Source organism: Streptomyces sp. NPDC026673, from assembly GCF_040638135.1.
Lineage (GTDB): Bacteria > Actinomycetota > Actinomycetes > Streptomycetales > Streptomycetaceae > Actinacidiphila.
Window position 1 is genome coordinate 170,796 of sequence record NZ_JBEZXR010000006.1, and the last position, 56,286, is coordinate 227,081.

Annotated in this window: 51 protein-coding genes and 1 pseudogene (2 of these 52 running past the window's edge); 25 read left to right on the forward strand and 27 right to left on the reverse strand. The window is 72.3% G+C overall.

The genetic code is table 11. The features are described from left to right. Positions 1-489, reverse strand: partial view of a class I SAM-dependent methyltransferase gene (locus tag AB0F62_RS07605; protein WP_361793290.1) — the 5' portion only. Its footprint begins 135 nt before the window's first position; 489 of the gene's 624 nt are visible here — the first part of the coding sequence; the start codon lies at positions 487-489; its stop codon lies off the left edge, out of view. A 63-nt stretch (positions 490-552) separates the two neighbouring features. Between AB0F62_RS07605 and AB0F62_RS07610 the strand changes: the two genes are divergently transcribed. The 7 genes from AB0F62_RS07610 (at position 553) to AB0F62_RS07640 (ending at position 6,629) form a co-directional block, all read left to right on the forward strand. Then, positions 553-888: a YnfA family protein gene (locus AB0F62_RS07610; protein WP_361793293.1), complete on the forward strand. Its 336-nt coding sequence runs from the start codon at positions 553-555 to the stop codon at positions 886-888. A gap of 135 nt (positions 889-1,023) precedes the next feature. Then, positions 1,024-1,794 carry an MHYT domain-containing protein gene (locus AB0F62_RS07615; protein WP_361793296.1) on the forward strand — a complete coding sequence of 257 codons (771 nt, stop codon included), beginning with the start codon at positions 1,024-1,026 and terminating at the stop codon, positions 1,792-1,794. Then, positions 1,791-4,421: an ATP-binding protein gene (locus tag AB0F62_RS07620; protein ID WP_361793299.1), complete on the forward strand. Its 2,631-nt coding sequence runs from the start codon at positions 1,791-1,793 to the stop codon at positions 4,419-4,421. Before AB0F62_RS07615 ends, AB0F62_RS07620 begins: the two co-directional genes overlap by 4 nt. Next, on the forward strand, positions 4,418-4,840 hold the full coding sequence (locus AB0F62_RS07625; RefSeq protein WP_361793302.1) for a roadblock/LC7 domain-containing protein: 423 nt from the start codon (positions 4,418-4,420) through the stop codon (positions 4,838-4,840). Before AB0F62_RS07620 ends, AB0F62_RS07625 begins: the two co-directional genes overlap by 4 nt. Before the next feature lie 12 nt (positions 4,841-4,852). Next, positions 4,853-5,251: a DUF742 domain-containing protein gene (locus AB0F62_RS07630; RefSeq protein ID WP_361793305.1), complete on the forward strand. Its 399-nt coding sequence runs from the start codon at positions 4,853-4,855 to the stop codon at positions 5,249-5,251. Next, positions 5,232-5,822: an ATP/GTP-binding protein gene (locus AB0F62_RS07635; protein ID WP_361793308.1), complete on the forward strand. Its 591-nt coding sequence runs from the start codon at positions 5,232-5,234 to the stop codon at positions 5,820-5,822. Before AB0F62_RS07630 ends, AB0F62_RS07635 begins: the two co-directional genes overlap by 20 nt. A 147-nt stretch (positions 5,823-5,969) precedes the next feature. Continuing rightward, a complete protein-coding gene (locus AB0F62_RS07640; protein WP_361793311.1) occupies positions 5,970-6,629 on the forward strand; it encodes a hypothetical protein in 660 nt (219 codons plus the stop codon). A gap of 27 nt (positions 6,630-6,656) precedes the next feature. On the opposite strand, the gene AB0F62_RS07645 is transcribed toward AB0F62_RS07640, so the two are convergent. Both AB0F62_RS07645 and AB0F62_RS07650 read right to left on the reverse strand, forming a co-directional pair. Continuing rightward, on the reverse strand, positions 6,657-7,085 hold the full coding sequence (locus tag AB0F62_RS07645) for a PPOX class F420-dependent oxidoreductase (RefSeq protein WP_361793314.1): 429 nt from the start codon (positions 7,083-7,085) through the stop codon (positions 6,657-6,659). A gap of 34 nt (positions 7,086-7,119) precedes the next feature. Beyond that, positions 7,120-8,139, reverse strand: coding sequence for an alpha/beta hydrolase (locus AB0F62_RS07650; protein WP_361793317.1), 1,020 nt, complete (start codon positions 8,137-8,139; stop codon positions 7,120-7,122). Positions 8,140-8,368: 229 nt separating this feature from the next. Between AB0F62_RS07650 and AB0F62_RS07655 the strand changes: the two genes are divergently transcribed. The 7 genes from AB0F62_RS07655 to AB0F62_RS07685 all read left to right on the forward strand — a co-directional run bounded on the left by AB0F62_RS07655 (position 8,369) and on the right by AB0F62_RS07685 (position 16,022). Next, positions 8,369-10,639 (forward strand): nitrate- and nitrite sensing domain-containing protein, encoded by a 2,271-nt coding sequence (locus AB0F62_RS07655; protein ID WP_361793320.1) that lies wholly within the window; start codon positions 8,369-8,371, stop codon positions 10,637-10,639. Further along, positions 10,636-11,046, forward strand: a complete 411-nt coding sequence (locus tag AB0F62_RS07660; protein ID WP_361793323.1) for a roadblock/LC7 domain-containing protein — start codon at positions 10,636-10,638, stop codon at positions 11,044-11,046. The genes AB0F62_RS07655 and AB0F62_RS07660 overlap by 4 nt, the downstream gene beginning before the upstream one ends. 6 nt (positions 11,047-11,052) lie before the next feature. Further along, positions 11,053-11,445, forward strand: coding sequence for a DUF742 domain-containing protein (locus AB0F62_RS07665; RefSeq protein ID WP_361793326.1), 393 nt, complete (start codon positions 11,053-11,055; stop codon positions 11,443-11,445). Positions 11,446-11,504: 59 nt separating this feature from the next. Further along, positions 11,505-11,984: a macro domain-containing protein gene (locus AB0F62_RS07670; RefSeq protein ID WP_361793329.1), complete on the forward strand. Its 480-nt coding sequence runs from the start codon at positions 11,505-11,507 to the stop codon at positions 11,982-11,984. 96 nt (positions 11,985-12,080) lie between these two features. Beyond that, the gene (locus AB0F62_RS07675; protein WP_361793332.1) at positions 12,081-13,016 is read left to right on the forward strand and encodes a DUF6397 family protein; all 936 of its coding nucleotides are present in this window, start codon (positions 12,081-12,083) and stop codon (positions 13,014-13,016) included. A 115-nt stretch (positions 13,017-13,131) separates the two neighbouring features. Next, positions 13,132-14,193: a MoxR family ATPase gene (locus AB0F62_RS07680; RefSeq protein WP_361793335.1), complete on the forward strand. Its 1,062-nt coding sequence runs from the start codon at positions 13,132-13,134 to the stop codon at positions 14,191-14,193. Next, positions 14,190-16,022, forward strand: coding sequence for a hypothetical protein (locus AB0F62_RS07685; protein WP_361793338.1), 1,833 nt, complete (start codon positions 14,190-14,192; stop codon positions 16,020-16,022). The genes AB0F62_RS07680 and AB0F62_RS07685 overlap by 4 nt, the downstream gene beginning before the upstream one ends. Positions 16,023-16,075: 53 nt before the next feature. Here the strand turns inward: AB0F62_RS07685 and AB0F62_RS07690 are convergent, their stop codons facing one another. Both AB0F62_RS07690 and AB0F62_RS07695 read right to left on the reverse strand, forming a co-directional pair. Beyond that, entirely contained in the window at positions 16,076-16,942 is an 867-nt protein-coding gene (locus AB0F62_RS07690) for an acyl-CoA thioesterase II (RefSeq protein ID WP_361793341.1), read from the reverse strand. A 37-nt stretch (positions 16,943-16,979) separates the two neighbouring features. Then, positions 16,980-19,493: a DUF3516 domain-containing protein gene (locus AB0F62_RS07695; RefSeq protein WP_361793344.1), complete on the reverse strand. Its 2,514-nt coding sequence runs from the start codon at positions 19,491-19,493 to the stop codon at positions 16,980-16,982. A 134-nt stretch (positions 19,494-19,627) separates the two neighbouring features. On the opposite strand from AB0F62_RS07695, the gene AB0F62_RS07700 reads away from it, so the two are divergent. Then, positions 19,628-20,419, forward strand: a complete 792-nt coding sequence (locus tag AB0F62_RS07700) for a metal-dependent hydrolase (protein ID WP_361793347.1) — start codon at positions 19,628-19,630, stop codon at positions 20,417-20,419. A 55-nt stretch (positions 20,420-20,474) separates the two neighbouring features. Here AB0F62_RS07700 and AB0F62_RS07705 read toward each other — a convergent pair whose 3' ends face one another. Together AB0F62_RS07705 and AB0F62_RS07710 are read right to left on the reverse strand one after the other, a co-directional pair. Then, positions 20,475-22,256 (reverse strand): ABC transporter ATP-binding protein, encoded by a 1,782-nt coding sequence (locus tag AB0F62_RS07705; RefSeq protein ID WP_361793350.1) that lies wholly within the window; start codon positions 22,254-22,256, stop codon positions 20,475-20,477. After that, positions 22,253-24,064, reverse strand: coding sequence for an ABC transporter ATP-binding protein (locus tag AB0F62_RS07710; RefSeq protein ID WP_361793352.1), 1,812 nt, complete (start codon positions 24,062-24,064; stop codon positions 22,253-22,255). Before AB0F62_RS07710 ends, AB0F62_RS07705 begins: the two co-directional genes overlap by 4 nt. 176 nt (positions 24,065-24,240) lie before the next feature. On the opposite strand from AB0F62_RS07710, the gene AB0F62_RS07715 reads away from it, so the two are divergent. Then, positions 24,241-24,957, forward strand: a complete 717-nt coding sequence (locus tag AB0F62_RS07715) for a L,D-transpeptidase family protein (protein ID WP_361793355.1) — start codon at positions 24,241-24,243, stop codon at positions 24,955-24,957. A gap of 256 nt (positions 24,958-25,213) precedes the next feature. Next, entirely contained in the window at positions 25,214-26,914 is a 1,701-nt protein-coding gene (locus AB0F62_RS07720; protein ID WP_361793358.1) for a carbohydrate-binding module family 20 domain-containing protein, read from the forward strand. A 16-nt stretch (positions 26,915-26,930) separates the two neighbouring features. Here the strand turns inward: AB0F62_RS07720 and AB0F62_RS07725 are convergent, their stop codons facing one another. Next, entirely contained in the window at positions 26,931-27,398 is a 468-nt protein-coding gene (locus AB0F62_RS07725) for a MarR family transcriptional regulator (protein WP_361793361.1), read from the reverse strand. Between the two features lie 158 nt (positions 27,399-27,556). On the opposite strand from AB0F62_RS07725, the gene AB0F62_RS07730 reads away from it, so the two are divergent. The 4 genes from AB0F62_RS07730 to AB0F62_RS07745 all read left to right on the forward strand — a co-directional run bounded on the left by AB0F62_RS07730 (position 27,557) and on the right by AB0F62_RS07745 (position 32,472). After that, positions 27,557-29,299: an ABC transporter ATP-binding protein gene (locus tag AB0F62_RS07730; RefSeq protein ID WP_361793458.1), complete on the forward strand. Its 1,743-nt coding sequence runs from the start codon at positions 27,557-27,559 to the stop codon at positions 29,297-29,299. Between the two features lie 9 nt (positions 29,300-29,308). Then, positions 29,309-29,920 (forward strand): hypothetical protein, encoded by a 612-nt coding sequence (locus AB0F62_RS07735; RefSeq protein ID WP_361793364.1) that lies wholly within the window; start codon positions 29,309-29,311, stop codon positions 29,918-29,920. A gap of 477 nt (positions 29,921-30,397) precedes the next feature. Next, positions 30,398-30,772 (forward strand): hypothetical protein, encoded by a 375-nt coding sequence (locus tag AB0F62_RS07740; protein ID WP_361793367.1) that lies wholly within the window; start codon positions 30,398-30,400, stop codon positions 30,770-30,772. A 44-nt stretch (positions 30,773-30,816) separates the two neighbouring features. Then, positions 30,817-32,472 carry a bifunctional 3'-5' exonuclease/DNA polymerase gene (locus tag AB0F62_RS07745; protein WP_361793370.1) on the forward strand — a complete coding sequence of 552 codons (1,656 nt, stop codon included), beginning with the start codon at positions 30,817-30,819 and terminating at the stop codon, positions 32,470-32,472. A gap of 11 nt (positions 32,473-32,483) precedes the next feature. Here the strand turns inward: AB0F62_RS07745 and AB0F62_RS07750 are convergent, their stop codons facing one another. Genes AB0F62_RS07750 through AB0F62_RS07760 form a run of 3 tightly spaced genes read right to left on the reverse strand, consistent with a single transcriptional unit; the run spans position 32,484 to position 35,439 of the window. Next, the gene (locus AB0F62_RS07750; RefSeq protein ID WP_361793373.1) at positions 32,484-33,131 is read right to left on the reverse strand and encodes an LUD domain-containing protein; all 648 of its coding nucleotides are present in this window, start codon (positions 33,129-33,131) and stop codon (positions 32,484-32,486) included. Further along, positions 33,128-34,678: a LutB/LldF family L-lactate oxidation iron-sulfur protein gene (locus AB0F62_RS07755; protein WP_361793376.1), complete on the reverse strand. Its 1,551-nt coding sequence runs from the start codon at positions 34,676-34,678 to the stop codon at positions 33,128-33,130. Before AB0F62_RS07755 ends, AB0F62_RS07750 begins: the two co-directional genes overlap by 4 nt. Beyond that, the gene (locus AB0F62_RS07760; RefSeq protein ID WP_361793379.1) at positions 34,675-35,439 is read right to left on the reverse strand and encodes a (Fe-S)-binding protein; all 765 of its coding nucleotides are present in this window, start codon (positions 35,437-35,439) and stop codon (positions 34,675-34,677) included. Before AB0F62_RS07760 ends, AB0F62_RS07755 begins: the two co-directional genes overlap by 4 nt. A 189-nt stretch (positions 35,440-35,628) precedes the next feature. Between AB0F62_RS07760 and AB0F62_RS07765 the strand changes: the two genes are divergently transcribed. Further along, positions 35,629-35,949 (forward strand): L-rhamnose mutarotase, encoded by a 321-nt coding sequence (locus AB0F62_RS07765; RefSeq protein ID WP_361793382.1) that lies wholly within the window; start codon positions 35,629-35,631, stop codon positions 35,947-35,949. A 180-nt stretch (positions 35,950-36,129) separates the two neighbouring features. Next, on the forward strand, positions 36,130-37,155 hold the full coding sequence (locus AB0F62_RS07770) for a LacI family DNA-binding transcriptional regulator (protein WP_361793461.1): 1,026 nt from the start codon (positions 36,130-36,132) through the stop codon (positions 37,153-37,155). A 60-nt stretch (positions 37,156-37,215) separates the two neighbouring features. Here the strand turns inward: AB0F62_RS07770 and AB0F62_RS07775 are convergent, their stop codons facing one another. The 7 genes from AB0F62_RS07775 to AB0F62_RS07805 all read right to left on the reverse strand — a co-directional run bounded on the left by AB0F62_RS07775 (position 37,216) and on the right by AB0F62_RS07805 (position 43,146). Then, complete coding sequence (locus AB0F62_RS07775) at positions 37,216-38,328, reverse strand: NAD(P)-binding domain-containing protein (protein WP_361793464.1); 1,113 nt, start codon at positions 38,326-38,328, stop codon at positions 37,216-37,218. Between the two features lie 16 nt (positions 38,329-38,344). Next, positions 38,345-38,803 carry a hypothetical protein gene (locus AB0F62_RS07780; RefSeq protein ID WP_361793385.1) on the reverse strand — a complete coding sequence of 153 codons (459 nt, stop codon included), beginning with the start codon at positions 38,801-38,803 and terminating at the stop codon, positions 38,345-38,347. Positions 38,804-38,918: 115 nt separating this feature from the next. After that, on the reverse strand, positions 38,919-40,127 hold the full coding sequence (locus AB0F62_RS07785; protein WP_361793388.1) for an LLM class flavin-dependent oxidoreductase: 1,209 nt from the start codon (positions 40,125-40,127) through the stop codon (positions 38,919-38,921). Between the two features lie 10 nt (positions 40,128-40,137). After that, positions 40,138-41,169: an ABC transporter substrate-binding protein gene (locus AB0F62_RS07790; RefSeq protein ID WP_361793390.1), complete on the reverse strand. Its 1,032-nt coding sequence runs from the start codon at positions 41,167-41,169 to the stop codon at positions 40,138-40,140. A gap of 27 nt (positions 41,170-41,196) precedes the next feature. Beyond that, positions 41,197-41,967 (reverse strand): ABC transporter ATP-binding protein, encoded by a 771-nt coding sequence (locus AB0F62_RS07795; protein WP_361793392.1) that lies wholly within the window; start codon positions 41,965-41,967, stop codon positions 41,197-41,199. Continuing rightward, a complete protein-coding gene (locus tag AB0F62_RS07800) occupies positions 41,940-42,881 on the reverse strand; it encodes an ABC transporter permease subunit (protein WP_361793395.1) in 942 nt (313 codons plus the stop codon). Before AB0F62_RS07800 ends, AB0F62_RS07795 begins: the two co-directional genes overlap by 28 nt. A 181-nt stretch (positions 42,882-43,062) precedes the next feature. Beyond that, on the reverse strand, positions 43,063-43,146 hold the full coding sequence (locus tag AB0F62_RS07805; RefSeq protein ID WP_361793467.1) for a putative leader peptide: 84 nt from the start codon (positions 43,144-43,146) through the stop codon (positions 43,063-43,065). A gap of 113 nt (positions 43,147-43,259) precedes the next feature. Here AB0F62_RS07805 and AB0F62_RS07810 point away from each other — a divergent pair, with 113 nt between their 5' ends. Next, entirely contained in the window at positions 43,260-43,682 is a 423-nt protein-coding gene (locus AB0F62_RS07810) for a secondary thiamine-phosphate synthase enzyme YjbQ (RefSeq protein ID WP_361793398.1), read from the forward strand. A gap of 385 nt (positions 43,683-44,067) precedes the next feature. Here the strand turns inward: AB0F62_RS07810 and AB0F62_RS07815 are convergent, their stop codons facing one another. From AB0F62_RS07815 to AB0F62_RS07855, 9 genes and pseudogenes are all read right to left on the reverse strand, one after another. After that, positions 44,068-45,528: an SIR2 family protein gene (locus AB0F62_RS07815; protein ID WP_361793401.1), complete on the reverse strand. Its 1,461-nt coding sequence runs from the start codon at positions 45,526-45,528 to the stop codon at positions 44,068-44,070. Between the two features lie 54 nt (positions 45,529-45,582). Beyond that, complete coding sequence (locus tag AB0F62_RS07820) at positions 45,583-47,046, reverse strand: GMC oxidoreductase (protein ID WP_361793404.1); 1,464 nt, start codon at positions 47,044-47,046, stop codon at positions 45,583-45,585. Between the two features lie 176 nt (positions 47,047-47,222). Beyond that, positions 47,223-48,596: a hypothetical protein gene (locus tag AB0F62_RS07825; protein ID WP_361793407.1), complete on the reverse strand. Its 1,374-nt coding sequence runs from the start codon at positions 48,594-48,596 to the stop codon at positions 47,223-47,225. A gap of 876 nt (positions 48,597-49,472) precedes the next feature. Continuing rightward, a pseudogene (locus tag AB0F62_RS07830) lies at positions 49,473-49,674 on the reverse strand (ferredoxin); the annotation flags it as partial. 117 nt (positions 49,675-49,791) lie between these two features. After that, positions 49,792-50,463 (reverse strand): HAD family phosphatase, encoded by a 672-nt coding sequence (locus AB0F62_RS07835; RefSeq protein ID WP_361793410.1) that lies wholly within the window; start codon positions 50,461-50,463, stop codon positions 49,792-49,794. Between the two features lie 25 nt (positions 50,464-50,488). Then, a complete protein-coding gene (locus tag AB0F62_RS07840) occupies positions 50,489-50,977 on the reverse strand; it encodes an Lrp/AsnC family transcriptional regulator (protein WP_361793413.1) in 489 nt (162 codons plus the stop codon). Between the two features lie 69 nt (positions 50,978-51,046). Continuing rightward, positions 51,047-53,254 carry a xanthine dehydrogenase family protein molybdopterin-binding subunit gene (locus AB0F62_RS07845; protein ID WP_361793416.1) on the reverse strand — a complete coding sequence of 736 codons (2,208 nt, stop codon included), beginning with the start codon at positions 53,252-53,254 and terminating at the stop codon, positions 51,047-51,049. Next, positions 53,251-54,240, reverse strand: a complete 990-nt coding sequence (locus tag AB0F62_RS07850) for a xanthine dehydrogenase family protein subunit M (RefSeq protein WP_361793419.1) — start codon at positions 54,238-54,240, stop codon at positions 53,251-53,253. Before AB0F62_RS07850 ends, AB0F62_RS07845 begins: the two co-directional genes overlap by 4 nt. Beyond that, a complete protein-coding gene (locus AB0F62_RS07855) occupies positions 54,227-54,754 on the reverse strand; it encodes a (2Fe-2S)-binding protein (protein WP_361793422.1) in 528 nt (175 codons plus the stop codon). Before AB0F62_RS07855 ends, AB0F62_RS07850 begins: the two co-directional genes overlap by 14 nt. 372 nt (positions 54,755-55,126) lie before the next feature. Here AB0F62_RS07855 and AB0F62_RS07860 point away from each other — a divergent pair, with 372 nt between their 5' ends. Then, positions 55,127-56,286: the 5' portion of an FUSC family protein gene (locus AB0F62_RS07860; RefSeq protein WP_361793425.1), read on the forward strand. The gene runs 367 nt beyond the window's last position; only the first 1,160 of its 1,527 coding nucleotides appear in the window; the start codon lies at positions 55,127-55,129; its stop codon lies off the right edge, out of view.

Consider the following 56,286-nt stretch of genomic DNA (forward strand, 5'->3'; position numbering starts at 1 on the left):
ATCGTCCGACGTCAGCTCGCGGCCCTGCCGGGCGGCCAGCGCCGCCCGGCCGATGGGGTGGAAGAGCGCGAGCCGCCCGCCGTTGCGGGTGACCCGGGCCAGCTCCCGCAGGCATGCCCGGGGGTCCGGCAGGTGCCCGATCAGCCCCGCGGCGAAAACGGCGTCCAGGGCGTCGTCCCGCAGCGGCAGGCGCGCGCAGTCCGCCAGGAGCAGGCCCCCGTACGCCCCGCGTCCGGCCCGTGCCGCCGCGGCCAGCATCTCGGGCGTCAGATCGGCGCCGAGGACCACCCCGGACGCTCCCACGCCCTCCCGCAGGAACGGCATCGCCCGTCCCGTGCCGCATCCCGCGTCGAGGACCGCCTGGCCTTCCCGCAGATCCAGTTCGGCCACACCGGCCCGGTAGGCGGGGGCGTCGTCGGGGTAGCGGGTCTCCCAGTCGGCGGCGCGGGCGGCGAAGAACGCGCGGATCTGCGCGGGATCGGTGTGCACGGTGGTCCACCTCCGGTTCGGGGCGCGCGCCGGGGCGCGCGGGACGCGGGGCATCATGGTCGCATGATCCCGTTCCGTTCCGTCGCCTTGTTCCTGCTTGCCGCGCTGCTGGAGATCGGCGGCGCCTGGCTGGTCTGGCAGGGTCTGCGCGAGCACCGCGGATGGGCGTGGGTCGGCGCCGGGGTCATCGCCCTGGGGCTGTACGGATGCGTGGCCACTCTGCAGCCGGACGCCGAGTTCGGCCGCATCCTGGCCGCCTACGGCGGGGTGTTCATCGCGGGCTCGCTCCTGTGGGGTGTGGTGGCGGACGGCTACCGTCCGGACCGCTACGACGTCGTGGGCGCCCTGGTGTGCCTGGTGGGCGTGGGAATCATCATGTATGCGCCACGCAGCGGCTGAAACACGCTTCCTGTGTGCAGGTTCGTGCCGCAGGCGATCGTTGTGCACCGCATCTGGAAACCACGTTGTCAAATAGCGCAGGGTTCCGTCATGGCCCGGGCCTGTGACCACCCCCGGCACTAGCGTCCCGGGGCCATGGGACACATCGACCACGCTGCCTTCGGCTGGCTGACCCCGCTGCTCTCGTACGCCATGGCGTGCGTCGGGGCCGCGCTCGGGCTGCGCTGCACCGTACGGGCCCTGGCCGCGACCGGCCGCTCCCGGCGCAACTGGCTGATCACCGCCGCGAGCGCCCTTGGCACCGGCATCTGGACGATGCATTTCGTCGCCATGCTCGGCTTCGGCGTCTCGGGCACCGAGATCCGCTACAACGTCCCCCTGACCGTCCTCAGCCTCGCCGTCGCCATGCTCGTCGTCGGCCTCGGCGTCTTCGCCGTCGGCTACGGCGGGGGCCGCCTGCGGGCCCTGGCGATCGGCGGACTCACCACCGGCCTCGGCGTGGCGAGCATGCACTACCTGGGCATGGCGGCCGTACGCCTGCACGGCGAGGTCTCCTACGATCCCTGGCGCGTGGCGCTCTCCGTCGTCATCGCCGTCGCCGCAGCCACCGCCGCCCTGTGGGCCGCGCTCACCCTCCACCGGCCCGTGGTCGTCGCCGGCGCCTCCCTGGTGATGGGCGCGGCGGTCAGCAGCATGCACTACACCGGGATGCTCGCCGTGCACGTCCGAGTCCGGCCCTCGGCGGACGCGCTGCCCGGCGCCGGTGCGACCGCCTTCCTCTTCCCCCTCATCGTCGGCCTCGGCTCCTACCTCTTCCTCACCTCCGCCTTCGTCGCGCTCTCCCCCACGGCGAGGGAACGCATCGCCTCCGCGACGGCCCAGCGCGTCGGTGAGGGGGCCGCATGACGCCGCCACGCGGCCGCAGGGCGCACGCCGGACTCCCCGCGGACGAGGAAGTGCCCTACGGCTCCGCGTCCGGCGCGGGCGGCGGCGCGGAGGGACGGCTCAGCCTGAGGCCCAGGACCGTGCGCGCGAAGATCGTGTCCGTCCTCATGGTGCCCGTGGTCTCGCTGATGGCGCTGTGGGCCTTCGCCGCCGTCACCACGGCCCAGGACATCTCCGGCCGGCTGCGGGCCCAGCGGGTAGCAGAAACGATCCGTGAACCCGTCGCCGCCACCGTGGGCACCCTGCAGGCCGAACGCCGCGCCGCCGCCCGCTACCTGGCCCGGCCGAACGCCGCGGCCGCCGCCGAACTGGACAGGAGCGCCACGGCCACGGACCGCGCCATGGCCCGGCTGCGCCTGGGCGGCGACCACACCGTCGCCGACGGTACCGGCCTGCCCGGTGCCGCGGCCGAGCGCGTCCGCGCCTTCGTCGGCGACGTGGAGCGGCTGCGCAGACTCCGCCCCGGTATCACCCAGGACGGTGCGGACTGGCAGCAGACCTACCGCGCCTACACCGACGCCGTGACCGACGGCTTCGCGATCGGCGGCGCCCTTGCGACGTCCCGCGGCGAGCGCGCCGCCCTGGACATCGGCCGTGCCGCCGAACAACTCTCCCGCGAGGACGCCCTGCTCTCCGCGGCAGCCCTCAACCGGGATCTGCCGACGGCCCGTTACCGTGACCTCAGCGGTGCCGTCACCGCCCGCCGCGTCCTGCTCGCGGGCTCCGCGGCCGACCTCGGCGGCGGCAGCCGGGCCTCCTGGGAGCGGCTCGCCCGCTCCACCCGGTACACGGACCTCGAGGCCATGGAGGACGCGGTCCTCGACGCCGGACCGGGCAAGGCGGCGATGGGCGGCGTGGATCCCGCCTCCTGGGACCGGGCCGCCGGGCAGGTGCTGTCGGACCTGGGAAAGGTCGCCACGGCGGCCACCCCCTCCGACCGGCCCATCGAGCGCGGCCTGCTGAGCACCTCGGGCATCGCCGTTCTGCTGGGCCTCCTCGCCGTCGTCGCCTCCCTCCTCATCTCCGTCAGGATCGGCCGCGGCCTCGTCGTCGAACTGGTCGGCCTGCGCAACACCGCGCTCGAACTGGCCCGCCGCAAACTGCCGCGTGCCATGCGCCGGCTCCGCGCCGGCGAGGAGATCGACCTCGACAAGGAGGCACCGCCCGGCAGGCACGGCGGCGACGAGATCGGACAGGTGGCCGAGGCCCTGGCCACCGTGCAGCGCGCCGCGCTGCGGGCCGCCGCGGAACGCGCCGAACTGGTCAGCGGTGTCTCGGGCGTCTTCGTCAACCTCGCCCGGCGCAGCCAGGTGCTGGTGCACCGTCAGCTCGCGCTGCTCGACAGCATGGAACGCCGTACCGAGGACCCGGGCGAGCTCGAGGACCTGTTCAAGCTCGACCACCTCACGACCCGCATGCGGCGGCACGCCGAAGGTCTGATCATCCTCTCCGGGGCGGCTCCCGGCCGCGCCTGGAGCAAGCCCGTACCCCTCACCAATGTGGTGCGCGCCGCCGTCGCCGAGGTCGAGGACTACGCCCGCGTCGAGGTGCGGCGGCTCCCCCTCGCGGCCGTCGTGGGCTCCGCTGTCGCCGACCTCACCCACCTCATCGCCGAACTCGTCGAGAACGCGACCCAGTTCTCGCCCCCACACACCAAGGTGCGCGTCTACGGCGAGCAGGTGGGCAACGGCTACGCCCTGGAGATCGAGGACCGCGGGCTCGGCATGGGTAAGGAGGCGATCGCCGAAGCCAACCGGCGCATCGCGCGCACCCAGGCGCTCGATCTGTTCGACAGCGACCGGCTCGGCCTGTTCGTCGTCAGCCGGCTCGCCCGGCGGCACGACGTCAGGGTCTCCCTGCGGCCCTCCCCGTACGGCGGGACCACGGCCGTCGTCCTGCTGCCCACCGCCTTGCTCGACATGAGGGCACCCGAAGCCCGCTCCTCGCGGGGAGCCGGGACGGAGGGCGCGGCGTCCGGCCCGCACGGACCCCGCCAGGGGTCCGCGGAGGTCCTCCCCACGGGATCGGCCTCCCCGCGTGGCGACGGCGACGGGCCGCCGCGCTCCTCCGCACCCCGGCCGGTTCCCGTGCCGGAGCCCGTGGCGGTCCCCGCACCCGCGGCGGGCCCCGCTCCCGGCCTCGCCACCGCGCAAGCACCCGCCGCCACGCAGGCATCCGCCACCGCGCAGGCACCCGCACCCTCGCCCGCCGACGGCGGCAGCCGGCTTCCGCGCCGCGTGAGACGCGCGAGCCTCGCCCCGCAGTTGCTGGAGCCCCCCGCACGGAAGCACGCCACGGAGCACGGGGAAAACGGCCGCGCCATACCCGAGCGCTCGGCGGAGCAGGCCCGCGCGACGATGGCCGCCTTCCGCCGCGGCTGGGTCCGTGGCGGCGGCGCCGGAGCCCGTGACATCGCCGACGGCGAACCCGCCCTCCCGCGTCCCCTGAGGGCGGCACCGCCGCCCGGCGCCGGCCCCGGACCCGGCCGGCCGGGCCACCACGACGGTCCGCACACGACGCCGGAGGACGGCGGCCAGGACGAGGGCCGCGGCCCCGGCCGGGCATCCCGCGAAGGAGAGCACGGATGATCGACGCAACGAACCGGTCCGGTGAACTGGACTGGCTGCTGGACGACCTCACCGACCGGGTGGCGCACGTGCGCCATGCCGTGGTGCTGTCCGGGGACGGCCTGGCCGTGGGCTCCTCGCGCGGGCTGAGCCGTGAGGACGCCGAGCACCTGGCGGCCGTCGCCTCGGGCTTCCACAGCCTCGCCAAGGGCGCCGGACGCCACTTCGAGGCCGGTGAGGTCCGGCAGACCATGGTCGAACTCGACCACGGCTTCCTTTTTGTGGCAGCCGCGGGCGAGGGCTCGTGCCTCGCGGTGTTCACCGCCGCGGGCGCCGATGTCGGCATGATCGCCTACGAGATGGCCAGGCTGGTCAAGCGCGTGGGCGAGCACCTGCACACCCCGCCGCGCCTGGGCACCGCCGGTCCCGCCGCCGGCTGACCGGGCGCGGGGGTGAAGAACGCTCGGCAGCCGCGAGAGCCCGGCGGCCACTGGTACGACGACGAGGCCGGGCCCGTCGTACGCCCGTACGCGATGACCGGCGGCCGCACCCGGCCCGGCACGGCGGTCGCCGCCCTCGACCTGATCGCCCAGGTGCTCGCCGAACCCGGCGCCGCCGACGATCCCACGCTCGAACCCGAGCACACCGCGTTGCTCGCGTTGTGCCGGGACGAGCCCCTGTCGGTCGCGGAGCTCGCCGCCGACGCCGACCTGCCGGTGGGTGTCGTACGCGTCCTGCTCGGCGACCTCATGGCGCTCGGCAGCGTACGGGTGCGTACGCCCGTACCGCCGGCGCAACTCCCCGACGAGCGCATCCTGCGAGAGGTGATCAATGGACTCCGGGCACTCTGAGACGCCGGTCATGGCCCTGAAGATCCTCATCGCGGGGGGCTTCGGGGTCGGCAAGACCACCATGGTGGGCGCGGTGAGCGAGATCCGGCCGCTGCGCACCGAGGAGCAACTGACCGAGGCCGGGCGCCATGTGGACGACACCGGGGGAGTGGAGCGGAAGACCACGACCACGGTGGCGATGGACTTCGGCCGGATCACCATTCGGGCCGGCCTGTCGCTCTACCTGTTCGGCACCCCGGGACAGGACCGCTTCTGGTTCCTCTGGGACGAGCTGTCACAAGGGGCGCTCGGCGCTGTGGTGCTCGCCGACACCCGCCGCCTGGAGGAGTGCTTCCCGGCGGTGGACTTCTTCGAGCACCGGAAGATCCCGTTCGCCGTCGCCGTCAACCGCTTCCCCGGTTCGCACGAGCACCTGCCGGAGGACATCGCCCGCGCCCTGGACCTCCAGGACGGCACCCCCGTGGTCCTGTGCGACGCGCGGGACCGCGCATCGGGCAAGGAGGTGCTGATCTCCCTTGTGGAGCACGCCGGACGCATGCACGCGGCCCGCCTCCTGGAGTCCGTGCGCTGACCGATCGCGGACGAGCGGGGCACCCTAGCAGAACGGCGCCGCCGATGAAGAAATTCAGAGTGCATTGAGAGGGCGGGGAATCCGGTGCGTACAGGTGGCCAGACGGGGCGCACGGGCCCCGACGCCCCTACCGCGCAAGGAGTCCAGATGCACAAGCGGATCGGTGCCGCAGTCGCCGGAACGGCCGCTGCCCTCCTCCTCGTCACCGCCTGCGGCGGGTCGAACGGCTACAACCAGGCGAGCAGCGTGGCGCCGGCGGCCCAGCAGCAGAACGCGGCCCAGTCGGCCACCGCGCAGCCGGGCTCCGCGGGCGACTACGGGTCCGACAGCGAGACCTCGGCGGATGCCTCCTCGGGCACCGACGACGGCTACACCGGCGGCGACGAGGGCTCCGACAGCGGCAGCGCGGACGCCGCCTCCGACAAGAAGTGGCCCATCCTCTCCGTCGTCAACGACGCCAAGCTGGGCGACATCCTGGTCGACTCCAAGGGCCGCACCCTGTACCGCTTCGACAAGGACACCGACTGGCCGATGGTCTCCAACTGCACCGGCGAGTGCCTGAAGAAGTGGCCGGCGGCCAAGCCCGTCACCAAGGCGCAGGCCGAGGCCGCAGGTCTCAACCCCAAGCTCGTCAGCACCTACACCCGGCCCGACGGCACCAAGCAACTGTCGTACAACTGCTGGCCCGTCTACTGGTTCGCCGGCGACACCAAGCCCGGTGACACCAACGGCCACGGTGTGGGCGGCACCTGGTGGGCCATGGGCGCCAACGGCAAGAAGGCCAACGGGGGCAAGCCGATCCGCTGACCCGGGCGGGCGGCGGGCGCCCCGCGCTCAGTCCGCCACACCGGACTCGGCGAGCACCTTGTCGACCCGCACCCGCACCAGGAGTTCACCGGGCACCCCATTGCGCGCCCCGAACTCCTCGGCGAGGTCCTCGCCCATGTAGCGGGCGGCGATCCGGGTGGCCCACTCCCGCAGCGGGCCGGGATCCTCGCTCACCTCGGCCCGACCCTGCACCACCACATACGCGAACGGCGGCCGGTCATCGTCCACGCACAGGGCGACCCGGCCGTCGCGCGTGATGTTGCGGCCCTTGACCGTTTCCTTCCCCGTGTTGAACACGATGTCGTCCCCGTCGAGCAGGAACCAGATGGGCGCGACATGGGGCGTGCCGTCCGCCCGCGTGGTCGCGAGCTTCCCGGTGCGCGTCCCGGCGGACACGAAGGCCCGCCACTCTTCCTCGGTCATCCTGTGTCCCATGCCCCCATCCTGCCCCGGAAGGCGGCGGACGGCCTCAGGACCCGCTGGAGGGATGTGGCGGCTCCGCCTCCTGGTACAGCGGTACGTCCACCCGCCCCCGTCGCAGCAGACGGCGCCACCGCACCGGGTCGTACTCCTGCGGCGAGGTGGCGGCGAGGAAGTCCTCCAGCACCTCCACGAAACGCTCGGGCGCGTCATGGTGCGGAAAATGCCCCGCGTCCTCGAACAGCTCCAGCCGGCTGCCCGGCATCGCGGTGTGCGCCGTCAGAGCGTGGCGCACCGGGATCACCCCGTCGTGCTCGCCCCACACGATGAGGGTGGGCAGGCCCGCCGTCAGATAGCTGCGGTCCATCATGGTGATGACCTGGCCCCGCAGATCCACGCCGGCCCGCAGGGTGCGCAGAAACGCCTGGCGCGCCATGGAGCTGTCCAGCGTGAGATAGCGCTCGAGGACGTAGTCGAAGTCGTGCCGGCCCAGGCCGAGCCCTCCGGTGTTGCGCAGCACAGGGGCGAGCATCCGCAACGCCCTGCGCACGGGGGGCGAGGTGGCCAGGGGCAGCGTCAGTTCGGAGCCGGGTCCCGCGGCCAGCCGCAGCAGCGGATGTACCTCGGGCCCCAGGCCGCCGCCGCCCACGATCACCAGGCGTTCGCAGCGCTCCGGGAACTGGTAGGCGAACTGCATCGCGACGCCCGCGCCCAGCGAGTGGCCCACGACCGACACCCGGTCGACGTCCAGCACGCCCAGCAGGTCGCGCATGCCGCACGCGTAGGCGGCCACCGCGTAGTCCGCACGCGGCCGCTCGCTGTCGCCGTGCCCCAGCAGGTCGGGCGCGATGACCGTGTGGCGGCGCCCCAGCAGGGGCAGGATGTGCGCCCATGTCGCCGACGAGTCGCCGAGGCCGTGGATCAGCAGCAGCGGCGGACCGCTGCCGCCCAGCCGGAACGCACGCCGGTAGCCGTGGATGTCGCGGTGGACCAGAGGAACGCCCTGCGAGCCGTCCTCCGCGTCCGGGGCGGGACCGTAGACCCGGCGCACGACCTGTCCCCGTTCCATGCGTCCAGCGTGCGACAGCGGGGTTACCCCCGCAATGCCGCACCGTTAGGGCGACGTGAACGCGCTTGCGCCGGTTGCGGCGGCCTCGACGCGCCCTCGTGCCCGGTGCTCCCCTGCGTCCCGGGGAAAAGGGATTGTGAGATGTCACAGTCGGCGCCTCAAAGGGACCCTTCCTGGGCCAGACTGTGCGCCTCCCCATCGAACCCATGGTCGACCGAGGACCTGACGCATGCGCCTGCGCCCCCGCACCATCCGCACGCAACTCGTGGCACTCCTCCTGGTGCCGCTGCTCTCGCTGGCGGGTCTGTGGACATACAGCACCTTCACCTCGGTGCGCGGGGGATTCGCCCTCATGGGGATCGCCGACACCTATCGCTACTACGGCACCCCTGCCGACGACCTCGGCCGCGCCCTGCAGGTCGAGCGGCGCCTTGCCGTCGCCTATGTGGCGTCCGACGGCGCGACCGGCGGGGCCGAACTCAAACGCAGCGAGCGCGCCAGCGACACTCTGCTCACCATCGTCCGCGACCACGCGCGAGAGCAGGCGCAGGGCGCCGGCCTCGACCTCACCCAGCGGCGGCGGCTCACCGAGCTGATCACCGCGGCGAAGGACCTCGAACCGCTGCGCCAGGACGTCCGGCAGCGCGACATCGGCTGGTCGATGACGCTGCACCGCTACTCGGCTGTGATCGACCCCATTTTCCGGCTCCGGGGAGCGCTCGTCGCCCTGCAGAGCGGCGAGGTCGCCCGGCAGGGCGGTTTCGTCATCGAGCTCGTACGGGCCAGGGAACTGCTCTCCCGCGAGGACGCGATGCTCACCGCGGCGCAGGTCGGCTCGCCCATGACGCCCAGTCAGTACCGCGAGTTCATCGGCACCATCGACGGCCGGAAGCTGCTGCACACCATCGTCGACCCGGAGTTGACGAAGGCCGCGAAGGAACGCCTCGACCAGTTCGAGGGAGGCAGCGTCGCCTGGACGCTGGACTCCATGGAGACCGCGGCCCGTTCGGCGGGTGCCGGGGACGTGGGCCTCGTCGTCTCCCGCGACCGCTGGCGCCAGAACGCCGACCGGGCGCTCGCCGAACTGAGCGACGTCAACGTCGAGGCCGCCCGCGAAGTGGGCGAGCAGGCTCGCGGCGACGGCATGGACGTCCTCGTGCGGACCGGTGCGGTGAGCCTCGCCGGACTGTTCCTCGTGATCCTGTCGGTCGTCGTCTCGCTGCTCATCGGACGGGGTATCGCCCGCAGACTCACCCTGCTGCGCAACCAGGCCCTGGAACTCTCCGGGAAACGCCTGCCCGAGGTGCTCCGCAGGCTGCGCGCCGGCGAGGAACTCGACGACGCCGCGGTGGCCCGCGCCGCGCCCGACCTGCGCTTCGGCGCCGACGAGGTCGGACAGGTGGGCCGGGCCTTCAACAACGCGCAGCGCGCGGCCGTGCAGGCGGCCGTGGACCAGGAGAAACTGCGTCGCGGCGTCGCCGCGGTCTTCACCAACCTGGCCCGCCGCAGCCAGGTGCTGCTGCACCGCCAGCTGACGCTCCTCGACGCCATGGAGCGCCGCTCGGGTGACCCGGCGGACCTGGAGGACCTCTTCCGCGTCGACCACATCGCCGTCCGCATGCGCCGGCACGCGGAGGGTCTGCTGATCCTCTCCGGCAACGCTCCCGGCCGTGCCTGGCGGCGCCCCGTCCGGCTCGCGGAGGTGGCGCGCGCCGCGGTCGGCGAGGTCGAGCACTACCAGCGGGTCACCGTACGGCGCATGCCCCGGGTGGCGTTGACCGGTCCCGCCGTCGCCGACGTCCTGCACCTGCTCGCGGAGCTGATCGACAACGCCACCGCCTTCTCGCCGCCCGACACCAAGGTCGAGGTGCGCGGAGAGACGGTCGCCGGCGGTTACGTCCTGGAGGTCGAGGACCGGGGCCTCGGGATGAGTCCCGAACGGCTCGCCCAGGCCAACAACGAACTCGGCGAGGCCGCCGCCGGGACCGACCTCCCCGAGACGGACCGCCTGGGCCTGTTCACCGTCGGCCGCCTCGCCGCCCGGCAGGGTGTGCGCGTCACGCTGCGCCGCGGCCGGTACGACGGTACGGTGGCCGTCGTGTTCGTCCCGCAGTCCGTACTCGTGGACGCCTCCGGTGACGACGCCGAAACCGGCGAGCAAGTGCTCCGCCCGCGCGCGGTGCCGGAGTCGGCCGGCCCCGACCGGGCCGACACGGCACCGCGAACACCCAGGCCGCGACGCGGACCGACCAGGCCGCGTGAGGACGGGCGCACCGGGACGGGGTTGCCGAAGCGGCAGCGGCAGGCCAGTCTCGTAGCGCAACTGAGGGACGACGCCGTGCACGAGAGCCCGGCCGAGTCACCCGGTGGGGGAACGGAAAGGGAACGATCTCCGGAGGAGGCTCGTTCCACCATCACGGCGTTCGCCCGCGGCCTGGCCCGCGGGAGGGACGCCGCAACACCGCAAGGGACAGCGGAGACCGGGGAGAACGGGGGATGACGGTGAGCAGTGGACTCACATGGCTGATGGACGATCTGACCGAGCGGGTGCCGCACGTCAGGCACGCGCTGGTGCTCTCCAGCGACGGTCTGGTGACCGGCGCGAGCACCAGTCTCGATCGCGCCACCGCCGAGCACCTGGCCGCCGTCTCGTCCGGGTTCCACAGCCTCGCCAAGGGCGCGGGACGGCACTTCGACGCGGGCGGCGTGCGGCAGACGATGGTCGAGTTCGACGACGGCTTCCTGTTCGTCACGGCGGCGGGCGAGGGCAGTTGCCTCTCCGTGCTCAGCGGCGTGCAGGCCGACGTCGGCCAGATCGCCTACGAGATGACCCTCATGGTCCACCGGGTCGGTGAACACCTCGGTGTCACGCCGCGCCGGCACGACGCGGCGGCCCCGGGGGAGTGATGAAGCATGAACCCGAGCCCGCCGGGAGACGAGGGCGCGCTCTGGTATGACGACGAGGCCGGTCCGATGGTGCGCGCCTACACCATCACCGGCGGTCGCACCCGGCCGGACTCCGACGGCGATGTCGATCTGATCGCCGTCATGGTCGCAGCGGTCGGCACGACCTCGGACGACGACCTCGACGAGGAACATCTGGGCCTCCTGGACCTGTGCCGGGAGGGACCGCTCACCGTGGCCGAACTGGCCGCGGAGGCCGATCTGGCGCTGGGCGTGGTCCGGGTACTGCTCGGCGACCTCCTGCGCGAGGGCCATCTGCGGGCCATCCGGCCGGTTCCCCCGGCGGAGCTGCCCGACGTGGGGCTGCTCAAGGACGTGATCGACGGCCTGCGCGCCTTGTGAGCCGGTTCGGCGGTCCGCCGGCCGGCGGCGATGTCGGCCATGGGGCGTAGCGTGACGGCATGGACGGGATCACATACGCCAGAGGGGACGCCACCGCGCCACAGGGCAAGGGCGTCAAGCTGATCGTCCACGTCTGCAACGATCTGGGCGGCTGGGGCAAGGGGTTCGTGCTCGCACTCTCCCGCCGCTGGCCGGAGCCCGAGACGGCGTACCGGCGTTGGCACCGGGAGCGCGCGGGGAACGACTTCGGCCTCGGCGCCGTCCAGTTCGTGCGCGTCGGCGAGTGGGTGTGGGTGGCCAACCTGATCGGCCAGCACGGCATGCGCACGGGCAGCAAGGGCGTGCCGGTGCGGTACGAGGCGATCGACACGGGACTGTCCGCGGTGGCGGGCAAGGCCCGGGAGCTGGGCGCGTCCGTGCACATGCCGCGCATCGGCTGCGGCCTCGCGGGCGGACGGTGGGAGCGCGTGGCGCCCTTGATCGAGGAGCGGCTCGTACGCGAGGGGATCGCCGTGACGGTGTACGACCACGGGGGGTGACGCGGAGTTATCCACAGGCCCCCGCGGATGTCGGCGCCAGGACCTATCGTCGTGACTGTCAGTGATGAGTCGTTGCGGAAGGTCAGGGGGAGTGGCATGGCTGTCAAGGAGACCGCCGTCCGGGAGGCGCTCGGCATGCAGCGCGCCCGGGAGGAACTGTGCCTGGGGCCCGAGGAGTTCGAGGTCGCGCTGCAGACCGGCGAAGTGCGCACGGCGCCGGCCGTCGCGGGCCGGCGGCGCGTGGTCCGGGAGGATGTGGACCGGCTGCGCGCGGAGGAGGGCTTCCCCGACCGCCTGCGCGAACGGCTGGAGTTGGTGGGAGGCATGGAGGGCGCGGCGCTGATCGGCATCAGCCGGGAGCGCTTCACCAGACTGGCCAAGGGCGGCTTCCTCCGCCCCGTCCGCTGGTATGTCAATCGCTACCGCGCGGTCGTCTGGCTCTATCTCGCCGAGGAGGTGCGGCGGTTCGCCCGGGCCCATCCGGCGCTGCTCGAGGGCCGGCTGCCCGTCGAGTTGAGGGACGCCCTCGACGACGGGGAGGATCACCGCGGCCGGGGCTGGCGGGCGCGCCGGGTGGAGGAGCTGGTGCGGGACGCGGAGGACGCCTGGGCCGAGGCGGCCGCCTGGGCCGCCCTGCTGGGTCCCGAAGCGGCGGCCGGCGCGGTACCGGAGAACCATGAGCGCGCGTATCTGCGGCGGCTGTGCCCGGCGCTGCCGCCCGGCAGCACGGGCTCGTACGCGACACGCGAGGTCATCGAGGCCCTGACCGTCGCGTCCGACCCCGACGAGGTCACCTTCGCCCAGGTCTCCCTCGCCGACGCCCTGTTGCGGGCCCGCGCGTCCCGCCCCGTGCCGCGCCCCGAGCGGGTGGCACCCGCCGCCTCCACCCCGCCCGGTGTCCCCGCGCCCCTTCCCGCCCACGATCCACCGGCCGCCCCGCCCCCACCCGCAGCTGCGCCGCCCCCGTCCCCGCCCCTGCCCCCGCCCGTCGAACCGCCCGGCCGCTGGCGCCGCTTCCTCGGCCTCGGGTGATCGCGGGCGCGCCGTGAAAAGCAGATGCGACGGGATGGCGGCGCAGGCGAGACTGCTCGGGCCGGCCGGCGCTGCCCGTGCGCCCGCCATCCCCGAACAGTCAAGGAGCCCGCGCTTGCAGGGTGTCGTCACCGTCTCGCCTTCCCAGATGCCCGAGCTGCTGCTCAACTTGGCCACCGTCCGGCCGGTCTTCCTGTGGGGCGCCCCCGGCATCGGGAAGTCGTCCCTGGTCAGGGAGTTCGCCGACTCGCTGGGGCTGGAGTGCGTGAGTCTCATAGGCACCCAGCTGGCTCCGGAGGACCTCATCGGCGTTCCGCAGATCGTCGACGGCCGCTCCAGGTTCTGCCCGCCGGAGACGATCGCCCGTGACGAGCCGTACTGCCTGTTCCTCGACGAGTTGAACGCGGCCACCCCCGATGTGCAGAAGGCCTTCTACTCGCTGATCCTCGACCGGCGCATCGGCTCGTACGAGTTGCCGCCGGGCAGCATCGTGATCGGCGCGGGCAACCGGACCACCGACAACGCACTGGCCCGGCCGATGGCCTCCGCCCTGGTCAACCGGCTCGCGCACGTCCACCTGCGGGCCTCCGCCGCGGACTGGCTCGTCTGGGCGGCGAGCGCGGGCATCCATCCGTGGATCGTCGATCACCTCACCGACCGGCCGGACCACCTGTGGTCGGCTCCGCCCAAGACCGAGGAGCCGTTCTCCACTCCGCGCGCCTGGCACATGCTCTCCGACGCGCTCCACTCCTTCGGACCCGCCCTGGACGAGGAGACGCTGAAGGTGCTCGCGTACGGCACGCTCACCCCGGCACACGCCACGGCCTTCTGCGGCTATGTCAAGATCGTCCGGCACTCCTACGGTCTGGACGCCATCCTCAAGGGGGACGCTTCCTGGCCGCGCCGCATCGAGGACCGTGATCTGCTCTACTACCTCGCGGACTCCTTCCGCGGCCGTCTGATCAAGGAGCTGCCGGCGCAGCGGGAGCACGCGTCCCCGGCGGTGCGGCAGTTCGCCTACCGGGCCAAGGCGCTGCTGGTGCAGTTGGCCGAGATCTCGGTCGAGGTCGCCCAGACGGTGATCGCCGACGGTGACGACGACAACCCCGTGCTGCCCTCCTGGTTCCTCCTCGAAGCCGCCCGGGACATGCCGCGGCTGGTCGAGGCGCGCCGGTGAGCGGTGCACGCGGAGACACGTCCCGGGGGCGGTCGGCACCCCGCAAGGATCCGGCGGCCGAGGCCTTCGCCGCCGGCGTGGACCTGCTCCGCCGCAACACCGCCCTTGCCGCGCTCTCCGCCGTCAACGGACGTCTGTGCCGGAGCAAGGAGTGCGAGGAGCACCCTCGCGGCGGTTGGGCGGCGGTCACTTCCAATGGCGTCGTGCACGCCGACCCGCTGCGTCGCGCGGACCCAGAGGAGTGGGCGTGGGTGGTGGCCCACTGCCTCCTGCACCTCGGCTTCGGCCATGTGCCGGCCGCGAAGGGCGTGCGAGAGCAGCCCGACCGGTTCGATCTGGCCGCCCGTTGCACGGTGGTCAACCGCTTCCTGGACACCTTCCCCGTGGGCCGTGCTCCCGTCGCGCTTCCGCAGGGATTCCCGGACGGCGACGAGGAGCAACTTGCCGCCCGCTGGCGTCGCGACGGCATCCCGGCCGGGTTCACGGCGTGCGGCGTCGCGGGCACGCTGCCCGACCAGGTGCTCCGCCCCTGGCACCAGCCCTGGTCCACGCCCGAGGACTGGACCGTGGCCTTCGCGAGCGCCCTGACCCGCACGATGTCGGCGGCCATGGACGTCGCGGGAGGCCGCCGGGAGGAGCTCACCGGTGCCCGGCGCCCGCAGCGCCCCTGGGAACGCGCCCTGAGCTGGTTCGTCTCCTCCTACCCGCTGCTCGGCGGCATCGCCGCCGGGATGACCCTGGTCGCCGACGCCGAACTCGCCCGTGCCCAGCAGATCTCGGTGGCGGCGGTCAACGCGGACGCGGGGGAGATCTACCTCAACCCCCTGTGCCGGTACGCCGACGAGGAGTGGCGTTTCATCCTGGCCCACGAGATGCTGCACGCCGCGCTGCGCCACGGCGAACGCCGTGGCGGGCGGGACGCCTACCTGTTCAACGTCGCCGCCGACTACGTCATCAACGGCTGGCTGGTGGAGATGGGCGTCGGGCAGATGCCCGAGGGGCTGCTGCACGACCCGGAGCTCGCCGGACTGTCCAGCGAGGAGGTGTACGACCGGATCGTCCGCGACCAGCGGCGGGTGCGCCGTCTGGCCACGCTGCGCGGCAAGGGCCTCGGGGACGTCCTCGGGGAGCCGCTGCCGCGCCCCGGAGAGACGGCCCCCACCTGGCTGGACCTGGACGAGTTCTACCGGCGCGGGCTGTTCCAGGGCTTCGAGTTGCACCAGCGCAAGCGCGGATTCCTGCCCGCCGGACTCATCGAGGAGATTCGTGCGCTGTCCCACCCACCGCTGCCGTGGGACGCCAGGCTGGCCCGCTGGTTCGACGAGTACGTGCCGAGCCCGGAGGCGGTGCGCAGCTTCTCCCGCCCCGCGCGGCGGCAGGCGTCCACGCCCGACATTCCCCGGGCCGGTCGCGCCTTCCCGCCCCAGGAGGTGGCCCGTTGCACCTTCGGCGTGGTCCTGGACACCTCCGGGTCCATGAGCCGGGCGCTGCTCGGCAAGGCGCTCGGCGCCATCGCGTCCTACGCCACCGCCCGCGACGTGACCGCGGCCCGGGTGGTGTTCTGCGACGCGGCCCCCTTCGACGCGGGCTACCTGCCGGTGACCGAGATCGCCCACCGGGTACGAGTCAGGGGCCGCGGCGGCACCGTGCTGCAGCCCGCCGTCGACCTCCTCCAGCGCGCACGGGACTTCCCGCCGACGGCTCCGATCCTGGTCATCACGGACGGCGACTGCGACGTCCTGCGGGTTCGCCGTGAACACGCCTTCCTCGTCCCGGAGAGCGCCCGGCTCCCCTTCACGCCGCGGGGGCCGGTCTTCCGCATGCGCTGAGGGCGGCCGGGGCGGGGCAGGACACGGCCCGCCCCGCCCCGGCCTCGCCGCCTTCAGTCCCCGTGCTTCCGGAACAGCCCTTCCTGGACCACGGAGACCAGCAGCCGGCCCTCGCGGTCGTAGATGCGGCCGCGGGCCAGGCCGCGGGCGCCGGTCGCGATGGGCGACTCCTGGTCGTACAGGAACCACTCGTCGGTACGGAACGGCCGGTGGAACCACATCGCGTGGTCCAGCGAGGCCATGTCGAACCCGCGCGGTCCCCACAGGGGCTCGACCGGCACGCGCACGGCGTCCAGCAGCATCATGTCGCTCGCATAGGCGAGGGCGCAGGTGTGCACCAGCGGGTCGTCGCCGAGCGGGCCCACCGCCCGCATCCAGACCGCGCTGCGCGGCTCCGCGCCCTCGATCTCCTCGGCGGTCCACCGCAGCCGGTCCACATAGCGGATGTCGAACGGCTGCCGGCGCGCCATCCGCTCCAACTGCTCGGGCAGCTCGCCAAGATGCTCCCGGAGCTCGTCGGCGAGCCTCGGCAGGCTCTCCGGATCCGGGACCTCGCGCATCGGCAACTGGTGCTCGAACCCGGGCTCCGGCTGGTGGAAGGAGGCGGTCAGGTTGAAGATCGTCCGCCCCTGCTGCACCGCGACCACGCGGCGCGTGGTGAAGGAGCGGCCGTCGCGGATCCGCTCCACCTGGTACACGATCGGCACTCCGGGGCGTCCCGGCCGCAGGAAGTACGCGTGCAGCGAGTGCACCGGCCTGCTGCCGTCCGTCGTGCGTCCCGCCGCCACGAGCGCCTGGCCCGCGACCTGCCCGCCGAACACCCGCTGGAGGCGCTCCTGCGGGCTCTGCCCGCGGAAGATGTCCTCCTCGATCCTCTCCAGGTCCAGAAGGTCCACCAGCCGCTCGGCCGGGTTGGTCATCGGATGCGCTCCTTCGCGCCGGTTGTCGGTCCGGCGGTCACAGCGCGCCCACCGCCGTCACCTTGACCACCGCGCGGCCCTCCTCGTCGGAGGCGGTGAGGTCGATCTCGGCGGAGATGCCCCAGTCGTGGTCGCCGTCGGGGTCCGCGAAGGTCTGGCGGACCTTCCAGAGCCCCTCCTCGGGACGCTCCTCGATCTGCAGCAGCTTCGGGCCGCGGGCGTCCGGCCCGGTGCCCAGATCCGCGTACTCGTCCCAGTAGGCGTCCATCGCGTCGGCCCAGGCGTCGGCGTCCCAGCCCGCCTCGGAGTCCATCTCGCCGAGTTCGCCGAACCGCTCCAGCGCGGCCAGCTCCACCCGGCGGAACATCGCGTTGCGCACCAGGACGCGGAAGGCACGGGCGTTGGCCGTGACCGGCTTGACCTGGTCGGCGCGCTCCTGGGCCTCCTCGGCGGTCATCTCCGCCGGGTTGGCGAGCTGCTCCCACTCGTCCAGCAGGCTGGAGTCGACCTGGCGGACCAGCTCGCCCAGCCAGGCGATGAGGTCCTGGAGGTCCTCGGACTTCAGGTCGTCCGGGACGGTGTGCTCCAGCGCCTTGTAGGCGCTCGCCAGGTAGCGCAGGACGATCCCCTCGGTCCTGGCCAGTTCGTAGTGGGAGACGAACTCGGAGAAGGTCATCGCCCGTTCGTACATGTCGCGTACGACCGACTTGGGCGACAGCGGGTGGTCGCCCACCCAGGGGTGGCTCTTGCGGTAGACGCCGTAGGCGTGCGAGAGCACGTCCTCCAGCGGCTTGGGATAGGAGACGTCCTGGAGCCGCTCCATCCGCTCCTCGTACTCCAACCCGTCGGCCTTCATGGCCGCCACGGCCTCGCCGCGGGCCTTGTTCTGCTGGGCGGCGATGATCTGCCGGGGGTCGTCGAGGGTCGACTCGATCACCGACAGCATGTCCAGCGCGTAGGACGGGGACTCCGGGTCCAGCAGCTCGAAGGCGGCCAGCGCGAAGGTGGACAGCGGCTGGTTGAGCGCGAAGTCCTGCTGCAGGTCCACCGTCAGACGGACGATGCGGCCCTCCTCGTCGGGCTCGTCCAGGCGTTCCACGACCCCGCCCGCCAGCAGCGAGCGGTAGATCGCGATGGCCCGCCGGATGTGCCGCAGCTGGGCCCTGCGGTCCTCGTGGTTGTCCTCCAGCAGCCGGCGCATCGCGTCGAAGGCGTTGCCCGGGCGGGCGATCACCGAGAGCAGCATCGCGTGCGTGACCCGGAAGCGGGAGGTGAGCGGCTCGGGATCGGAGGCGATCAGCTTCTCGAAGGTGCTCTCCGTCCACCCGACGAAGCCCTCGGGCGCCTTCTTGCGCACCACCTTGCGGCGCTTCTTCGGGTCGTCGCCGGCCTTCGCCAGGGCCTTCTCGTTCTCGATCACGTGCTCCGGGGCCTGGGCCACCACGAAGCCGGACGTGTCGAATCCGGCCCGCCCGGCGCGGCCCGCGATCTGGTGGAACTCACGGGAGCGCAGCACGCGCACGCGGTTGCCGTCGTACTTGGTGAGGGCGGTGAACAGCACCGTGCGGATGGGCACGTTGACGCCGACGCCGAGGGTGTCCGTGCCGCAGATGACCTTCAGCAGCCCCGCCTGCGCCAGTTTCTCCACCAGCCGCCGGTACTTGGGCAGCATTCCGGCGTGGTGCACGCCGATGCCGTGCCGGACGTAACGGGACAGGTTGCGGCCGAACTTGGTGGTGAAGCGGAAGTTCCCGATGAGCTCCGCGATGGCGTCCTTCTCGGCCCGCGTGCACATGTTGATGCTCATCAGCGCCTGGGCCCGTTCCACGGCCGCCGCCTGCGTGAAGTGGACGATGTAGACAGGGGCCTGGCGGGTCTCCAGCAGCTCCGTCAGCGTCTCGGTGAGCGGCGTCAGCCGGTACTCGTACGACAGCGGAACCGGGCGCGTGGCGGAGCGCACGACGGCCGTGGGACGGCCGGTGCGGCGGGTGAGGTCCTTCTCGAAGCGCGTGACGTCGCCGAGCGTCGCCGACATCAGCAGGAACTGCGCCTGCGGCAGCTCCAGCAGCGGGATCTGCCACGCCCAGCCGCGGTCCGGCTCGGCGTAGAAGTGGAACTCGTCCATGACGACCTGGCCGATGTCCGCGTCCTTGCCGTCGCGAAGCGCTATCGACGCCAGGACCTCCGCCGTGCAGCAGATGACGGGCGCGTCCGGGTTGACCGAGGCGTCGCCCGTGAGCATGCCGACGTTCTCGGTACCGAAGAGCTTGCACAGGTCGAAGAACTTCTCCGACACCAGTGCCTTGATGGGCGCGGTGTAGAAGGTGACCTCGTCCCGGGCCAGCGCGGCGAAGTGCGCACCCGCCGCGACCAGGCTCTTCCCGGACCCGGTGGGGGTCGACAGGATGACGTTCGCCCCCGACACCACCTCGATCAGCGCCTCCTCCTGGGCGGGATAGAGCGAGATGCCCCGCCCCTCCACCCAGGTCGAGAAGGCCTCGAAGAGGGCATCGGGGTCGGGCTCGGAAGGCAGCTGATCGATGAGGGTCACACCACCATCTTGCCTGCCCCGCGCACCGGGGGATGAACCGGCGGTACGGAGGAAGATCGACCGGCGGTATGGTGTGCCGTCGATTACGCGTCAACTCCGCTTTCGGGGCGGGGTGAAAGGGCGGGGCACACACCATGATGGGACCGGCACATTCCATCTCCGGAGCGGCGGCATGGCTGTCGGTAGGAGCAGTCTCCGCGGGGCTCGGTCATCCGATGCCGTGGCCGACCATCGTCGTCGGTGCGCTGATCTGCGCCGGCGCGGCTCTCGCCCCCGACCTGGACCACAAGGCGGCGACGATCTCGCGAGCGTTCGGCCCCATATCACGCGGGCTGTGCGAGATCATCGACAAGCTGTCGTTCGCCACCTACAAGAAGACCCGGAAGCCCGGTGACCCCGTGCGCCAGGGCGGGCACCGCACCCTCACCCACACCTGGCTGTGGGCGGTCCTGATGGGCGCCGCGGCCTCCGGCCTGGCCCTGGTGGGCGGCCGGTGGGCGGTACTCGTCATCCTCTTCGTGCACGCGGTACTGGCCGTCGAGGGACTGCTGTGGCGGCAGGCCCGGGTCTCCAGCGACATCCTGGTCTGGCTGCTCGGCGCGACCAGCGCCTGGGTGCTGGCGGACGCCCTGGACAGCACCGAGAGCGGCAAGGCCTGGCTCTTCACCGAGCCCGGCCAGCACTACCTGTGGATCGGCATCCCCATCGTGCTGGGCTCCATCGTGCACTGCATCGGCGACGCCCTGACGGTGTCCGGCTGCCCGGTGCTGTGGCCCATCCCGATCGGGCGCAGGCGCTGGTACCCGCTCGGCCCGCCCAAGTTCATGCGCTTCCGCGCCGGCAGCAAGGTCGAGGTCAAGGTGCTGACGCCGGTGTTCTTCGTGATCGGCGGCGTGGGCGCGGCCGGGGCCCTGTTCTTCGGCTGAGAGCCCCTGCCGCGCCGCACCGCCACGCCGTGACGCGGCGCCGTGCCGGTCCGCACTATCCGTGCCAGGACCGCCACAGCGCCGCGTACGCGCCGTCGGCCTCGACCAGCTGGTCGTGGCTGCCCAGCTCGCTGATGCGGCCGTCCTCGACCACGGCGATCAGGTCCGCGTCGTGCGCGGTGTGCAGCCGGTGGGCGATGGCCACCACGGTCCGGCCGTCCAGCACGCGGGCCAGCGACCGCTCCAGGTGACGCGCCGCCCGCGGGTCCAGCAGCGAGGTCGCCTCGTCCAGCACCAGGGTGTGCGGGTCCGCGAGGACCAGCCGGGCCAGCGCCACCTGCTGCGCCTGGGCCGGGGTCAGAGCGGTGCCGCCCGAGCCGACCTCGGTGTCCAGCCCGTCGTCCAGCGCCCGGGCCCAGCCGTCGGCGTCGACCGCGGCGAGTGCCGCCCACAGCTCCTCGTCGGACGTTCCCGCGCGGGCCAGCAGCAGGTTGTCACGGAGCGTTCCCACGAACACGTGGTGCTCCTGGTTGACCAGCGCCACGTGCTCGCGCACCCGCTCCGCCGGCATCCGGGCCAGCTGGGCGCCGCCCAGGGTGATCTCGCCCGACCGCGGGCTGTAGATCCCGGCCAGCAGCCGTCCGAGCGTCGACTTGCCCGCCCCGGAGGGGCCGACCAGCGCCAGCCGGGTGCCGGGCCGGACGCGCAGGCTCACCCCGTGCAGCACGTCGGTGCCGGCGCGGTAGCCGAAGCGCACGGCGTCCGCGTGGACGTCGCGGCCGTCGGGGGCCACCCGCTCGTCCCCGGCACCCGGCTCGACCTCGCGGACGCCGACCAGGCGGGCCAGCGACACCTGTGCCACCTGGAGCTCGTCGTACCAGCGCAGGATGAGGTTGATCGGGTCCACCAGCATCTGCGCGTAGAGCGCGCCGGTGGTCAGCTCGCCCACCGACACCCAGCCGCGCAGCACCAGCGTCCCGCCGATCATGAGCACCGAGGCGAGGATCAGCATGTACGTCACGTTGATGACCGGGAAGAGCACACTGCGCAGCCACAACGTGTAGCGCTCCCACGCCACCCACTGGCGGATGCGGGTGCGCGAGAGCTCCTCGCGGCGGTCGCCGAGCCGGTGCGCCTCGATGGTGCGGCCGGCGTCCACCGACTCCGCGAGGACCGCCGAGACCGCCGCGTAGCCGGCCGCCTCGGAGCGGTACGCCCGCGGCGCCCGCCGGAAGTACCAGCGGCAGCCGGCCAGCAGTACCGGCACGGCCACCAGCACCGCCAGCGCCAGCGGGGGCGAGGTGACGGTCAGCGCGCCGAGCAGCAGGCCGCTCCACACCACGGCGATCGCCAGCTGCGGGACGGCCTCCCGCATCGCGTTGGAGAGCCGGTCGATGTCCGTGGTGATGCGGGACAGCAGGTCGCCCGTGCCCGCCCGCTCCAGGACGCCCGGGGGCAGCCCCACGGACCGTACGAGGAAGTCCTCGCGCAGGTCCGCCAGCATCCGCTCGCCCAGGATCGCGCCGCGCAGGCGCACCTCCCGGATAAACACCGTCTGCACGGCGAGCGCGACGGCGAACAGCGCCATGGTGCGCCCGATGTGCAGGTCCCGGTGGCCCGCCGCCAGGTCCTCCACCAGTCCGCCCAGCAGATAGGGGCCGACCATCGACGCCACGACCGCGACCGCGTTCACCGAGACGAGCACGGCGAAGGCGCCCCGGTGCCGCCGGGCGAGCTCGCCGACGTAGCCGCGGACCGTGGCGGGCGAGCCCACCGGCAGGGTCGTCGCGTGCCGCGGCGCGGCCGGGTCGTACTCCGGCGGTTTCACGCCGATCATGCGGATTCCTCGGCTTTCTGGAGTCGTGCGGATGCGCGGAGCTCCGGCTCGGTCTCGCGGGTGACCACGGCGCGGTAGCCGAGATCGGCGCGGAGCAGTTCGCGGTGCGTGCCGGTGGCGCGGACGGCGCCGTCCTCGACGAACACCACGCGGTCCGCCCGGTCCAGCAGCAGCGGACTGGAGGTGAGGACCACGGTCGTGCGGTCGGCGCGCAGTGCCCGCAGGCCCTGGGCGATCCGGGCCTCGGTGTGCGTGTCGACCGCGCTGGTCGGCTCGTCCAGCACCAGTACCTCCGGGTCGGCGACGAGGGACCGGGCCAGCGCCAGGCGCTGCCGCTGTCCGCCCGACAGGGACCGTCCGCGTTCGGTGATCCGGGACCGCATCGGGTCCCCGGAGTCGTCCACGGAGGCCTGGGCCAGCGCGTCGAGCACGTCGCCGCACTGCGCCGCGGCGAGTGCCTCGGCCGGGGCGACGTTCCCCGAGGCGGGTACGTCGAGCAGCTCGCTCAAGGTGCCGGACAGCAGCACCGGGTCCTTGTCCTGGACCAGCACCGCCGCGCGGGCCGCCGCCAACGGCAGCTCGTCCAGTGCCGTTCCGCCCAGCAGGACCGAGGGCGTCCCCTCGGTCCGGTCCGGGCTGTGGCCGCCCAGCCGGTCGGCCAGCGCGCCCGCCGCGTCCGGGTCCCCGCACACCACGGCGGTCAGTTCCCCCGCCGGGGCCAGCAGGCCCGTCAGGGGGTCGTAGAGGTCGCCGGCCGGCGGCCGTACCCCGTCCGCTCCGGCCTCACCGCCGTCGCCGTCGCCGGCGGCCGCATCGCGCCGCAGCGCCAGCACGCCGGCCGCGCGCTTGGCGGACGGCCGGGAGAAGGAGTACGCCATGGCGATCTCCTCGAAGCCCCGCAGCGGGAACAGCAGGAAGACCACCGTCCCGTAGACGGTGACCAGCTCGCCCACCGTGATCCGCCCGTCCAGCGCCAGCCGCGCTCCGTACCAGGTGACCGCGAGGAGCAGCAGCCCCGGCAGGGCCACTTGCACGGCGCTGATCAGCGCCCACATCCGGGCGTTGCGGACGGCGGCGCTGCGGACGTCCTGGGAGGCCCGGCGGTAGCGGGAGAGGAACAGCTCCTCGCCGCCGATGCCGCGCAGCACACGCAGTCCGGCCACGGTGTCGGAGGCCAGTTCGGTCGCCTTGCCCGCCTTGGCGCGCTGCTCGTCGGCGCGCCGGGTCGCGTGCGGCAGCAGCGGCAGCACCGCCAGGGCCAGTACGGGGACACCAGCGGCGACGATCAGCCCGAGTTCGGGCCGGTAGACCAGAAGGGCGGCGGTGACCCCGGCGGTCACCAGTACGGAGCTGGCGAAGCGGGCCAGCGCCTCGACGAACCAGCCGATCTTCTCGACGTCGCCGGTGCTCACCGCGACGACCTCGCCGGCCGCGACCCGCCGGGTGAGCAGGGAGCCGAGCTCCACGGTCTTGCGGGAGAGCAGCAACTGCACCCGGGCGGCCGCGACGATCCAGTTGGTGACGGCGGTGCGGTGCAGCATGGTGTCGCCGAGGGCGGTCACCACGCCCAGGACGAGGATCAGTCCGCCGGACAGCGCGAGCCGTCCGCCGGAGCGGTCGACGACGGCCTGCACGGCGAGGCCGACCGCGGCCGGGATGCAGGCCACCGCCGCCATGTGGAGGGTGCCCCACAGCGTGGCCTTGATCTGGCCGGCGATCTGGCGCTGTTCCAGCCAGAGCAGGAAGCGGAAGCCGGAGCGGGTATCGGGGACACCCGGGTCGGCATGGGGGAGTGAGCGAAGCGACATGGCGTCCCGACATCGGTGCTGGGGGTGAGAGGAGACGTGCCAGCGTCGCGTCACCGGGGTGTCGAATTCAACCGGTTTTCTCCCCGTGCGCAGGGAACGCGCCAGGGCCCGGACTCGTCCTCACGGAAGGGATGCGAGGATGGAACGCGATGCGTGGGAGAGGGAAGGTCCGAGTGATGCGTGGGGCGGGGACGGCGGTCGTCGCGGCGGCACTGGTGCTGCTCGCCGGCTGTGCCGGGGGCGCGGAGAAGCAGCAGGACGGTCCCGGGCGCGCCGTGAAGCAGCCGGCGCACGCCACCCAGGCCGCCGCGACCCGTGAGATACCGGGCGTCGGCGCCGCTCTGCGATCCCGTATCCCTGCCGGCTCCCGGCAGGTCGTGGCGGTGTACGGGGACGGCGTACGGTCGGCCGACGCCACCATCGTGCTGTACACCCGGAACGGCGACCTCTGGAAGCGCGAGCGCTCGTGGTCCGGTCACAACGGCAAGCGCGGCTGGACCACCGACCATCAGGAGGGCGACCGGAAGAGCCCGGTGGGCGTCTTCACGCTCTCCGACGCGGGCGGCGTCCTTGCCGACCCCGGCAGCGGGCTGCCGTACCACCGCTCCCCGGCCTTCGCCGCGCCGCGGTCGTGGGCCAAGTCGCACTGGCACGACTTCGACCTCGTCATCGCCATCGACTACAACCGGGTCAAGGGCACGTCCCCGCTCGATCCGACCCGCCCCCAGGGCCAGTCCAAGGGCGGCGGCATCTGGCTGCACATGGACCACGGCAGCGGCACCTCTGCGTGCGTCAGCCAGTCCAAGGCGGACATGGAGTATCTGCTGCGCACACTCGACCCGGCGCTGCACCCCGTCGTGGTGATGGGGGACCGGGCGCACCTGGCGGCCTGAGGATCCGGCGGCCCGGCAAACCGACGGCGGATCAGAATGGCTTGCCCAAGGCCGGGTAGGGCCGCCGCAAGAACGAAGCAGGCTGTTTCCGCAAGAAGTTGAAAGTTTTTCCACGCGATGTATTGACGCTCCCCGCCCGCGGGGCCACTCTCCTATCCGGAGTTCCCACGGGCGGGAGCTCCGCCCCCACACTCGATGGCCCGGCGCGTGGCTGTCTTCGGGGCACCTTTGTGCCCGAACACGAAGGAGCCGCACCATGAGATCGCGTTTTCTGCGCGCGGGTCTGGCCGCCCTGCTGACCACGGCAGGTCTCGTCGCCGTCTCGCAGCAGCCGGCCCAGGCAGCGCCGCCCGGCAGCAAGGACGTCACGGCCACTCTCTTCGAGTGGAAATTCGCCTCGGTCGCCAGGGAATGCACGAACACCCTCGGTCCGGCCGGCTACGGCTACGTCGAGGTGTCACCGCCCCAGGAGCACGTCCAGGGCGCCCAGTGGTGGACCTCCTACCAGCCCGTCAGCTACCGCATCGCGGGCCGGCTGGGCGACGGCACGGCCTTCAAGAACATGGTCGACACCTGCCACGCCGCCGGGGTCAAGGTGATCGCGGACGCCGTCGTCAACCACATGAGCTCCGGCTCCGGCACCGGGACCGGCGGCACGTCGTACAGCAAGTACAACTACCCCGGGTACTACCAGGACCAGGACTTCCACTCCTGCCGTTCGAACATCACCGACTACACCAACCGCGGCAACGTCCAGAACTGCGAACTCGTCGGGCTCTCGGATCTGAACACCGGCAACGACTATGTGCGCTCGACCATCGCGGCGTACCTGAACAGCCTGATATCGCTGGGCGTCGACGGATTCCGCATCGACGCGGCCAAGCACATGGCGGCCTCCGATCTCGCCGCCATCAAGGCCAAGCTCAGCAATCCCTCCGTCTTCTGGGCCCAGGAGGTCATCTACGGCTCCGGAGAGGCCGTGCAGCCCGGCGAGTACACCGGCACCGGTGATGTCGACGCCTTCCAGGGCGCGTACGACCTCAAGCGGATCTTCACCGGCGAGAAGCTCGCCTACCTGAACAACTGGGGCGCCTCATGGGGCGCGGGCTACCTCGCGAGCGGCAGTTCGCGCACCTTCGTCGACAACTGGGACACCGAGCGGAACGGGTCGACCCTCAACTACAAGGCCGGAGCGACCTACACCCTGGCCAACGTCTACATGCTGGCCTGGCCGTACGGCTCGCCCAACGTCCACTCCGGCTACGAGTTCTCCGACAACGACGCGGGCCCGCCGAACGGCGGCACCGTCAACGCCTGCTACAGCGACGGCTGGAAGTGCCAGCACGCCTGGCCGCAGATCGCGGGCATGGTCGGCTTCCGCAACGCAGTGGCCGGCACCGCGGTGACCAACTGGTGGTCCAACGGCAACAACGCCATCGCCTTCGGGCGCGGCAGCAAGGGCTACGTCGCGATCAACCACGAGAGCGGCTCGCTGACGCAGACCTTCACCACCTCGCTGCCCGCCGGCACCTATTGCGACGTGCAGCACGGCGGCGCCACCTACACCGTCGGCTCGGACGGCAGGTTCACCGCCACGATCGGCGCGCACGACGCGGTGGCGCTCTACGTCGGCGCGCCCTGCGGCGGCGGGGGCACGAACCCGGCGAGCGGCGCGTCCTTCTCGGTTAACGCGACCACGGTGTGGGGCCAGAACGTCTACGTCGTCGGCAACAACGCCGCGCTCGGCAACTGGAACACCGGCAGCGCCCTGCCGCTGTCCTCGGCGGCCTACCCGGTGTGGAAGCTCGACGTCTCCATGAGCGCGGGCACGTCCTTTGAGTACAAGTACATCAAGAAGGACGGCAGCGGGAACGTCACCTGGGAGTCGGGTGCCAACCGTACGGCGACCGTCCCCGCCAGCGGCAAGGTGACGCTGGGCGACACCTGGCGCGCCTGACCTGCCCTCGCGCGCTTCAGCAGCGACCCGGCGCGGTGTCCAGGGCGGCGAGCAACGCCGTCAGGGCATCGCGCTGGTCCGCGTCCAGGGGCGCGAGCAGTTCCTCGGCGGCGGCCCGGCGTGCCTGCCGCAGCCGTCGCACGGCGCCGTCGCCCTCGTCGGTGAGCTCGATGCGCACCACCCGGCGATTGGCCGGATCGGGCACCCTGCGGACGAGTCCCCGCTCCTCCAGCGCGTCGGTCAGGCTCGTCACCGCTCGCGGAACGACGTCCAGGCGTTCGGCGAGGTCGGCCATCCGCGGCGGTGTCCCGCCCTTGAGGACGTGCGCGACCGTGCGCAGCATGCGCGCCTGGGCGGGAGTGACGCCCACCGGCTCCAGGTGCCGCCGCTGAGCACGGTGCAGCCGGCGGGTCAGCCAGAGCAGCTGGTCGGCGAGGCGGCCGGTGGACTCGTCGGCGTCCGCGGCAACGGTGCGGGATTCCATGGTCAGAGGGTATCAGGATGCGGTTCATTGTGAGTATAGGTAACAATGAACTACACTCTCATCGTCCTGCCGTACCCGGACCTTTCGGAGGCCCTTTGCACCCCGATGAAACCCCGCGGTGGACCCCGCCGCCCAAGGACCCCGCCACACCCACCGACGTGCGCCGCGTCCTGCGGCTCTTCCGCCCCTATCGCGGCCGCCTCGCCATCGTCGGGCTCCTGGTCGGCGCCGCCTCGCTCGTCTCGGTCGCCTCGCCCTTCATGCTGCGCGCGATCCTCGACACCGCCATTCCGCAGGGCCGCACCGGACTGCTCAGCCTGCTCGCCCTCGGCATGATCGCCACCGCCGTCCTCAACAGCGTCTTCGGCGTCCTGCAGACCCTCATCTCGACCACGGTCGGCCAGCGCGTCATGCACGATCTGCGCACCGCCGTCTACGAGCGGCTGCAGCGGATGTCGCTCGCCTTCTTCACCAGGACCCGGACCGGTGAGGTCCAGTCGCGCATCGCCAACGACATCGGCGGCATGCAGGCCACCGTCACCTCCACCGCGACCTCGCTGGTCTCCAACCTCACCAGCGTCGTGGCCACCGTCGTCGCCATGCTCGCGCTGGACTGGCGGCTGACCGTCGTCTCCCTGCTGCTGCTCCCGGTCTTCGTGTGGATCAGCCGCCGGGTCGGCACCGAACGCAAGAAGATCACCACGCAGCGCCAGAAACAGATGGCCGCGATGTCCGCCATCGTCACCGAGTCGCTCTCCGTCAGCGGCATCCTCCTCGGCCGCACCATGGGGCGCGCCGACTCCCTCACCCGCTCCTTCGCCGACGAGTCGGACCGCCTGGTCGACCTCGAAGTGCGCTCCAACATGGCCGGCCGCTGGCGCATGTCCACCATCGGCATCGTCATGGCCGCCATGCCCGCCCTCATCTACTGGGTCGCCGGCATCGCCGTCCACGGAGGGGGCGGGGCGGTGTCCATCGGCACGCTCGTCGCCTTCGTGTCGCTCCAGCAGGGGCTGTTCCGGCCCACCGTCAGCCTGCTGTCGACCGGAGTGCAGGTGCAGACCTCGCTCGCGCTTTTCCAGCGCATCTTCGAATACCTCGACCTGCCCGTCGACATCACCGAGGAGGACGACCCCGTGCGCCTCCCGCGCATCCGCGGCGACATCCGCTTCGAGGGCGTCGGCTTCTCCTACGATCAGGCGTCACCCGGGCGCACCCTGGACGGCATCGACCTCGAGGTCCCGGCCGGCGGCAGCCTCGCCGTCGTCGGCGCCACCGGCTCCGGCAAGAGCACCCTGAGCTACCTCGTGCCGCGGCTGTACGACGTCACCGAGGGCCGCGTCACCCTGGACGGCGTCGACGTGCGCGACCTCGCCTTCGACACGCTCGCCGCATCGGTCGGCGTCGTCTCCCAGGAGACGTACCTCTTCCACGCCTCCATCGCCGAGAACCTTCGCTTCGCCAAGCCCGACGCCACCGACGACGAGATCGTGGCCGCCGCCCGCGCCGCGCAGATCCACGACCACATCGCGGGCCTTCCGGACGGCTACGACACCGTCGTCGGCGAGCGCGGCTACCGCTTCTCCGGGGGCGAGAAGCAGCGTCTGGCCATCGCGCGGACGATCCTGCGCGACCCGCCGGTGCTCATCCTCGACGAGGCCACCAGCGCGCTGGACACCCGCACCGAGCACGCCGTCCAGGAGGCCATCGACGCGCTCTCGGCGGGCCGCACCACCATCACGATCGCCCACCGGCTGTCCACCGTGCGCGACGCCGACCAGATCGTCGTGCTGGACCACGGACGGATCGCCGAACGCGGCAGCCACGACGAACTGCTCGCACGGGACGGCCGCTACGCCGCCCTGGTCCGCCGTGACGCCCAACTGGTCCGTACGGCATGATCGACGGCCATGGGACCCATCGCGGGGGCGGAACTCCCCGGCTACCGGCAGATCGAGGCGGACGCCTGGACCAATGACCACGGCGACGTGGTGAGCCTGCACTGGTTCGACGTGCCGCCGGACATCCCGGCGCCCCTGGAGGACCTGCCGCGCCTGCGGTACGCCCTGGCCCACTACACGGCCGCGGCGGGCGGCGGTCTCGTCGAGGCGGACGTGCTGCACCTCGGCACGGTTCCCACGCTGCGCCAGGTGATCAAGGTCCCGCTGCCGGACCAGCCCACCGGCCAGGCTTTCCTGGGCAGTTACACCCTGCCCCGCGCCGGTTGCAGCGCCGTGGTGAAGGTGCAGGCGCTGGAGCAGGGCGCCACGGGCAGCCGGGAGGCCAAGGTGCTCATCGAACTCGGCCCGGAGCGCTACTTCATGCCCCACCCGTACGCCTCCGACCTGCGCCGGGGCCTGCCCTTCCACTGGGGCGACGCCCCCCACTACGACGGGCACTTCCCGGAGCACCCGCTCACCCGGGTCCGGGACGCGCTGGCGCAGCTGGCCGTGTCCCTCACGGTCGCCCCGGACTTCGCGGCCCTGCCGCCCTTTGTGGGACCGGCCGCCGCCACGCCGTAGCCCCGGGTGGGCAAGCGCACACCCGGGCCCGGGCGATCACCCGCCCGGCACCCGGCACCGGCGCTAGAGCCTGTCGTCACATTGGCTCCCCCAGCTACCGCTGGGAGGTGCCCCCACCGCCCGGAGGGCGGGCCTCGCGGTTCCCCCAGCTGGCGCTGGGAGGTGCCCCCAGGTGCGGTGCATCGCAAGGCGGAGAGTCGTCCTCGTGGTGGGCTACTCGGACGATTCGACAACTCCCCCGGGCCGAAGGCTGGGGGAGTGCCGTGCCTGGGGGTACCTCCCAGCGAAGCTGGGGGAGCGTCGCGGGGTGGGGGCACCCCCGGCCGAAGGCTGGGGGAGTGCCGTGCCTGGGGGTACCTCCCAGCGAAGCTGGGGGAGCGTCGCGGGGTGGGGGCACCCCCGGCCGAAGGTTGGGGGCGGGAATGTGACGACAGGCTCTAGGGTGAGCGGCGCCGCAGAGACCGCAGGAGGTTCCCGATGGCCGCGTCCGACCGTTCCGCCCGGCTGCTGGCCCGGCTGCTCGCCACCACGGGCACGGCCCACTTCGTGGCGCCCGGCCCCTTCGACGCGATCGTCCCGCGTGCCCTTCCCGGTGACCCCCGCACCTGGACCTACGTCAGCGGCGCGGTCGAACTGGCGCTGGCCGCCGGCATCGCGCTGCCGCGCACCCGCCGGGCGAGCGCCCTGCTGGCGGCCGGCTTCTTCACCGCGGTCTTCCCCGCCAACGTGAAGATGGCCCGGGACTGGCGGGACCGGCCCGGGCCCCTGCGGAAGGCCGCCTACGCCCGGCTGCCCCTCCAGGCGCCGCTCGTGCTGTGGGCCCTGAAGGTGAGCCGCGACACCCAGGTGTGACCGGCCCGCCGGGCGTTGTCGGTGGCCCGTTCTAATCTCGAACGGTGACCTCGCCCAGGAGCCTTTCCGTCGCCGTCGTCGCCGATCCCCTGGGGGCCGGCGGGCGGCTGCAGACGCTGCGCGAGGACGGCACCGCGCAGGGGCCCCCGGAGATCGTCGGCGACCTCGCGGCGGCCGTCGCCGACCGCGAGGCCCGGCAGGCGCCGCGCTGGGTGTGGGCGGCCACCGACGACATCTACCCCCCGCTGCTGGAACGGCTCCCCGCGCGCCCGGCCCGCTGCCACGACCTCAAGCTCGTCGAGGCGGTGCTGCTCGGTTCCGAGGAGCGCTGGGGCCTGCCGCGCTCCCTGGGTGCCGCCTGGGCACGGCTGCGCGGGCTGCCCGTGCCCGACGACGCCCCGGAGGGCGGCCCCGACGACCAGCCGGTGCTCTTCGCCGCCGACCGCCACCGCCTGCCGCCGGGCGCGGACCCGCTGGAGGCCGTGGTCGCCGTCCACGCCGACCAGCAGCGCCGGATCGCCCTGTCCGAACATCCCGACCGGCTCCGTCTGCTCTGCGCCGCGGAGTCCGCCGGAGCCCTGGCCGCGGCCGAGATGACCTGGGACGGCCTCCCGTGGAGCGCCGCCGCCCATGACGCGGTCCTCACCGGGTTGCTCGGCCCCCGCCCGGCCGGGGGCGTCCGCCCCAAGGTGCTCTCCGAGCTGGCCATCGGCATCCAGGAGGCCCTGGGCCGGCCGGTCAATCCCGACTCGCCCGCCCAACTGCTGCCCGCCTTCGAGCGCGTGGGTGTGCGGATCACCTCCACGCGTTCCCATGTGCTGCGCGAGGTCGAGCACCCGGCCGCCGCGCTGCTGCTGCGCTACAAGGAGCTCTCCCGCATCCACAGCGCCCACGGCTGGGCCTGGCGCGAACAGTGGGCGCCCACCGGGCGGTTCCACCCCGAGTACGTCGTCGGCGGGGTGGTGTCGGGGCGCTGGGCCACCCGCGGCGGCGGCGCCCTGCAGATCCCGCGGCAGATCCGCGCCGCCGTGGTCGCCGACCCGGGGCACCGGCTGGTCGTCGCCGACGCGGGGCAGCTCGAGCCCCGCGTCCTGGCGGCCCTGTCCGGCGATCCGGGGCTCGCGGCGGCCGCCGCCGAGGGCGACCTCTACGCCGCCCTGGCCCGCACCGCGTTCGGCGGCGACCGCGGGCGGGCCAAGCTGGGTCTGCTCGGCGCCATGTACGGGCAGACCAGCGGCGAGGTGGGGCCGCTGCTGGAGGTCCTGCGCCGCAGGTTCCCGGACGCCATGCGGCTGGTGGAGTCCGCCGCCCGCACCGGCGAGGGCGGCGGGGTCGTCCGCTCCCACCTGGGGCGTACCTCACCGCCCCCCTCCGCCGACCGTCAGGACCTCACCGACGCCCAGGCCCGCGCCTGGGGCCGCTTCACCCGGAACTTCGTCATCCAGGCCACGGCGGCCGAGTGGGCGCTGGCCGTGCTGGCCTCCCTGCGCCGCCGGCTGGCCGCGCTCGACGGCCGGCCCCGGCTGGTGTTCTTCCTGCACGACGAGGTCATCGTCCACACACCGCTGGAGCTGGCCCCCGCGGTCGAGCGCGCCGTCACGGAGTCCGCGGAGGAGGCCCGGCGCCTGCTGTTCGGCCCGGCGCCGGTGCCCTTCCCGCTCCAGACCCACGTGGTCGAGTGCTACGCGGACGCGAAGTGAGCCGCCCGCGGTCAGTCCGTCACGAGCACGACCTCCAGCGTGCGCGGCCCGTGCACGCCCTCCACCCGGTCCAGTTCGATGTCGCTGGTCGCCGAGGGGCCGGAGATCCACGTCAACGGCCTGACGGGATCGAGCCGTTCCAGCGCCTGCGGCACCGAGTCCACGACCTGCTCCGGCACGCGCACGACCACGACGTGGTGGTCCGGCACGAGCGTGATCCTGCGCCGCCCCTGGTCGGGCCCGGCGTCCAGCACGATGGTCCCGGTCTCCGCGATCGCCACCGCGCAACCGGTGACGACGCTGTCGACGGCGTCGAGTTCGTACGCCGTCAGCGCCGCCGAGTCTGCCACCCGTTCCACGTCCTGCACGGCCGACAGCCACTGCTCCGGCAGGCCGGGCGGGACGACGACCCGGCGGGCGCCGCGCGCGGCCAGCAGGCCCGCGAGGCGGCCGGGCAGTTCGCCCACGGTCGCGCGGTGGACGATCGCGCGGTAGTCGGCGAGGTTCTCCGCGAGCAGATCGGCCGTCTGCGCGGCGTCGCGCTCCCCGTGGACGCGCAGATAGCCGCGGTCCACCGCGGCGCCCGCCGGTGCCGCCTCGCGTGGCACGTCCGCCAGGGCACGGCGGATCCGCCCCAGGACCTGGTCGCGGGTGCTCACTTGGTGCCCTCCCTGCCGTCGGAGCGGGTGCCGGTGCCCGTACTGGTGCCCGTACCGGTGCCCGTACTGGTGCGGGCACCGGCGCTGGTGCCGCGGGTGCGCCGCCACCAGTCGCGGAATGACTCCGCGGGCACCGCCGGAATGTCACGGGTGTCGGTCCAGGCCTTCCCGGGTCCCGGCAGCCGCCGCGGATGGAGCCTGCGGGTCCGCGACGCCAGCCGCTGCCCGGCCCGCAGCGCCGCCGGGTGGTCCAGTGCCCAGCCGGCCGCGCGCATCGCCGCCCGCTCCGCCGCGTGGCCCTTGGCGGGTCTGAGCGTCACCCTGTTCCCCGCCCGGGTCGCCTCGCCGCCCTGCACGACGCGTTCCCGCAGGTGGACGAGGACCTCCGGGATGTCGATGGCCACCGGGCACACCTCGTAGCAGGCGCCGCAGAGGGAGGAGGCATAGGGGAGCGACGCGTCGAGCGCGGTGTCCGTGCCGCGGAGCTGCGGGGTGAGGATGGCGCCGATCGGCCCCGGGTAGGCCGATCCGTACGCGTGGCCGCCGGCCCGCTCGTACACGGGGCAGACGTTCAGGCACGCCGAGCAGCGGATGCAGCGCAGGGCCTGCCGGCCGACCTCGTCGGCGAGGGTGTCGGAGCGGCCGTTGTCGACCAGGACGAGGTGGAAGGTGCGGGGCCCGTCCTCGTCGGTGGTGCCGGTCCAGGTGCTGGTGTACGGGTTCATCCGCTCGGCCGTGGAGGAGCGCGGCAGCAGTTGCAGGAACACCTCGAGGTCCCGCCAGCTCGGCAGCACCTTCTCGATGCCGACCACCGAGATCAGGGTCTCGGGCAGCGTCAGGCACATGCGGCCGTTGCCCTCGGACTCCACGACGACCAGGGTGCCGGTCTCGGCGATCATGAAGTTGGCCCCGGAGACGCCGACCTTGGCGCGCAGGAACTTCTCCCGCAGGTGGAGCCGGGCGGCCTCCGCGAGTTCGGCGGGGGAGTCGGAGAGCCCCTCGGGCGCGGGACGGCCCCAACGGCCCATCGCGCCGTTGAAGATGTCGCGGATCTCGGACCGGTTGCGGTGGATCGCGGGCACGAGGATGTGACTCGGGAGGTCGTCGCCGAGCTGGACGATCAGCTCGGCCAGGTCGGTCTCGTAGGCGGAGATCCCGGCCTCGGCGAGCGCCTCGTTGAGACCGATCTCCTGGGTCGCCATCGACTTGACCTTGACGACCTCGGTCTCACCTGTGGCGCGTACCAGGTCCGCGACGATGCGGTTGGCCTCGTCCGCGTCGGCGGCCCAGTGGACGGTGCCGCCCGCGGCGGTGACCGCCTCCTCCAACTGCACCAGGTAGTGGTCGAGATGGCGCAGGACGTCGTCCTTGATCTGCTTGCCCGCCGTGCGCAACTGCTGCCAGTCGTCGAGTTCGGCGACCGCGCGGGCCCGCTTGTCCCGGATGGTGTGGGTGGCGTGCCGCAGGTTGCCGCGCAGCGTCTCGTTGCGCACCGCGTCACCGGCGGCGACGGGGAAGGCCGGCATGCCCAGGTAGGTGCCGCTCATCGGATGCCTCCGTAGGGCTGCTCCTCGGTCGACGCGAGGATCTCGGCGAGGTGGACCGGCCGGACCTCGGAGCCGAGCCGGGCGAGAGTGCCACCGATGTGCATCAGGCAGGAGTTGTCCACCGTGCACACGGCGCGCGCGCCGGTGGAGGTGATGTTGCGGGCCTTGTCCGCCCCCATCGCGGCGGAGACGGCCGCGTTCTTGACGGCGAAGGTCCCGCCGAAGCCGCAGCACTCCTCGGCTCCGGGCAGTTCGACCAGCTCCAGCCCCTTCACACGGCTGAGCAGCTCCAGTGGCCGGCGGCCCAGGCCCAGCATCCGCAGGCCGTGACAGGTCGGATGATAAGTGACCGGATACGGGAAGTACGCGCCGACGTCCGTCACCTTGAGCACGTCGGTGAGGAATTCGGTGAGCTCATAGGTGCGCGGTACGACGGACGCGGCGACGGCGGCGAGATGCCCACCCCGGCCCTCGGCGCGTGCCTTCTCGCCGATCCGCGGGTAGTTGTCCCGCACCATCGCGGCGCAGGAGCCGGACGGGGTGACGATGTGGTCGTAGCCTTCGAAGGCCCTCGCGTACCGATCGACCAGCGGCTCGGTCGCGTGGCGGTATCCGGTGTTGAACTGCGGCTGGCCGCAGCAGGTCTGCGCGGCGGGGAAGTCCACGGTCACCCCCAGCCGCTCCAGCAGGGTCACGACCGCTTTCCCCGTCTCCGGGTACAACGTGTCGTTCACACACGTGACGAACAGTGCTACGCGCATGCGGCCTCCTCCCGGTCGGCACGGCCGCCCGTGGGCTCATACTGCCGTATTCGCCCTGGGCTGTGGGGCAGAGATCGGATGTCTGCGCGTCGCAGAGAGTGCCATTGACGAGCCATGTCGGGGTGTCCTAACGTCCCTGCCATCGTAATTGAAACCTTTCATATCAGACCCGAGAGGCCAGGGCCGACCGTGCAGCGCGTCTGTTTCCTGTTGAAGGTCCGCCAGGACCGGCTCGCCGAGTACCGCGAGCGCCACGCCGCCGTCTGGCCCGAGATGCTGGACGCGCTCTCCGCCACCGGCTGGCACAACTACTCCCTCTTCCTCCGGGAGGACGGCCTGCTCGTCGGCTATCTCGAGACGGAGGACTTCGCGGCCGCGCAGGAGGCGATGGCGGCGACCGATGTCAACGCGCGCTGGCAGGCCGAGATGGCGGACTTCTTCGAGGCGCTCGACGGCTCCCGGCCCGACGAGGCCATGCGACCGCTCACCGAGGTCTTCCACCTGGCCTGACGACTCCTCCGCCACCCGCGTGAACGGTGCGCCCGCCCTGGAGGCCGCGATTCCGATCCGCCGCCCCTGTCCGGTCACCCGGACACGGTGGGCGCCGACGCCGTCACGAATGCGTAGCATGAACCCCCGGCGGCCTGCGGCGGGCCGGCGGCAGGAGGTAGGGCGGAGCTCGTGACACGCATGGTGGGGATCAAGGACGTCGCCCGGCAGGCGGGTGTGTCGGTCGGCACGGTGTCGAACGTCATCAACCGGCCGGACATGGTCTCCGAGGACACGCGTGCCCGCGTGCTGTCGGTCATCGAGCAACTCGGCTACGTGCGCAGTGAGTCCGCGCGGCAACTGAGGGCCGGCCGGAGCAGGATCATCGCGCTGCTCGTGCTCGACATGGCCAACCCCTTCTTCGTGGACGTCGCGTCCGGGGCCGAGCGCGCCGCCCGGGAGACCGGGCTCGGCGTCATGCTCTGCAACAGCGCCGAGAGCCCCTCGGAGGAGGCCGACTACCTCGGTCTCTTCGCGGAGCAGCGGGTGCGCGGCGTCCTGGTCACGCCCGCCGACACCAGCGGCCGGAACATCGCCTCCTTCCGGCGGCACGGCATCCCCTTCGTTTTCGTGGACCGCGTCGTGCCCAGCGCCGAGGCGTGCTCGGTCTCCGTCGACGACATCGAGGGCGGCCGCCTCGCGGTCGACCACCTCATCGAGCGCGGCCACGAGCGCATCGTCTACGTCAGCGGTCCCATGCACCTCGCCCAGTGCCAGGACCGGCGCACGGGCGCCCTGGACGCGCTCGACGCCGCCGGGCTCCCCGCGGAGTCCCTGGCGCACATCGAGGCCGACCGGCTCGACGTGCCGTCCGGACGGGACGCCGGCGCCCGGCTCCTGGGGATGGCCAACCGCCCGACCGCCGTCTTCTGCGCCAACGACCTGCTCGCCCTGGGCGTCCTGCAGGCGCTCTACGCGGCGGGCATCGCGGTGCCGGAGGACATCGCGCTGGTCGGCTACGACGACATCGAGTTCGCGGCGGCCGCCGCCGTGCCGCTGACGTCGGTGCGGCAGCCCGCCTACCGGATGGGACGCGCCGCGGCGGACCTGCTCATCGAGGAGACGGGGGACGCGGCGGAGGACCACGAGCACCGGCGCATCGTCTTCCAGCCCGAACTGGTCGTCCGCGCCTCCACCCTCGGCAGGAGCGCCCGCGCCGCCCGCTGAGCGCTCCGGGGACGCCGCAGCAGGTGCACGGTGCACGGTGCGGGCCGCGGGTTCCTCGGGTCAGGCGGTCGCGGCCACCGGTTCCGGCGCCCCCGCGTCCTCCCGCGCCCGGTCCTGTGCGCGCAGATGGGCACGGATCTCGCGGACGGCGCTGCGCCCGGCCCGGTTGGCGCCGATGGTGCTGGCGGAGGGTCCGTAGCCGATGAGGTGGATCCGGGGGTCGGAGGCGACCTGGGTGAGGCCCTGGAGGCGGATGCCGCCGCCGGGCTCGCGCAGGCGCAGCGGGGCCAGGTGGTCCAGGGCCGCGCGGAAGCCCGTGGCCCACAGGATGACGTCGACGGCGACATGGCGGCCGTCCGCCCAGGTGACGCCGTCCGCGGTGACGCGGTCGAACATGGGGAGGCGTTCGAGGATGCCGCGCTCGCCGGCGCGCTGCATCGCCTCGGTCATGGGCAGTCCGGTCACGCTGACGACGCTCTGCGGGGGCAGGCCCTGCTTGACGCGTTCCTCGACCAGCGCCACGGCGGACCGGCCCCACTCCTCGCTGAAGGGGCCGCTGCGGTAGACGGGGGGCCGCCGGGTCACCCAGGTCGTCGCGGCGGCGCCGCCCGGCTCGTGGAGCTCCATCAGCAGCTGGACGGCGGAGGTCCCGCCGCCGACGACGAGCACGTGCTTCCCGGCGAACTCCTCGCGCCCGCGGTAGCCGGCGGTGTGCAGCTGACGGCCGCGGAAGGTCTCCTGTCCCGGGTAGCGCGGCACGAAGGGCCGGTCCCAGGTTCCGGTGGCGTTGATCAGGGCGCGGGCGGCCCAGGTGCCCGCGTCGCTCTCGACGAGCAGCCGGCCGCCGGGACCCTCGCGTACCGCGGAGACGTTCACCGGGCGGTGCACGCGCAGGTCGAAGGCGCGTTCGTAGTGGTCGAAGTACTCGCCGACCACCTCGGCCGACGGCCGGTCGGGGTCGGCGCCCTCGAGCTCCATGCCGGGCAGCGCGTGCACGCCGTGCGCCCTGCCGTACGTCAGGGTCGGCCAGCGGAACTGCCAGGCACCGCCGGGGCCGGGGGAGTGGTCGAGGACGACGAAGTCCTCGTCGGGCCGCATCCCGGCCCGCCGCAGGAAGTAGGCACCCGACAGTCCGGCCTGGCCGGCCCCGATGACGGCGACGTCGACATCCACATGGTTCACGGTTCCACTAACCACGTGTGTTCGCGGAAGCTTCCCGGCACACCTCGCGGCGCAGCCGCGCGACCCGCGCCGCGGCCTCCTCCAGACGGGACAGCGGCAGGTCGCCGTCGGCGACGGCCCGGGTCGCCGCGGTGCGGATGGCCTCCCGGACGCCCGTCCCGCAGCCGGGGCCGAGCTGGAGCAGGTCCACTCCGGACAGCCAGGCCAGCACGGCCGCGCCCGGCACGCCCCAGCCCTCCACCACCTCGTCGGTGTCGAGTGGCTCGCTGATCACGACCGCGCCCTCGCCGAACTCGTCCCGCAGCAGTTCGGTGACCGCGGGCCCGCTGAGCGCGGCGGGGACGTCGACGGTGACCGCCCCGGCCCGCTCCAGGCCGCGCCGGAGCCACTCCGGCGGCCTGCGGGTCCGGCCGACGGGCAGCAGGCAGACGTCGACCAGCGCGGCGACGCGGTGCGGTGCGTACACGAGGGTCCCCCTTCGGCGCTCGGGCGGGCGGAGCCGACACTATCCCGATCGACGGCGAGTGGTCCAGACCAATCGGGGGGCGGCCGCCAGGATCAGGCCGGCCGCCCCCCGCCGTTCACCGCCCTCCGGAGAGCAGCAGCGGAGCGCCGCCCGGAGCGGACGCGGGCCGGCCGTTCGCCGCGGGGACGCCCGCGAGCGGGGCGGCGGGCGCCCTCTCGAGCAGCCCCCGCGCGGCCAGTTCGGGCATGACGCCCTCACCGAACCAGTACGCCTCCTCCAGGTGCGGATAGCCCGACAGCACGAAGTGGTCGATCCCCAGGGCGTGGTACTCCTCGATCCGGTCGGCGACCTCCGCGTGGCCGCCGACCAGGGCCGTACCGGCCCCGCCGCGCACCAGGCCCACCCCCGCCCACAGGTTCGGCGCGATCTCGAGCCCGTCCCGCGAGCCGCCGTGCAGCGCCAGCATCCGCTGCTGGCCCACCGATTCACTGCGGCCGAGCGCCTCCTGCGCGGCGGCGATCGTGTCCCCGTCCAGGTCGCCCAGGAGCCGGTCCGCCGTCGCCCACGCCTCCTTGGCGGAGTCACGGGAGATCACGTGGAGGCGGATGCCGAACCGCACCGTGCGCCCCTCCGCCTCCGCGAGGCCGCGGATCCAGTCGGTCTTCGCCTTGACCTGCTCCGGCGGCTCGCCCCAGGTCAGATAGACGTCCGAGTGCCGGGCCGCGACGGGTCCGGCCGCCGGCGACGAGCCGCCGAAGAAGATCTGCGGCAGCGGGTCGGGCGGCAGCGCTGTGAGCCCGCCCTCGACGCGGTAGTGCTCGCCGTCGAAGTCGAAGGGCCGGCCGGCCCACACCCCGCGCACCACCGACAGGAACTCGTCGGTGCGGGAGTAGCGGGCGTCGTGGTCCAAGTGGTCGCCGAACCGGCGCTGCTCGGTGGAGTCCCCGCCCGTGACGACGTTGAGCAGCAGCCGGCCCCGGGTGATCCGCTGGTACGTCGCCGCCATCTGCGCCGCCAGGACCGGTGAGACGACCCCCGGGCGGAACGCGACCAGGAACTTCAGCCGTTCGGTGTGCTGCGACAGCGCGACCGTGGTCAGCCAGGCGTCCTCGCACCAGGTGCCGGTGGGAGTCAGCACGGCCTCGAAGCCGAGCTGGTCGGCGGCGCGCGCGATCTGCGCCAGGTAGTCGATGTCGGGCGCCCGCACCCCGGAGACCGGGGTGACGCGCGAGCGCTTGATGCCGCCGTCGGTGTAGGCGTGCCGGTCCACCAGGGTGCGGCCGTCGCCTCCGGTGGGCAGGAACCAGTGCAGGTGTACGGACATGTGCGGCCTCTCAGTAGGTGCGTGCGGCGGTGGTCGAGGCGGGGAGGCCGCTGTTGAAGCGGCGGTCGACGAAGTCGGCGAAGTCGACATGGCGCGGGATGAGCCCGAGCTTCTCGAAGGTGTCGGCGATCTCCTGTTCGGAGGCGACGGCGGCGTCGTCGACGGCCACCGAGACCCGGGTGCCGTTGCTGCGTTTCACCGAGTCCAGGGCCACCTCGTAGGGCAGCCCGGTCTCCTTGGCCCACGCCTTCGCCCACTCCTCGGGGTGCTCGTAGACCCAGTCCTGAGCGCGCCGCAGACGTTCCAGGTAGTCGCCGATGGCGGCGGCCTTCGCCTTGTCCGCGAGCGCGCCCGGCGCGGCGACCTGGAAGGAGAGCCCGTTGACCCGCCCGGTGCCGGTGGTCAGGACGCGCGCGCCGTTGTTGCGCAGCACCTGGGAGGTGTACGGGTCCCAGATCGCCCAGGCGTCGACCTTGCCGCCGCTGAAGGCGGCCAGAGCGTCGGCGGGCTGCAAGTAGCTGACGTCGACGTCGTCGAGCGACAGCCCGGCGGCCCGCAGCGAGGCGATCAGTTGGTAGTGCGCGGAACTGCCCTGGGCGACGGCGACGCGTTTGCCCTTCAGATCGGCGGGCCTCCTCAGTGCCGAGCCCTTGGGGACGACGATGGCCTCGCCCTCCGACGAGCCGTGCGAGGCCGCCACCACCGTGATCTTCGACCCGGATCCGGCGGCGAAGACCGGCGGGGTGTTGCCCACCCCGCCGACGTCCACCGCCTTGGCGTTCACGGCCTCCAGCAACGGTGGACCGGAGGTGAAGGTCGACCACTTGATCCGGTACGTGAGGTCGTCGAGCTCCCCGGCCGCCCTCAGCACGGCCTCGGAACCGCCCTTCTGGTCACCGACGTTCAAGGTGACCGAGCCCCTGCCGTCGGTGCCGTCGCCCGCGCCGCCCACCGAACTGTCGGCCGAGGAGACACCCCCGCAGGCCGCGAGCAGGAGGGCGAGGGGCAGGAGCAGGGCGGGGGTGATGCGCTGGGTCTTCATGGTTGCCGTCCTTCTGGTGGGGGAGGATCAGGCCGCTTCGGCGGTCGCCTGCTCGCCGACGCCGAGTTCGGCGAGCAGGCGGGAGCGCAGGGCGGTGAAGTCCGGGTCGCCGACCTCGCGCGGGCGGGCGAGCTCCACGGGAGTGTCGTGGGCGATGACCCCGTCCCGCATGACCAGGGCCCGGTCGGCCAGGAGCAGGGCCTCGTCCACGTCGTGCGTGACGAGCAGCACCGCGCAGCCGCGGCGCTGCCACAGCTCGGCGACGAGCCGTTGCGCGGTGATGCGGGTCAGCGCGTCCAGGGCGCCGAACGGCTCGTCCAGCAGCAGCAGATCGGGTTCGCGGACCAGGGCCCGGGCGAGCGACGCGCGCTGGGCCTCGCCGCCGGAGAGCGTCTTGGGCCAGGCCCCCGACCGGTGCCGGAGCCCGACCTCCTCCAACGCACGCTCCGCCACGGCCCGTTCAGATCGGCCCGGCAGCCCGAGCAGGACGTTGCGCCACACCCGCTTCCACGGCATCAGCCGGGGCGCCTGGAAGGCGACGGCGCGCCTGTCCGGCACCAGCACGGTGCCCTCGATCTCCCGGTCGAGCCCGCCGAGGACGCGCAGCAGCGTGCTCTTCCCGCAGCCGCTGCGGCCGAGCAGCGCCGTGAACTCGCCCGCCCGGAGCGTGAGGTCGAGGCCGTCGATGACCGGGCGGCCGCCGAAGGAGCGGGTGAGGCCCGCCACGCGTACGGCCTCGGGACCGGGCGCGGCTCCGGCCGCGCCGTGGCTTACTGGCCGGTGAAGGTCGGTCGCCATTGCAGCAGCAGCCTTTCGAGAGCGCGGACGACGATGTCGGCGGTGAGGCCGAGGAAGGCGTAGACGACGAGGCAGACCACGATCACGTCGGTCCGCAGGAAGTCACGCGCCTGGGTCATCAGGAAGCCGATGCCGTCACTGGCGTTGATCTGCTCACCGAAGACCAGCGCGAGCCACGCGGTCGCGAGCGAGTAGCGCAGCCCTGTCATCGCGCCGGGCAGCGCGCCCGGCAGGACGACGTGCCGGATCAGTCCCCACCGGGACAGTCCGAGCGAGGTGCCCGCCTCGACGAGCTGCTCGTCGACCCCCCGGATGCCCGCGTAGACGTTGAGGTAGAGGTGGAAGGCGACACCGAGGGCGATGAGGGTGACCTTCGGGGCCTCGCCGATGCCGAGCCAGATGATGAAGAGCGGGATCAGGCCGACGAACGGCACGGCGCGGAGCATCTGCACGCTCGCGTCGATCAGGTCCTCGCCCAGCCGGGACAGCCCGGACAGCAGGGCCAGGGCGATGCCGATCACCCCGCCGAGGAGCAGCCCGATCACCACGCGCTGCAGCGACACGGCCATCGCGGAGGGCAGTTGACCACTCGCCACGAGGTCCGCCGCGGTTCCGGCGATGGTGCCGGGGGAGGCCAGCACCTCCGGGCGCAGCACGCCGGTCGTACTGAGCAGCTGCCACAGCGCGAGCAGCAGCAGCGGGCCGGTGGCGCGGCGCAGCCAGCGGGGCAGTGACCGGCGGCGGGCGGAGACGGGCACGACGGGCCGAAGGCCGGGGGCGGCGAGGGCGGTGGCGAGGGCGGGCGGACCGGCGGGACCGCCTGGACCGGCTGGAGGTGGTTCCGTGGGCGGGGTGTCGCGAGGGACGTCCCCGGATATCACGGATATGTCCGGCGGTGCTTTGCTGATGCTCATGGAAGGCTCCACGTCGGGTGGCGGTGAGCGGGCACGCACGACCGTCCGCACGCGGAACCGTTCAGGCGCGGGCGTCAGCCCTGCCCGGCGTCATGCGAACGCGTACGGGGCGGTGCGGTGCGGGGGAAGGGTGCGGGAGGCACGCGGAAGAAAGCGCGCGAGAGGCAGAACTGTGAAGGCGTCAGCAGCCGCGGCGACAGGCGGCGGAGGCCACCCGCAGCAGGTCGATGTGACCGCGCGTGGTGAGCAGAACGGGACGCAACATACCGGCGAACGTAGCGAAGCCGTCCAGATGGCGTCAACGGCGTCTCGGTCCTCGGGATGTCCGCGGCGTGCCCCGGGACCGCGGAAGGCAGCCGGGTGGGCCACCATGGTCACATGGCCGACGCTTTCTCCACCCGCACCCTCGACATCACCACCGGCAGCCGCGAGACGGTCCACGACCTGACGGCCGCCTGCGCCGACTTCCTCGATGCGGTGGCCCGCGGCCGCGACGGACTGCTCAACGTCTTCGTGCCGCACGCGACCGCCGGGATCGCCGTCATCGAGACCGGCGCGGGCAGCGACGACGACCTGCTCGCCGCGCTCCACGACCTGCTGCCCGCCGATGACCGCTGGCGCCACCGCCACGGCAGCCCCGGCCACGGCCGCGACCACGTGCTGCCCGCCATCGTCCCGCCGCACGCCACGCTCCCGGTGATCGGCGGCCGCCTGGAGCTCGGCACCTGGCAGTCCGTCGTCCTGGTCGACACCAACCGGGACAACCCGCGGCGCCAGGTCAGATTCTCATTTCTCGCGTAGCCCGGTGGGGCCATGAGGGGCCGGTAGATTGGTAGCCGCGCCGGCGACGAAGCGGCTTCCGGGGCTGCCAGGCCTCTCCGGACCGCCCGGTCGAGGAGCCGTGCGGGAACCGGACCGGGGCGCGGAAGGCCTCGGCAACTCGGGCACGGTCCGTGACTCACGAGCTGGCGTGAGCGTGCCGGATGCTGGCGCTGGTGCCTGAGCCTCACAAGATCCGCGAAGCAGCCATCCTCGCCTCTGGCCCGCGGGGGGATAGACGAGGTGCTCGTCCGGGGCATGACGGAGGCCGCGGACACCAACCGCGACAACCCCCGCTGCCAGATGCGGCTCAATTTTCTCGGTCGAGGTCTCCGCGATTGAGCGGAGGGGATCGGAAATACCGGACTTACAGCTCCGCGAAGGGTTCCTCCTCCGAGACGAACCGATAGGGATCGTAGGATCGGTAGCGCACACGCAGCAGGAGTACCGAGTCGTCCTCGCTTCTCGGGAGCTTCCGGTAGTTCATCAGGTTGGACAGGAAGCGTGCGACCGCGTGCGTTCCGATGGCGTTGATCCCTGCCATGATGAAGAGGTATTTGTCATCGGCCCAGGGGTTCCTATAGCGCGCGATGACGCTGTAGTCGTACTGAACCCGCTGCGAGTCGGCGTCCGCCGGACGGTCGGGGAGATACCTCTGGCCGGTCTTGATGTCCTCCAGATAGCCGTTCCCGTCTTCCATGCGGAACCTTATGCAGATGTTGGTGCTCCGCTCCTCCAGTCGGTCGAATACCCGGGCGGTGAAGGAATTGCCGAGTGGTGAGCAGATGAGCACCAGATTCCTCTGGAGGTATTCATCGAAACGGGCCTCGGCCAGCACCGAGGGTACTAGTTCGGGCTCGCAGCCCATGGCTTGGAGGGCTTTCTCGACTTCCTGGGCCACGCGGATGTCGCAGTCCGGGTAGTAGACGGAGGTCTCCTCCTCGTTGAACACGGACCGGACGACCATGGGTACCCGCTCGCCCTGCCGGAGCCCGCTGAAGAAGCGCTCCACGTGCACCATCGCGCTGGTGGCCTCGGCCAGTGCCTGCAGGAAGGAGACCAGTCGGTCGGCCTCGGTGCGGCCGGGCCATTGGGCGAGGTCGATCACCTCGATTCCGCACTGACGCAGGTCCTGGACCTCCAGGTCGGTTGCGCCGTCGATGCAGATGAAGTGGGTCTGACGCATGCGTCCCATGCCGTAGAGGACATGATCGTAGATACTGTTGAAGTCCGGATCGGTGAGGCTGTAGCCGACGAAGAGGAAGACGCGCTGCGTGAGGTCGTTTCGCAGTGCGTCGATGGAAAATCTGCTCTCGCTGGCGAAGTCCGCGTAGTCGCTGCGTGTCACGATCAGCGTGTCGGGCTGTGAGATCGTCCCGTGAATCTTCCGCACCACCTTTCCGCGCCGCTCGGCGAAGGTGCGGGCCGCTTCCTCGGACACCACGGCGGCGAATCCGTGATGCTGCTGGCGCAGGGTCTCCTCGAGCACTTCGTCGTGATTGGTCGTGTAGTACGTGTCGCACGGCAGTTGGGTGACGAGGTTGTGGACTTTGGAGTCCGTGAAGCGCTTCACTTCCATGAGTTCCTGGAGGCGATTGACCAGTCGGCGCCGGTTGTAGCGGTTCTCGTAGTACTGCGGGATCTTTATCAGTTCGCTGGCGGGAAAGCCTTTTCCGTTCTCCGGTTTGGGGAGCCTCAGATCCCGTGCCAGCGCCGTGGCGACCTGTTGACGGTCCGGAAGTCCGGCCGCGGCCGAAGCCCCGGACCCGAGAAAAACGGCGCCCAGTCCCCGCCTGAAGGCGCTGACCAGATCATTTGGTAACTCCATGCCGCCCGCCCCCCTCGAAATTCGTGCCCCCGGACGATCGTCCGGGGGCCGTGATCACCGCTGTCTCAATCGTCGGGCATACCACTTCGCGAGTGCCAGTGTGGTCAGGGATGGATTGGCCGCGCCCTGGCGGGGAAAAACGGCGGGGCCCAGGACCAACACCTGGGGCATGACTCGTACGCTGCCGTGTTCGTCAACCGCATCCCCTCCCAGCGCCAGCGTTCCCGCTTCATGGTCCACACTGCCCAGCGGGTAGACGTAAGGGAAGACCGCCCCACCCGCGGACGCCGGGTCGTGCTCCAGCGCCGCTTCCAACTGCTGCAGATACAGCGGACGGCCCTCCCGGAAATCTTCCTTGCGAAGTGTGTACGCCGTACGCTCGATCCTGAACACCCGTTCCACGATCTCCGCCAGCTGGTTCGCCTGCCGCTCAACGGTCCTGTCATCGGCGGGAGAGATCACCGGCTGTACCTTCAACTCCCACTGTTCTTGGGGAGATACCCGTTCGACACGGACTCGACTCTCGGTCGACACCTGTTCACCCATTGTCCACACACCCACCAGCGCCGCATCCGGGCGGGGGGACTCCATGAGATCGAAGAACACGTACGAGTTGCACACATCGAGCATTGGCATCACACAGAACGCCCGGCCAGCTTCCGGGGGGTACGGCATGGACTCGCGGGGCACGACGGCGAGGAAGCCCTGATTCACATGATCGGTCAGATTCCCGAACTCCCAGAAGTCGCGGCCGTGGGTCTCAGCCAGGAGGCGTCCGACCAGCCGGGTGTTCTCGAAGGTCCCCGCTGCGAGCACCACCTGCTCGGCCAGTAGCACGGCTGAGGATCCGTCGGGCCGCTCCACCGTCACCTCGACCAGCCCCCCCGAACCGGCCTGCATGCGTGTGACGAGGCAGTCGGGGAGTACCGGATACGGCAGAGGCTCCGGCAACGGGCCGTTCCAGTGGGTGACCGGCGTGAACGGGACCTGCCGGTTCTCCCCTTCGGGCACCCGCTCGGAGCGGGACGCCTGCGGGGTGGGGTCGACGGGGTAGCCCAGCGTCCGAAGGTGTTCCAGCAGCCAGCGTTCCCGCGTACCCCGGCAGTGGCTCACCGGTGCCCCGGCCCAGTCCTCCAGTCTTTTGGCAACCTGGTCGTACAGAGATTCCCTCGAGGGCAGCTCGCCGAGCAATTCGGCCGCCAGGGCGGTCGGCCAGGCGCCTGACCTGAGAACTTGCTCCTCGATGGGGAGGCAGACCCCATGCCAGTAGAGCGAGCGCCCGCCCAGTCGTTTGCGAAGCCCGGAACTGTGCAGGTAGTGCGGCGGCAGATCGCTGGTCCAGTTGCGGTGGAAATCCGGATCCTCGGTGTGCCACAGGCGTAGTGACTCGTCGCGAGTCAGTAGTTCCTTGTGGGCGTGGCCGCGGTCGGGCCCCGCTTCCAGTACCACCACCCCGTCTGTCCGGAGATCCGCAAGCTCGCGTGCCAGACTCAGGCCGGCGAGGCCGGAGCCCACCACGGCGATACGGCACCGCTCCGGGAGACCACTGTTCGGCCCGGCCGGAACTGGTTCAGTCATCGGCCCCGCCCACCCGGCAGCCAAGAACAGACTCACGTGCCGGAACGGAGTCCACGGGCCGAAGCCCTGTGCCGTTCATTGTGCGTTCCTCCTGGTGTTCATTCTTTCTGACGTGCTCAGACCGGGTGCCATCGGGGCTGGGAGTCCGAGTCCGAGCAGTCGAGCAGTTCGCATCGAGTCGGAAGCCAAAAATCGTGGAACCCGTCCGGTACTGGGCCTGCAGCGGGAAGCGGGCGCCTCTGGCGCGGTATCACCCGGCCGTTGCTCCGCACGGACGACTGCTCTACTTCCGTGACACGGCAGAGCGCCGCCGACACCTGGGCCCGGACATGCGGATGCGCTGTGGGGACCACCGTTGAGAGATTGGTGTCACGGTCACCGGACATGCGCCTGAGTACGCGGCTCAGTGCGAGCACCGCTCCTGCCGTGGCCAAGGAGGTCGTCCCCGCGACGAACACGCACCACCGGGACAGGCCCAGGGCAGCAGCGAGCGGATTGCGGCATGCGAGAATCATTCCGTACGTGGGCTGCAGAACGTGCCCGAACAACGATGAACTGGCGTGTCGCTCGTCGTGGCCCTGACCGTCCCGGACGGCGGAGGCGATCGTGTTCCCGTACACGGGGATGCCACCGTCGCGTTCCCGCCGCATCCGGAAAGCCAGCGGTACTGAGGAGGCGGGCAGGGCGAACTCCTGGTGGAGCGGCTCGAACAGCACGGCGTGCCAGAAGTTGGTGTCTGGTCCCCCGACGATCACCACGTCGTGCTGGGCGATCTGAAGGGGATCCACACAATGCTCGGGTGTGAGTGGGGGGACGGGCTGGTCGCTCCCGGCCACCAGTGCCGTGGCGAGAGCGGTGGTGAAGGTGAGATCCCGAACGGGCAGGAGTCGCTGTGCGCTGCCGTTGTCGCCTGACAGTTCGCGTTCTACGACGTAGGGGGAAAGGGGTAACCCGAAACGGCGCAAGTCGACCTGATGATGGGAGCGGCTGAACCGATGCTCGAACAGTGGCCACAGCATTTCCTCGGGCCGGCCGACGTCCGATGGGCCACTGGGCACGACGATCAACGGGCGGTTGGGTGGGAGCAAGGCCCGGAAGCCCGCCATGTATACCGGGTCGTCACAGGCGGTGGCCATGATCTGGGGAGCAGAGGCCCTGTCGATAACCGTCACGGACGGCAGCGGCGGCAAGGGATCCGGCCTACCCGTGACCGTGCGACCACGGTGCAGAAGGCGCCCTACGAGTATGTGACGCCTGCCCGGTTCGAGCAGCGCCAGACCAGGAAGGAAGAGGGCCGTAGCACCGAGGGTGAGGAGCAGATAAAGGTGAAGCGGCCACGTTATCTCGGCGGCGGAGAGGAAACCCGCCAGCACTGCCACGCTGCTGATCCCCCCGACGACGGCGCGCTGCACATGTGTGCGCACATGCCTGCGGATCCGTTCCCCACGGCTCATGAGGTACTGCCGTTCGGCGAGTTCGTCGCGCTCCATCGATACTTCCCCCGTCCCGGACCGCCACGGCCTCCGCCGTTGTAGTTAGCCTAACTGTTGCCGTGGCGTTTGGAGTTGGGTCATGGTCAACTTCCCGGGCAGAGTGGCCTCGCTCCACACGTGAGGGACACCCTCCTGAGGCCGTTCCGGGGCCTCCGCCCGGCCACCCCGGACCGCACCCTGTCGCACGCGATCCGCAGGTGCCGCGGGCCGCGGAGAACCGCCTGGATCTCGCGGTAGGCACCGACTGGATAGGACCCGTTCTCCTGGCGCGCGACGGGCATCTCGCGCAGCTCGACGTAGACCGGGCACTCGGTGTTGCGGACCGCGCCGAGCGCCATGACCGCGACATCGCACCCGATCGTCGTACCGTCCGACGGCCCGGCTCCGTGCAGCCGACCGTCCCCGTCGCCCCCCCCAAGGCGGTGACGGTATCCCTGCGGCGCAGGTCGCCGCCGTCGGCGCGATGGCGCTGCCGCTACGGCGGCTATCAACCCGTCCAACGCCCCGATCGCATGGTGTGCAGTGCGAAGACTCCGTCGAGGGCGGCCTGTGTCGCCTCCGGCCACGGTCGGGTCTGTACGCCCGCCGGAATCAGAAGCGGCTCATACTCCGCGTGGCCGCCGTCCCGCAGCGCGACCCGCCGCCCGGTCACGTCCACGTCGGTGGCGGGCACGCCGAGCTGCCAGCGGGCCGGCACCTCACCTCGGGCGGCATGCGGCCGAGCATCACGGACTTCGACATGGGAGGCCGGTCGTAAGAGCGTTCGGACTCCGCGCCGATGATCGGCAGGGATCCGGTGAAGCCCTTGTCGCACAGGGCCTCCGCGGCGCGCGTCCCGGTGTGCCACGGGCCCGCCCCGGCACCGTCCCGGAGGGAGACGTCCTCCGCCAGGATCGCCTGGACAGGGCACGCGGCCGCCGCTCGCTCCATTCGGTCGCGTTCCTGGACCGGGAGCCCAGGCGCCGAACAGCAGCGCCTTCTCGCTGTGGAGTTCGAAGACGTCGGGTGCGAGGAAGGCGCACTGCGCATATTTCACCGGTTGAAGTCGACGACGGGTTTCGCGGGTCCGTCTCATCCTGCTGCCGGTCACGGCCGTCAGGGCGCCGGCGGAAGCCGGGCCATGCGCCACCACTAACCGCAGGGTTGACGATCCGTCCTTCGCGAGGCCGCCACCCGGTGCGCCGCCGGCACGTCAGCTCGTCAGCCAGTCCATCACGACCCGGGCGTCGAAGGCGCTCTGGCCTCCGCGCACCAGCAGCCCGGCCGTCGCGAACGCGGGATCGTCCACCTGCATCGGGAGATACGGCACCGCGACACACCGCATGCCCGCCCTGTGCGCCGCCTCCGCGCCGGGCGGCGCGTCCTCGACGACCACGCAGTCCGCCGCGTCCACCCCGAGCCGGGCGGCCGCCTCCAGGAAGACGTCGGGGGCGGGCTTGCCGCGGTCCACCTCCTCCGCGGAGACCACGGTCGTCAGCAGGGCGTCCAGTCCGGTGCCGGCCAGCACCGCCCGGATCGCGTCGCGCGAGGAACCGGAGGCCACCGCCATGGGGTGCCCGGCCTTCGCCAGCAGCTCGACGAAGGCGCGCATCCGCGGGAAGACCTCGGTGGACGCGCGGGCCAGCTCCAGGTAGAGCCGGTTCTTGCCGTCCAGCAGCTCCTGGACGGATGCCGACAGCCCGTACTCCTCGCGTAGGGTCTCCAGTGTCTCCTTGGTGCCGATGCCGATGAAGCGCTCGTGCCGCTCCCAGGTGAAGTCGTCCACGCCGTGCGCGGCCAGCAGTCTGCGGCCCGCCTCGAAGTAGTTGGGCTCGCTGTCCACGAGGGTGCCGTCGAGGTCGAATATCACCGCGGGGAGCGTCATGCCCTCCAGCATGCCAAGCCGGCGATCACGGCGTGCGCCCGGCCGCGGCCTCCCGGCCCACCTCCCGGACCAGCGGCAGCATCCGCTGGGGCACCCGCTCGCGCAGCGCGACCTCCGTACGGGTCCGCACCACGCCGGGCACCTGGATCAGACGCTGGATCACGTCCTCCAGATGCGCGGCGTCGCGGGCGACGACCCGGGTCAGCAGGTCGCCGCCGCCGGTGATCGAGAACGCCTCGATGATCTCCGGCACGGCGGCCAGGGCCTCGCCCGCGTCGTCCAGGTGCCCCTGGGTCACCTCCAGATGCACGAAGGCCAGCACCTGGTAGCCCAGCGCCCCGGGCGACAGGCGCGGGCCGTATCCGGTGATCACCCCGTCCCGCTCCAGGCGGTCCAGCCGCGCCTGCAGCGTTCCGCGCGCCACTCCCAGGATGCGGGCGTACTCGCGCACGCTGGTGCGCGGCTGCTCCAGCAGCAGCGCCAGGATCCGGGCGTCCAGTTCGTCGGCGGGCATGGGCCGGCGGCCTCCCTCGGGGTCCGGGTCGTACGGCGGCCGCGACGGTGCCAACGGCCCGCTCGCGGCTCAGAGGAGGGCGTCGAGGGTGATCGGCAGTTCGCGGAAGCGCTTGCCGGTGGCGTGGTGGACGGCGTTGGCGATGGCGGGCGCGATGCCGACCAGGCCGACCTCGCCGACGCCCTTGGTCCCGGTGGGGGTGCCGCGGTCGGGCTCGCCGACGAAGATCACGTCCAGCTCCGGGATGTCCGCGTTCACGGCGACGAGGTAGTCGGCGAACGTCCCGTTGGCGATGCGGCCGGTGCGCGGGTCGGTGACGGTGTCCTCGAACAGGGCCATGCCGATCCCGCCGACCGTTCCGCCGATGATCTGGCTCCTGGCCGTCTTCTCGTTGAGGATGCGGCCGCCGTCGATCGCGGACACCACCCGGGCGACCCGGACGAGTCCGAGGTCGGCGTCGACGCGTACCTCCACGAACTTCGCGCCGTAGGCCCCGGCCAGGGACATGCCGATGTCGGCCGGGTTCGGAGGCGTGCTGCTCCCGGTCGCGGTGAGCTGAGGCAGCCCGTGCCGGCCGAGGATGTCGGCGTACGACTCCCCGCGGTCCGGGCGGCCGACGAGGTGGACCCGGCCGCCGGAGACCTCGACGTCCTCGGGGGCGGCGCCCAGCAGCGGTGAGTCGGCGTCCCCGCGCGCGAGGTCCGCGAACAGCCCCACCAGCTTCCGGCAGGCGTCGTGCACGGCGTTGCCGAGCGCGCCGGTCAGGCCGGAGCCGCCGGCCATCATCGAGTCGGGCATGTCGGAGTCGCCGAGGTCGAAGCGGACCTTGTCCAGGGGCAGGCCCAGTTCCTCGGCGGACAGCTGGGCCATCACGGTGTACGTGCCGGTGCCGATGTCGGTCGCCGCGCTGCGCACGAACGCGCTGCCGTCGCGGTTCACGGTCGCCTCGGCCATGCACGGCGTCGCGAAGTACGGGAACATCGCGCTCGCCATGCCGTAGCCGACCAGCCAGTTGCCGTCGCGCATGGAGCGCGGCTCCGGGTCGCGGTCGGCCCAGCCGAAGCGCCGCGCGCCGGCCTCGTAGCACTCCAGGATCGCCTTCCCGGACCAGGGCAGCCCGTTGCGCGGGTCGACCTCGGTGTGGTTGCGGATCCGCAGCTCCAGCGGGTCCATGCGCAGGGTGTACGCCAGCTCGTCGAGGGCCGACTCCAGCGCGAAGCTGCCCTGCGCCTCCGCCGGTGCGCGCATCGACGTCGGCACGGCGATGTTGAGCTTGGCCTGCTCGTCCCGGGTGATCACGTTCGGGCACCGGTAGGCGAACGAGGTCCCGTGGGAGAACGGCTCGAAGTCGTTGTCCTCCATGCTCAGCGAGCTGAGGCTGCGGTGGTCGAGGGCGACCAGTTCGCCCTCGCGCGTGGCGCCCACGCTGAGCCACTGCACACCGCTGGGGCGGTGCCCGACGGAGGTGAACATCTGCGGCCGGGTCAGCACGAGCTTGACCGGGCGCTTGGTCGTCCGGGCGGCCATGGCGGTGAGGATCACGTGCGGCCACGCCCGCAGGCCGGCGCCGAAGCCGCCGCCCACGTAGGGCACCAGCACCCGCACCGCGCTCTCGGGGATGCCGAAGACCATGGCGAGGGTGGTGCGCACCATCGACGGCCACTGGCTGGTGTCGTGGACGGTGAGGGTGTCCTCCTCCCACGCGGCGAGGGTGGCGAACAGCCCCAGCGGGTTGTTGGTGTTGTCCGCCGTGACGTACGTGCCGCGCACGATGACGTCGGCGGCCTCCAGGGCGGCGGAGACGTCGCCGCGCGAGTGGTCCATCTTCCACGGGTCCGCCAGATGCTGCGCCCTCGGGTCCCGCAGGTCCAGCAGCGGCTCGGCGGCCTCGTACTCGGCGTGCACCAGCCGTGCCGCGGCGGCCGCCTGCTCCGGCGTCTCGGCGACCACGAAGGCGATGTGCTGCCCGTGGTGCATGATCCGGTCGTTGCGCAGCGGGGCGGGCGGTGCCTCGCCGAGGATCGTCGTCGGGCCGGTCCCCACCTGCGGGGCGTTCTGGTGGGTGAGCACCGAGATCACACCGGGTGAGCGTTCGGCCTCTTCGGTGTCCATCCGGACGATGCGGCCCGCCGCCACGGTGCTCTGCACCAGGGCGCCGTAGGCCTGGCCCGGGACGCTGAAGTCCATCGGGTAGGGGGCGGCGCCGGTGACCTTGCGCGGGCCGTCGACCCGGCTGACGCCCGCGCCGACCAGCGGCCTGCTCTCGACGGTGCTCATGCGGTCACTCCTGACACGGTCTGCAGCTCGCGGACGAGGGTCCGCCGCGCGAGCGGTACCTTGAACGCCGTTCCCGGCACGGTCCAGGCGTCGCGCATCGTGGCCTCCGCCGCGTCCAGGAACGTGGCCGTCGTGGCCGGCGCGCCGGTCAGCACATGCTCGGCCTCGTAGGCCCGCCAGGGCTTCGACCCCACACCGCCCAGCCCGACCCGGGCCTGACGGATCGTGCCGCCGTCCACGATGAGCAGCACCGCGGCCGAGGTGAGGGCGAACTCGTACGACATCCGGTCGCGGACCTTGAGGTAGCCCGAGCGGGCGGCCGGCGGCGGCAGCGGGATCTCGACCTCGGTGATCAGTTCGGCGTGCTCCAGGACGTTCTCCCGCTGGGGGCTCTCGTCGGCCGCGACGTAGAACTCCGTGAGCGGGACGCTGCGCCGGCCCGACAGCCCCTGGATGTGCACGACGGCGTCGAGCGCCACCAGTGCGACGGCGAGGTCGGAGGCGTGCAGCGCGATGCAGTTCTCGCTCACCCCGAGCACGGCGTGCATCCTGGCCGCGCCCTGCACGGCCGCGCATCCCGTGCCCGCGGAGCGCTTGTTGCACTCGAGGACCGCGGGGTCGCGGAAGTAGCGGCAGCGGGTGCGCTGCAGCAGGTTGCCGCCGATGGTGGCCATGTTCCGCAGCTGCACCGACGCGCCGAGCAGCAGGGCCTCGCGCACCATGGGCAGCCGCTCGGCGACCGTGGCGTCGGCGGCCAGTTCCTCCATCGTGGCCAGCGCCCCCACGTGCAGCGACTCGCCCCGGCGTTCGATGCCGTGCAGCGGGAGCCGGGTGATGTCGATCAGCGTGGGCGGCTCCAGGACCCCGTCCTTCATCAGGTCCAGCTGTGTGGTGCCGCCGGCCAGGCAGGACGCGGCCGGGTCGTCGGCCAGCATCCGGACGGCCTCCTGGGTGTCGGTGGCCCTGACGTACTCAAAGGTGCGCATCGTAACCTCCGCCGGACGCCGCCTCGCGAATCGCGGCCACGATGTTGGGATAGGCGCCGCAGCGGCACAGGTTGCCGCTCATGAACTCCCGGATCTCCTCGTCGGAACCGGTCCGCCCCTCGGCCATCAGCGCCACCGCGGACATGATCTGTCCGGGGGTGCAGAAGCCGCACTGGAAGCCGTCGTGCTCGATGAAGGACCGCTGCACGGGGTGCGGCCCGTCGGCGCCGGCGATGCCCTCGATGGTGGTGACCGCCCGGCCCTCGGCCTGGGCCGCCAGGGTCAGGCAGGAGAGCACTCTCCTGCCGTCGACATGGACCGTGCAGGCGCCGCAGGCCCCCTGGTCGCAGCCCTTCTTGGTGCCCACCAGGCCCAGCCGGTCCCGCAGGGCGTCCAGCAGCGTGACCCGGGTGTCCAGCCGCAGGGTGTAGGAGCGGCCGTTCACGTCGAGTGTCACGACCCGCTCGATGGTGGCGGGACGGTCCACGTCCCGCTCGCTCGCCACGTCCCTCATCGCGTCCTCCTCCGGACGGGTCGGATACGACTCGAGCCCCTCCCTGGGGGCGGATCCGGTGAGATGGTTCGTCAGACGTCGGTAAAGGCGGGATCGACTTTTATGCGCCAATTCATCCGCCTTTCTCCCTAATATACGCCGAATGGGCGTTTCGGCATGGGCCACTGGTCCGGCCCCGCCCTGGCCGGGGCGGCGGGGGCTGTGCCAATGGCACAGCCGATCGGGCGCGGCTTGAGCCATGGGACCGGAGGGTGCTTTCCTGGAGACGACGATGGCGTTGCGGGAGACCTGGAGTCCCCGCAGCGCCTTTTCCATGCACGGACACAGGCCGTGAGGCGAGCGAGGGGGCAGGTCGGACACGTGGTGAAGCGGATGTTCATCGCGCCGGACCCGGGACGCGTGCGGCTGCGCAGTGCCTCGCGCGCGGTCCTGGGCATCGGCGGGGCGGTCGGCGCCGTGGCGGCGGCCGGGCTGCCGCTGCCCGCCGTCGTGACCGGCGGGCTGGCCGCGCTGCTCGCGCTGTTCGTCGTCGCCGACCCGGGGCCCGCGCGTCAGGCCGCGACGACCGCGCTCATGCCCGTGGCAGGCTTCCCCGTCCTCGCGCTCGCCGCCTGGCTGCACCCGCATCCGGGCGCGCGGGACGCGGCCTTCCTCGCGGTCGTCTTCGCCGGGGTCTACGCCCGCCGCTGGGGGCCGCGCGGTCACGCGCTGGGTGTCTTCGCCTTCATGATGTTCTTCATCGCCCAGTTCCTGCGGGCCGGGCCGGGGCTGCTGCCCGAGCTGTACGGTGCGGTGGGCCTCGGGCTCGCCTGTGCCGCCCTGGTCCGCTTCGGCCTGTGGTGCTACGAGCGCGGTGCCGCCCCGGCGCCCGCCGTCGCCCTGCCCCAGCCGGGCGGCCTGCGCCGGCCGACGACCCGGCAGGCGTTCCAGGCGGTCCTCGCGGCCGGTATCGCGGTCGCCGTCGGCCAGGCGCTGTCCGAGGACCGCTGGTACTGGGCCGTCGGCACCGCCTGGTGGATCTTCGTGAACACCACGTCCCGGGGTGAGACGCTCGTCCGCGGATTCCGCCGCGTCCTGGGCACCGTCACCGGGATCGTCGCCGGGCTCGCCGTCGCGCTCCCCCTGCACGGGGCGCCCGCGCCGACCGCGGGGCTGGTCGCCGTCTGCGTCTTCGGCATCTTCTACACCGCCCCGCTCTCGTACAGCTGGATGATGTTCTTCGTGACCGTCATGGCGGGCCTGCTCTACGGCCTGCTCGGCATCCTCCACCCCGGCCTGCTCGCGCTGCGGCTGGGGGAGACCGCGGTCGGGGCGCTCGGCGCGGCCGTCGCGGTCCTCGTGGTGCTCCCGGTGACCACGCACGCGGCGACCGACGCCTGGATCCGCCGCGCGCTGCAGGCCGTGCGCGACTTCACCGGCGAGGCCGCCCGCCACCTCGCGGGCGGGCCGGGGGACGAACTGGCCCGCCACGTGGCGGAGCTCGACGTCCTGCTGGAGCGGGTCCGGGCCGCCGTCGCGCCGCTGGTGCACCC

Bases quoted from the DNA above. Each gene is read 5' to 3' on its own strand.
- AB0F62_RS07610 (WP_361793293.1), top strand. From the start codon at position 553: ATGATCCCGTTCCGTTCCGTCGCCTTGTTCCTGCTTGCCGCGCTGCTG.
- AB0F62_RS07615 (WP_361793296.1), top strand. From the start codon at position 1,024: ATGGGACACATCGACCACGCTGCCTTCGGCTGGCTGACCCCGCTGCTC.
- AB0F62_RS07620 (WP_361793299.1), top strand. From the start codon at position 1,791: ATGACGCCGCCACGCGGCCGCAGGGCGCACGCCGGACTCCCCGCGGAC.
- AB0F62_RS07625 (WP_361793302.1), top strand. From the start codon at position 4,418: ATGATCGACGCAACGAACCGGTCCGGTGAACTGGACTGGCTGCTGGAC.
- AB0F62_RS07635 (WP_361793308.1), top strand. From the start codon at position 5,232: ATGGACTCCGGGCACTCTGAGACGCCGGTCATGGCCCTGAAGATCCTC.
- AB0F62_RS07640 (WP_361793311.1), top strand. From the start codon at position 5,970: ATGCACAAGCGGATCGGTGCCGCAGTCGCCGGAACGGCCGCTGCCCTC.
- AB0F62_RS07645 (WP_361793314.1), bottom strand. From the start codon at position 7,085: ATGGGACACAGGATGACCGAGGAAGAGTGGCGGGCCTTCGTGTCCGCC.
- AB0F62_RS07650 (WP_361793317.1), bottom strand. From the start codon at position 8,139: ATGGAACGGGGACAGGTCGTGCGCCGGGTCTACGGTCCCGCCCCGGAC.
- AB0F62_RS07655 (WP_361793320.1), top strand. From the start codon at position 8,369: ATGCGCCTGCGCCCCCGCACCATCCGCACGCAACTCGTGGCACTCCTC.
- AB0F62_RS07660 (WP_361793323.1), top strand. From the start codon at position 10,636: ATGACGGTGAGCAGTGGACTCACATGGCTGATGGACGATCTGACCGAG.
- AB0F62_RS07665 (WP_361793326.1), top strand. From the start codon at position 11,053: ATGAACCCGAGCCCGCCGGGAGACGAGGGCGCGCTCTGGTATGACGAC.
- AB0F62_RS07670 (WP_361793329.1), top strand. From the start codon at position 11,505: ATGGACGGGATCACATACGCCAGAGGGGACGCCACCGCGCCACAGGGC.
- AB0F62_RS07675 (WP_361793332.1), top strand. From the start codon at position 12,081: ATGGCTGTCAAGGAGACCGCCGTCCGGGAGGCGCTCGGCATGCAGCGC.
- AB0F62_RS07690 (WP_361793341.1), bottom strand. From the start codon at position 16,942: ATGACCAACCCGGCCGAGCGGCTGGTGGACCTTCTGGACCTGGAGAGG.
- AB0F62_RS07700 (WP_361793347.1), top strand. From the start codon at position 19,628: ATGATGGGACCGGCACATTCCATCTCCGGAGCGGCGGCATGGCTGTCG.
- AB0F62_RS07705 (WP_361793350.1), bottom strand. From the start codon at position 22,256: ATGATCGGCGTGAAACCGCCGGAGTACGACCCGGCCGCGCCGCGGCAC.
- AB0F62_RS07710 (WP_361793352.1), bottom strand. From the start codon at position 24,064: ATGTCGCTTCGCTCACTCCCCCATGCCGACCCGGGTGTCCCCGATACC.
- AB0F62_RS07715 (WP_361793355.1), top strand. From the start codon at position 24,241: ATGCGTGGGGCGGGGACGGCGGTCGTCGCGGCGGCACTGGTGCTGCTC.
- AB0F62_RS07720 (WP_361793358.1), top strand. From the start codon at position 25,214: ATGAGATCGCGTTTTCTGCGCGCGGGTCTGGCCGCCCTGCTGACCACG.
- AB0F62_RS07725 (WP_361793361.1), bottom strand. From the start codon at position 27,398: ATGGAATCCCGCACCGTTGCCGCGGACGCCGACGAGTCCACCGGCCGC.
- AB0F62_RS07735 (WP_361793364.1), top strand. From the start codon at position 29,309: ATGGGACCCATCGCGGGGGCGGAACTCCCCGGCTACCGGCAGATCGAG.
- AB0F62_RS07740 (WP_361793367.1), top strand. From the start codon at position 30,398: ATGGCCGCGTCCGACCGTTCCGCCCGGCTGCTGGCCCGGCTGCTCGCC.
- AB0F62_RS07755 (WP_361793376.1), bottom strand. From the start codon at position 34,678: ATGAGCGGCACCTACCTGGGCATGCCGGCCTTCCCCGTCGCCGCCGGT.
- AB0F62_RS07760 (WP_361793379.1), bottom strand. From the start codon at position 35,439: ATGCGCGTAGCACTGTTCGTCACGTGTGTGAACGACACGTTGTACCCG.
- AB0F62_RS07770 (WP_361793461.1), top strand. From the start codon at position 36,130: ATGGTGGGGATCAAGGACGTCGCCCGGCAGGCGGGTGTGTCGGTCGGC.
- AB0F62_RS07785 (WP_361793388.1), bottom strand. From the start codon at position 40,127: ATGTCCGTACACCTGCACTGGTTCCTGCCCACCGGAGGCGACGGCCGC.
- AB0F62_RS07790 (WP_361793390.1), bottom strand. From the start codon at position 41,169: ATGAAGACCCAGCGCATCACCCCCGCCCTGCTCCTGCCCCTCGCCCTC.
- AB0F62_RS07795 (WP_361793392.1), bottom strand. From the start codon at position 41,967: ATGGCGACCGACCTTCACCGGCCAGTAAGCCACGGCGCGGCCGGAGCC.
- AB0F62_RS07800 (WP_361793395.1), bottom strand. From the start codon at position 42,881: ATGAGCATCAGCAAAGCACCGCCGGACATATCCGTGATATCCGGGGAC.
- AB0F62_RS07805 (WP_361793467.1), bottom strand. From the start codon at position 43,146: ATGTTGCGTCCCGTTCTGCTCACCACGCGCGGTCACATCGACCTGCTG.
- AB0F62_RS07810 (WP_361793398.1), top strand. From the start codon at position 43,260: ATGGCCGACGCTTTCTCCACCCGCACCCTCGACATCACCACCGGCAGC.
- AB0F62_RS07815 (WP_361793401.1), bottom strand. From the start codon at position 45,528: ATGGAGTTACCAAATGATCTGGTCAGCGCCTTCAGGCGGGGACTGGGC.
- AB0F62_RS07825 (WP_361793407.1), bottom strand. From the start codon at position 48,596: ATGGAGCGCGACGAACTCGCCGAACGGCAGTACCTCATGAGCCGTGGG.
- AB0F62_RS07835 (WP_361793410.1), bottom strand. From the start codon at position 50,463: ATGACGCTCCCCGCGGTGATATTCGACCTCGACGGCACCCTCGTGGAC.
- AB0F62_RS07840 (WP_361793413.1), bottom strand. From the start codon at position 50,977: ATGCCCGCCGACGAACTGGACGCCCGGATCCTGGCGCTGCTGCTGGAG.
- AB0F62_RS07845 (WP_361793416.1), bottom strand. From the start codon at position 53,254: ATGAGCACCGTCGAGAGCAGGCCGCTGGTCGGCGCGGGCGTCAGCCGG.
- AB0F62_RS07850 (WP_361793419.1), bottom strand. From the start codon at position 54,240: ATGCGCACCTTTGAGTACGTCAGGGCCACCGACACCCAGGAGGCCGTC.
- AB0F62_RS07855 (WP_361793422.1), bottom strand. From the start codon at position 54,754: ATGAGGGACGTGGCGAGCGAGCGGGACGTGGACCGTCCCGCCACCATC.